43 protein-coding genes and 1 riboswitch are annotated in these 57,671 nt (G+C 68.4%); of the genes, 35 read left to right on the forward strand and 8 right to left on the reverse strand.

Annotation, left to right across the window (positions count from 1 at the left end):
* Nucleotides 1-226: 226 nt before the first annotated feature.
* Together M3U25_RS17230 and M3U25_RS17235 are read right to left on the reverse strand one after the other, a co-directional pair.
* Complete coding sequence (locus M3U25_RS17230; RefSeq protein WP_355502885.1) at nucleotides 227-769, reverse strand: DinB family protein; 543 nt, start codon at nucleotides 767-769, stop codon at nucleotides 227-229.
* 2 nt (nucleotides 770-771) lie between these two features.
* Nucleotides 772-1,308 (reverse strand): GNAT family N-acetyltransferase, encoded by a 537-nt coding sequence (locus M3U25_RS17235; protein ID WP_355502883.1) that lies wholly within the window; start codon nucleotides 1,306-1,308, stop codon nucleotides 772-774.
* 205 nt (nucleotides 1,309-1,513) lie between these two features.
* Here M3U25_RS17235 and M3U25_RS17240 point away from each other — a divergent pair, with 205 nt between their 5' ends.
* From M3U25_RS17240 to M3U25_RS17280, 9 genes are all read left to right on the forward strand, one after another.
* Nucleotides 1,514-3,295, forward strand: coding sequence for an autotransporter assembly complex family protein (locus M3U25_RS17240; protein WP_242157431.1), 1,782 nt, complete (start codon nucleotides 1,514-1,516; stop codon nucleotides 3,293-3,295).
* Nucleotides 3,292-7,131, forward strand: a complete 3,840-nt coding sequence (locus M3U25_RS17245; RefSeq protein ID WP_355502880.1) for a translocation/assembly module TamB domain-containing protein — start codon at nucleotides 3,292-3,294, stop codon at nucleotides 7,129-7,131. Before M3U25_RS17240 ends, M3U25_RS17245 begins: the two co-directional genes overlap by 4 nt.
* Nucleotides 7,132-7,524: 393 nt before the next feature.
* Nucleotides 7,525-11,730 carry an RHS repeat protein gene (locus tag M3U25_RS17250; protein WP_355502878.1) on the forward strand — a complete coding sequence of 1,402 codons (4,206 nt, stop codon included), beginning with the start codon at nucleotides 7,525-7,527 and terminating at the stop codon, nucleotides 11,728-11,730.
* Between the two features lie 108 nt (nucleotides 11,731-11,838).
* Nucleotides 11,839-12,171 carry a hypothetical protein gene (locus M3U25_RS17255; protein WP_355502876.1) on the forward strand — a complete coding sequence of 111 codons (333 nt, stop codon included), beginning with the start codon at nucleotides 11,839-11,841 and terminating at the stop codon, nucleotides 12,169-12,171.
* Nucleotides 12,172-12,265: 94 nt separating this feature from the next.
* Nucleotides 12,266-12,550, forward strand: a complete 285-nt coding sequence (locus tag M3U25_RS17260) for a hypothetical protein (protein WP_355502874.1) — start codon at nucleotides 12,266-12,268, stop codon at nucleotides 12,548-12,550.
* Between the two features lie 145 nt (nucleotides 12,551-12,695).
* Nucleotides 12,696-13,685: an RHS repeat-associated core domain-containing protein gene (locus M3U25_RS17265; protein WP_355502872.1), complete on the forward strand. Its 990-nt coding sequence runs from the start codon at nucleotides 12,696-12,698 to the stop codon at nucleotides 13,683-13,685.
* Between the two features lie 593 nt (nucleotides 13,686-14,278).
* On the forward strand, nucleotides 14,279-16,348 hold the full coding sequence (locus M3U25_RS17270) for a S46 family peptidase (protein ID WP_355502870.1): 2,070 nt from the start codon (nucleotides 14,279-14,281) through the stop codon (nucleotides 16,346-16,348).
* Nucleotides 16,349-16,670: 322 nt separating this feature from the next.
* Nucleotides 16,671-17,282, forward strand: a complete 612-nt coding sequence (locus M3U25_RS17275) for a DNA-3-methyladenine glycosylase (protein ID WP_355502868.1) — start codon at nucleotides 16,671-16,673, stop codon at nucleotides 17,280-17,282.
* Between the two features lie 639 nt (nucleotides 17,283-17,921).
* Nucleotides 17,922-18,155, forward strand: a complete 234-nt coding sequence (locus M3U25_RS17280; RefSeq protein WP_048492074.1) for a DUF378 domain-containing protein — start codon at nucleotides 17,922-17,924, stop codon at nucleotides 18,153-18,155.
* A 154-nt stretch (nucleotides 18,156-18,309) separates the two neighbouring features.
* Here the strand turns inward: M3U25_RS17280 and M3U25_RS17285 are convergent, their stop codons facing one another.
* Entirely contained in the window at nucleotides 18,310-18,804 is a 495-nt protein-coding gene (locus M3U25_RS17285; RefSeq protein ID WP_355502896.1) for a gluconokinase, read from the reverse strand.
* A gap of 281 nt (nucleotides 18,805-19,085) precedes the next feature.
* Nucleotides 19,086-21,512, reverse strand: a complete 2,427-nt coding sequence (locus M3U25_RS17290; protein WP_355502865.1) for an AAA family ATPase — start codon at nucleotides 21,510-21,512, stop codon at nucleotides 19,086-19,088.
* Nucleotides 21,513-22,360: 848 nt separating this feature from the next.
* Here M3U25_RS17290 and M3U25_RS17295 point away from each other — a divergent pair.
* From M3U25_RS17295 to M3U25_RS17310, 4 genes are all read left to right on the forward strand, one after another.
* Entirely contained in the window at nucleotides 22,361-25,792 is a 3,432-nt protein-coding gene (locus tag M3U25_RS17295; protein ID WP_355502863.1) for a PAS domain-containing hybrid sensor histidine kinase/response regulator, read from the forward strand.
* Between the two features lie 146 nt (nucleotides 25,793-25,938).
* Nucleotides 25,939-27,771, forward strand: coding sequence for a sulfotransferase (locus M3U25_RS17300; RefSeq protein ID WP_355502860.1), 1,833 nt, complete (start codon nucleotides 25,939-25,941; stop codon nucleotides 27,769-27,771).
* A gap of 324 nt (nucleotides 27,772-28,095) precedes the next feature.
* Entirely contained in the window at nucleotides 28,096-30,807 is a 2,712-nt protein-coding gene (locus M3U25_RS17305) for a TonB-dependent receptor (RefSeq protein ID WP_355502858.1), read from the forward strand.
* Between the two features lie 98 nt (nucleotides 30,808-30,905).
* On the forward strand, nucleotides 30,906-31,493 hold the full coding sequence (locus M3U25_RS17310) for a 2OG-Fe(II) oxygenase (RefSeq protein ID WP_355502893.1): 588 nt from the start codon (nucleotides 30,906-30,908) through the stop codon (nucleotides 31,491-31,493).
* Between the two features lie 94 nt (nucleotides 31,494-31,587).
* Here the strand turns inward: M3U25_RS17310 and M3U25_RS17315 are convergent, their stop codons facing one another.
* A complete protein-coding gene (locus M3U25_RS17315; protein WP_355502855.1) occupies nucleotides 31,588-32,163 on the reverse strand; it encodes a manganese efflux pump MntP family protein in 576 nt (191 codons plus the stop codon).
* A 470-nt stretch (nucleotides 32,164-32,633) separates the two neighbouring features.
* Nucleotides 32,634-32,834: riboswitch (cobalamin riboswitch) on the forward strand.
* 137 nt (nucleotides 32,835-32,971) lie between these two features.
* Between M3U25_RS17315 and M3U25_RS17320 the strand changes: the two genes are divergently transcribed.
* The 6 genes from M3U25_RS17320 to M3U25_RS17345 are packed head-to-tail and all read left to right on the forward strand — an operon-like array spanning nucleotide 32,972 to nucleotide 39,203.
* Entirely contained in the window at nucleotides 32,972-34,486 is a 1,515-nt protein-coding gene (locus tag M3U25_RS17320; RefSeq protein ID WP_355502891.1) for a CoA-acylating methylmalonate-semialdehyde dehydrogenase, read from the forward strand.
* Nucleotides 34,487-34,497: 11 nt separating this feature from the next.
* Nucleotides 34,498-35,676, forward strand: coding sequence for an acyl-CoA dehydrogenase family protein (locus M3U25_RS17325; protein ID WP_355502889.1), 1,179 nt, complete (start codon nucleotides 34,498-34,500; stop codon nucleotides 35,674-35,676).
* On the forward strand, nucleotides 35,673-36,482 hold the full coding sequence (locus M3U25_RS17330) for an enoyl-CoA hydratase (protein WP_355502853.1): 810 nt from the start codon (nucleotides 35,673-35,675) through the stop codon (nucleotides 36,480-36,482). The genes M3U25_RS17325 and M3U25_RS17330 overlap by 4 nt, the downstream gene beginning before the upstream one ends.
* Nucleotides 36,467-37,654, forward strand: coding sequence for an enoyl-CoA hydratase/isomerase family protein (locus tag M3U25_RS17335; RefSeq protein ID WP_355502851.1), 1,188 nt, complete (start codon nucleotides 36,467-36,469; stop codon nucleotides 37,652-37,654). The genes M3U25_RS17330 and M3U25_RS17335 overlap by 16 nt, the downstream gene beginning before the upstream one ends.
* Complete coding sequence (gene mmsB, locus M3U25_RS17340) at nucleotides 37,651-38,541, forward strand: 3-hydroxyisobutyrate dehydrogenase (RefSeq protein WP_355502849.1); 891 nt, start codon at nucleotides 37,651-37,653, stop codon at nucleotides 38,539-38,541. The genes M3U25_RS17335 and mmsB overlap by 4 nt, the downstream gene beginning before the upstream one ends.
* Nucleotides 38,538-39,203, forward strand: coding sequence for an epoxyqueuosine reductase QueH (locus tag M3U25_RS17345; protein ID WP_355502847.1), 666 nt, complete (start codon nucleotides 38,538-38,540; stop codon nucleotides 39,201-39,203). The genes mmsB and M3U25_RS17345 overlap by 4 nt, the downstream gene beginning before the upstream one ends.
* A gap of 118 nt (nucleotides 39,204-39,321) precedes the next feature.
* Here the strand turns inward: M3U25_RS17345 and M3U25_RS17350 are convergent, their stop codons facing one another.
* Nucleotides 39,322-39,987 (reverse strand): response regulator transcription factor, encoded by a 666-nt coding sequence (locus M3U25_RS17350; RefSeq protein WP_355502845.1) that lies wholly within the window; start codon nucleotides 39,985-39,987, stop codon nucleotides 39,322-39,324.
* Nucleotides 39,988-40,142: 155 nt separating this feature from the next.
* Nucleotides 40,143-42,086 carry an acetate--CoA ligase gene (acs, locus tag M3U25_RS17355; RefSeq protein ID WP_355502843.1) on the reverse strand — a complete coding sequence of 648 codons (1,944 nt, stop codon included), beginning with the start codon at nucleotides 42,084-42,086 and terminating at the stop codon, nucleotides 40,143-40,145.
* Nucleotides 42,087-42,301: 215 nt separating this feature from the next.
* Here acs and M3U25_RS17360 point away from each other — a divergent pair, with 215 nt between their 5' ends.
* The 11 genes from M3U25_RS17360 (at nucleotide 42,302) to M3U25_RS17410 (ending at nucleotide 53,717) form a co-directional block, all read left to right on the forward strand.
* The gene (locus M3U25_RS17360; RefSeq protein ID WP_160946916.1) at nucleotides 42,302-43,714 is read left to right on the forward strand and encodes a DcaP family trimeric outer membrane transporter; all 1,413 of its coding nucleotides are present in this window, start codon (nucleotides 42,302-42,304) and stop codon (nucleotides 43,712-43,714) included.
* 33 nt (nucleotides 43,715-43,747) lie between these two features.
* A complete protein-coding gene (locus M3U25_RS17365) occupies nucleotides 43,748-44,065 on the forward strand; it encodes a DUF485 domain-containing protein (RefSeq protein ID WP_160969548.1) in 318 nt (105 codons plus the stop codon).
* Entirely contained in the window at nucleotides 44,062-45,792 is a 1,731-nt protein-coding gene (locus tag M3U25_RS17370; RefSeq protein ID WP_242157326.1) for a cation acetate symporter, read from the forward strand. The genes M3U25_RS17365 and M3U25_RS17370 overlap by 4 nt, the downstream gene beginning before the upstream one ends.
* Before the next feature lie 182 nt (nucleotides 45,793-45,974).
* The gene (locus M3U25_RS17375; protein WP_355502839.1) at nucleotides 45,975-46,472 is read left to right on the forward strand and encodes a M35 family metallo-endopeptidase; all 498 of its coding nucleotides are present in this window, start codon (nucleotides 45,975-45,977) and stop codon (nucleotides 46,470-46,472) included.
* A 116-nt stretch (nucleotides 46,473-46,588) separates the two neighbouring features.
* The gene (gene yjjG, locus M3U25_RS17380; RefSeq protein WP_355502837.1) at nucleotides 46,589-47,272 is read left to right on the forward strand and encodes a pyrimidine 5'-nucleotidase; all 684 of its coding nucleotides are present in this window, start codon (nucleotides 46,589-46,591) and stop codon (nucleotides 47,270-47,272) included.
* A gap of 306 nt (nucleotides 47,273-47,578) precedes the next feature.
* Nucleotides 47,579-49,015, forward strand: coding sequence for a coniferyl aldehyde dehydrogenase (locus tag M3U25_RS17385; RefSeq protein ID WP_355502835.1), 1,437 nt, complete (start codon nucleotides 47,579-47,581; stop codon nucleotides 49,013-49,015).
* Nucleotides 49,016-49,597: 582 nt separating this feature from the next.
* Entirely contained in the window at nucleotides 49,598-50,611 is a 1,014-nt protein-coding gene (locus tag M3U25_RS17390; RefSeq protein WP_242158335.1) for a glycerophosphodiester phosphodiesterase family protein, read from the forward strand.
* 93 nt (nucleotides 50,612-50,704) lie between these two features.
* The gene (locus M3U25_RS17395; RefSeq protein WP_355502833.1) at nucleotides 50,705-51,589 is read left to right on the forward strand and encodes a peptidylprolyl isomerase; all 885 of its coding nucleotides are present in this window, start codon (nucleotides 50,705-50,707) and stop codon (nucleotides 51,587-51,589) included.
* A 161-nt stretch (nucleotides 51,590-51,750) separates the two neighbouring features.
* Nucleotides 51,751-52,434, forward strand: coding sequence for a hypothetical protein (locus tag M3U25_RS17400; RefSeq protein WP_355502831.1), 684 nt, complete (start codon nucleotides 51,751-51,753; stop codon nucleotides 52,432-52,434).
* 78 nt (nucleotides 52,435-52,512) lie between these two features.
* Nucleotides 52,513-53,289 (forward strand): exodeoxyribonuclease III, encoded by a 777-nt coding sequence (gene xth / locus M3U25_RS17405; RefSeq protein WP_242082812.1) that lies wholly within the window; start codon nucleotides 52,513-52,515, stop codon nucleotides 53,287-53,289.
* The gene (locus M3U25_RS17410) at nucleotides 53,286-53,717 is read left to right on the forward strand and encodes a GFA family protein (protein WP_355502828.1); all 432 of its coding nucleotides are present in this window, start codon (nucleotides 53,286-53,288) and stop codon (nucleotides 53,715-53,717) included. The genes xth and M3U25_RS17410 overlap by 4 nt, the downstream gene beginning before the upstream one ends.
* A gap of 64 nt (nucleotides 53,718-53,781) precedes the next feature.
* Here the strand turns inward: M3U25_RS17410 and M3U25_RS17415 are convergent, their stop codons facing one another.
* Complete coding sequence (locus M3U25_RS17415) at nucleotides 53,782-54,033, reverse strand: GlsB/YeaQ/YmgE family stress response membrane protein (RefSeq protein ID WP_017908994.1); 252 nt, start codon at nucleotides 54,031-54,033, stop codon at nucleotides 53,782-53,784.
* Between the two features lie 141 nt (nucleotides 54,034-54,174).
* Here M3U25_RS17415 and M3U25_RS17420 point away from each other — a divergent pair, with 141 nt between their 5' ends.
* The 5 genes from M3U25_RS17420 to M3U25_RS17440 all read left to right on the forward strand — a co-directional run bounded on the left by M3U25_RS17420 (nucleotide 54,175) and on the right by M3U25_RS17440 (nucleotide 57,630).
* Nucleotides 54,175-54,789 (forward strand): 4'-phosphopantetheinyl transferase superfamily protein, encoded by a 615-nt coding sequence (locus tag M3U25_RS17420; protein ID WP_355502826.1) that lies wholly within the window; start codon nucleotides 54,175-54,177, stop codon nucleotides 54,787-54,789.
* Nucleotides 54,790-54,835: 46 nt separating this feature from the next.
* Complete coding sequence (gene rsmG / locus M3U25_RS17425) at nucleotides 54,836-55,477, forward strand: 16S rRNA (guanine(527)-N(7))-methyltransferase RsmG (protein ID WP_160946926.1); 642 nt, start codon at nucleotides 54,836-54,838, stop codon at nucleotides 55,475-55,477.
* A 90-nt stretch (nucleotides 55,478-55,567) separates the two neighbouring features.
* A complete protein-coding gene (locus M3U25_RS17430) occupies nucleotides 55,568-56,365 on the forward strand; it encodes an AAA family ATPase (protein WP_160969525.1) in 798 nt (265 codons plus the stop codon).
* Nucleotides 56,365-57,285 carry a ParB/RepB/Spo0J family partition protein gene (locus M3U25_RS17435; protein ID WP_160946928.1) on the forward strand — a complete coding sequence of 307 codons (921 nt, stop codon included), beginning with the start codon at nucleotides 56,365-56,367 and terminating at the stop codon, nucleotides 57,283-57,285. Before M3U25_RS17430 ends, M3U25_RS17435 begins: the two co-directional genes overlap by 1 nt.
* A 36-nt stretch (nucleotides 57,286-57,321) precedes the next feature.
* Nucleotides 57,322-57,630 (forward strand): helix-hairpin-helix domain-containing protein, encoded by a 309-nt coding sequence (locus tag M3U25_RS17440; protein ID WP_019798938.1) that lies wholly within the window; start codon nucleotides 57,322-57,324, stop codon nucleotides 57,628-57,630.
* Nucleotides 57,631-57,671: the final 41 nt, after the last annotated feature.

Genomic DNA, 57,671 nt, shown 5'->3' on the forward strand with positions numbered 1-57,671 from the left:
CGGCTAAACGGCCTGCCGCACTCCGCTCTCACCTACAACGATAGACCCTCATAAGACACAAGCGGCTTCAGCCGCGATGCGCTCTACAGGGGATGCCTGTCGCGGCTGAAGCCGCTCGTACAGTTGCGACGACAGATGCCGCTACGCCACGGCAAAGGCGCATTGCTAAAACCACTTGGAAAAACGCCAAGTCGCTCATCGAGCACAGCGGCCCGCGATCGCAGGATCACGCCACCTCTACCTGCGGAATCACCGCCAACATATCAGTCACACCGACATCGGCACCCGCCTGGCTGAGCAGGGTGGTGGCCTGGCCGCGGTGATGCGTCTGGTGGTTGAAGAAGTGCAGCAGCAGGTCGCCGAAGCGACGCACGTGCGATTCGCCGCGGGTATTGCGATAGCGCAGCGCCACATCGAGATCTTCGGGCTGCAGTTCCGTCATCCAGGCGGCGATCGTTGCATCCAGCGCCTCGCGCTGCGTCTGCAGGTCCGCCAGGCAGTCGGCCTGCGGCACGTTCAGGGCGGGCGGGACCGGCTTGGCGGCGATGGCCTGCAGCGCCGGGTGCCGGGCCGGATGCTGGGCGAAGCGCTGTAGCCAGATCGTATCCGCCACCACCAGGTGGTTGAGCGTGCCCAACAGCGATCCGAAGAAGGCGCCGCGCGGCTCGGCGATGGTGGTGTCCGGCAGAGTCGCGGCCGCGGCGTAGAGACGCTGGTTCATCCAGTGGCTGTAGTTGGCGAACAGCCGCAGTGTGTGCAAGGTGTCCATGCTCAGGCGTGCTCCTGGGGGGCGTGCAGTTCGCACAGATGGAGTTCGACCTCGGCCGCCTCCGGGCTCAGTCGCACGCGTCCCTGGGCGATGAAGCCCAGCGCGGCGAGCAGCCGCAGCGAGCGCGCATTGCCTGGGGCCACGATCGCGTAGACCCGCGGCAGCGCCAGCACGCTGCGTGCGTACTCCAGCACGGCGCGCGCCGCCTCGCTGGCATAGCCCTGGCCCGCGTAGGGCTGCAGCAGGACGTAGCCCAGGTCGGGCGCGGGCAGGGTCGGTCGCAGCACCAGCCCGGCCACGCCAATCCAGGCGCCGTCGTCGCGACGCTCCACCGCATACAGGCCGAAGCCGTGCTCGGCGTAGCTGCGCACCGAGCCGTCGGCAAGATAGCGGCTGGCCTGGGCTTCGTCGCGCACGCCGCGGTCGCCGATGTGCGCCAGGAAGCCGGGGTCGTTGAGCAGGGCCAGCATCGGCGTCGCATCGCGCTCGGGGTCCAGCCGGCGCAGCACCAGGCGTGGGGTCTCGATCACGGTGGACATGCGGCGCTCCTGCGGGTCGGGCGGCCAGCGTGGCGCCGCCGCCGTGGCTTGGCAAGCAGTGCGAGCGGCCCGCGTTTCGTGGGGGCATCTGCGTGCCACAGCCCGAAAGACATCCCTGCGCAGTGGCCGCGGCACCCGACATCCGGTCACACATAACAAACGTCTAGTTAACAGCTTCACATGGGGTGCCGGTATTCTGACGCCCATGCGACCCATCCCCCGTCTCGCCACCTTCCTGTCCCTGCTCTCGCTGGCCGGCCTCGCCGAGGCCCGCGGCGTCATCGAGAAAGTACAAATCGAGGGGCTGAACAAGGACGAAGACGAGGCGATGATCGAGAACATCCAGGTCTCGCTGTCGCTGTACGACGCCATCGGCAAGGACCAGGGCGAGTCGCGCCTGGAGTATCTGCTGAGCCAGGCCGAACGGCAGACCCGGCAGGCGCTGGAGCCGTTCGGCTATTTCACTCCCACCATCACTGTCGACGCGCCGCGCCAGGACGACAAGCTGACCGTGGTGGTGCACGTGGACAAGGGCGAGCCGATCCGGGTGCGCAATTTCCATGTAGGCATCACCGGCCCGGCCGAGGACGACCGCTACCTGGGCGAGGACCTGAAGAACTTCCGCCCGCGCCAGGGCGACATCTTCGTCAGTAGCGTCTACGAGACCAGCAAGGTCACCATCACCCGGCGCCTGGCCGAGCGCGGCTACTTCGATGCCGACTTCACCCAGCGCAAGGTCGAGGTGACCCGCGCCGACCACGCCGCCGACATCGACCTGAGCTGGGACAGCGGCCGCCGCTACAACATGGGCCCGATCCGCTTCCACCAGGACTACTTCAACCAGAAGCTGTTCGATCCGCTGGTGTACTGGAAGGAAGGCAGCTACTACCACGAAGGCAAGCTCGACCGTCTGCGCGAGTCGCTGGTCAAGCTCGACTACTTCAGCGTGATCGACATCCAGCCCAAGCCGGAAGAGGCCGACGCCAACGGCGAGGTGCCGGTGGACGTCAACCTCACCCGCGCCAAGCGCAGCATCTACACCGCTGGTCTCAGCTACGGCAGCGAGAGCGGCGCCGGCGTGCGCCTGGGCGTGGACCGCCGCTACGTCAATGCGCGCGGGCACAAGCTCAGCACCCAGCTGGATTACGCGCAGAAGCGCAAGAGCTTCATCACCAGCTACCGGATCCCGGCGTTCCGCTGGCTCGACGGCTGGTACACCACCTCGCTGCGCGTCTACGACGAGCAGACCGACTACATCGACCTGCGCAACGTCAAGCTCACCGGCAGCCGCAGCGGCCAGATCAACGAGCACTGGACCGCCATCGCCTCGATCAACGCGTTGCGCGAGCGCTGGCGCTACGCCACCGACGAGGTGTTCGACGGCGCGCTGTACCAGACCTCGACGCTGTTCTATCCGCAGATCGAAGCCGACTACGTGGGCGTGGACGACAAGGTGTTCCCGCGCAAGGGTTTCAGCGGCAACATCAGCCTGCGCGGCGGCGCCGAGGGCGCGGGTTCGGATGCCAGCTTCGTGCAGGCGAACATGCGGGTGAACTGGTTCCACGGCATCGGCGACAACGACCGCCTGATCCTGCGCGGCGAAGCCGGCAGCACCTGGACCGACGCGCTGGTGGCGATGCCGCCGAGCCTGCGTTTCTTCGCCGGCGGCGACAACAGCATCCGCGGCTATGCGTTCCGCGAGGTCGGCCCGCGGACGCCGCGGCCGGATCGCTTCGCGCTGGGTGCCAAGCACGTGCTCACCGGCAGCGCCGAGTACGAGCATTACTTCAAGGGCGGCCCGTGGGGCGGCGCGGTGTTCGTCGACAGCGGCAGCGCCTTCGACGATACGCCGGATTGGCACACCGGCGTCGGCTTCGGCCTGCGCTGGCGCTCGCCGGTCGGCCCGGTGCGGGTGGACATCGCCCATGGCTTGAACGATCCCGACTCGCAGTTCCAGCTCTACCTCAACATCGGAGCCAACCTGTGAGCGCGCCGATCGAGCCGACGTCGCCCGCCGCGCCGCCGCCGCGGCGCCCGCGTTTCTATCGGCGCAAGCGGTTCTGGTGGGGTTCGGCGCTGACCGTGGCCGGGCTGGTGCTGCTGGCGGTGATCGCGCTGTACTGGCTGCTGCAGACCGTGGCCGGGCGCGACGTGCTGCTGGCGCAGGTGGTGGCGCGGCTGCCGGCCGGCTCCACGCTCACCTGGGAGCGCGCCGAAGGGCCGCTGGCCGGTCCGCTGACCCTGCACAACCTGGACTTCCGCTACAACGAGATCCACTTCACCGCCGAGCGCGCCTACCTCGATCCGGACATCCGCCCGTTGCTCGGGCGCAAGCTGCAACTGGACGCGCTGGAACTGACCAACGCCACGCTCAACCTGGCCAAGAGCGACGAACCGTTCGAACTGCCGCGCTGGCCGCAATCGCTGCCGCAGATCGAAGTGCCGCTGGCGCTGCAGGCCGATCGCATCGCCATCGACGGCCTGCGCATCACCCAGGCGCAGCAGCTGATGATCGACATCCGCACCCTGCGCGGCGGCGTGGAAGTGGCCAACGGCGAGTTCCGCGCCACCCAGGTGGTGGTGAACAGCGACCGCGGCGATTTCCGCGTCAATGGCGATTACCTGCCGGGCCAGGACTACAAGGCCGACCTCACCGCCAGTGCCGTGCTGCCGGCCGCGCGCGGGCGCACCCCGGCGCGCCTGGGCCTGGTCGCGCGCGGCGACCTGGACAAGATGGAAGTGGCCATCGCCGGCAACGCGCCGGCGCCGCTGCGCGCCACCCTGGTGTTCACCGGCCGCACCGATCCGGTGTGGGAATTCGCCGCCAGCAGCAAGGCGCTGGATCCGTCGCTGCTGGTGCCGCCGGCCGACGATGCGCCGGCGCCCGTGCCGCTGGCCTTCGACCTGCGTGCCAAGGGCAAGGGCGGCAACGCCGACCTGCAGGGCGAGCTATCGCGCGACGGGCAAAAGCTCGTGCTCGATCCCTCGCACCTGAGCCTGGACAACCAGGTGCTCACCGTCGCGCCGCTGCAGCTGCGCGCGTTCGACGGGCAATTGCGCCTGCGCGGCACCGCCGATCTGCGCGACCCGAACAATGCGCAGTTGCGCTTTGCGGTCAACGCCAGCGGCATGACCTTCACCACTGCGCCGGATCCGTCCACCCCTGACGCGCCGGCGGTGCCGATCAAGCTGGTCGAGGCCAACCTGGGTGTGGCCGGCACGATGAAACAGTGGGCCACCTACGGCGAAGCCACCGTCGCCCGCGGCAAGGACAGCGCCAATCTGCTGCTGGACGTGCGCGGCGACGATCGCCAGGCGCAGCTGAAGCAGGTGCGCGCGACCATGCCCAGCGGCACCCTCGACCTCGGCGGCACCGTGGCCTGGGTGCCGGAATTGAACTGGGACGTGCAAGGCACGCTGGCCGGGTTCGACCCGGGCTATTTCGCACCCGGCTGGGACGGCAAGCTGTCCGGCGCCTTCGCCTCGCAGGGCAAGCAGTTGCCGGCGCGGCCGGACGGCAGCGCCGCCGGCTACCAGGCCACGCTCGACATCCCGCGCTTGAACGGACGCCTGCGCAGCCGCGCCCTCGACGCCAACGCCAAGCTCGCCCTGCAGGGCAGCCAGGGCGAGGGCAAGCTGCAGCTGAGCCTGGGCGACAGCCGCCTGCAGGCGCAGGGCAAGGTCGGCGACCAGCTCGACATCGATGCGCAACTGCAACCGCTGCAACTGGCCGACCTGCTGCCCGGCGGCGCCGGCAGCCTGCGCGGCAGCGTGCAGGTCAAGGGCCGCCGCGAAGCCCCCGACCTCACCGCCGACCTCACCGGCAACGGACTGAAGTGGGGCAGCTACGGCGCGGACAGCCTCAGCCTGCGCGGGCGCCTGCCCTGGCGCGGCAACGGCGGTGAACTCGCCCTGCGCGGTAGCGCGATCAACGCCGGCGTGCTGCTGCAGACGCTGAGCGTGGAGGCGCGCGGTGCGGTCGAAAACCTGCAGCTGGATGCCAAGACCCAGAACGACATGGGCGCGCTGGCCCTGGCCGGGCAGGTGCGCCGTGACGGCGCGCGGTGGCAGGGTGCCTTGAACACGCTGCGCATCGCCCCGGCCAAGGGCGAGCCGTGGCAACTGCGGCAGGCGGCCAATTTCAGCGTGGCCGGCAATGCCTTCAGCCTGTCCGAGAGCTGCCTGGCGCCGGGCAGCGGCGGTGCGTTGTGCGTGTCCGCCGACTGGCCGAAGCAGGGCCTGACCCTGCGCGGCGATGCCTTGCCGCTGGCCCTGGTGCAGCCATGGCTGCCGCCCAACAGCGGCCGCAAGATGTACCTGCGCGGCGACCTGTCCATCGACGGCAGCTTCAAGCCGGCCGGCAATGCCTGGCAGGGCTCGCTGCGCCTGGCCTCGCGCGAGGGCGGCCTGCGCCTGGGCGACAACGCGCGTGGCGAACTGCTGCGCTACGACCAGTTCAGTTTCGTCACCGATTTCAGCGCGCAGCACATTCATTCCAAGCTCGGCATCGGCTTCCAGGGCGACGGCTTCGTCGACGCCACCGTCGACACCGGCTGGGACGCGTACGCGCCGCTGACCGGCGAGATCTACATGAACATGGCGCGGCTGTACTGGCTGGAGCTGTTCTCGCCCGACCTGGTCCGGCCCAAGGGGCTGGTCGAAGGCCACGTCAGCCTGCGCGGCACCCGCTCGCAGCCGGCAATGGGCGGCGACGCCACGCTGAGCAACTTCACCGGCGAACTGCCGGCGCTGGGCCTGACCCTGAGCGAAGGCAAGGGCCGTTTCGACGCGCAGCCGGACGGCTCGGCGCGCATCGTCGCCTCGGTGAAGTCCGGCGAGGGTACGCTCAATGTCGATGGCGGCCTGTCCTGGTACGGCGACCGCACGCCGTTGCAGTTGAACATCCGCGGCACCAACGTGCTGGTGTCCAACACCGCCGAGTTGCGCGCGGTGGCCAATCCCGACCTGCAGTTCGGCATCGCCAACAACACCATGATGCTGAGCGGCCAGGTCACCGTGCCGTCGGCCGACATCGACCTGGAACGACTGGACCGCGGCACTTCGCTGTCCGAGGACGTGGTGGTGCTGGACCCGGCCGATCCCGAGGCCACGCCGACTTCGCCGCTGGAAATGGACCTGCGCGTGACCCTGGGCGACCAGGTCAAGATGGCCGGCTTCGGCCTCAAGGGCGCCCTGACCGGCGCCATGCAGGTGCGCTCGCGGCCGGGCCGCGAAATGACCGCCACCGGCGGGCTGGACGTCAGCGGCAAGTACAAGGCGTACGGGCAGGACCTGACCATCACCCGCGGCCAGCTCACCTGGAGCAACAACATCGTCTCCGACCCGCGCATCAACATCCGCGCCCAGCGCCAGGTCGCCGACGTCACCGCCGGCATCGACGTCACCGGCCGCGCCACCGCCCCGCATGCGGACGTGTGGTCGGACCCGTCGATGTCGCAATCCGAAGCGATGTCCTACCTGGTACTGGGTCGCAGCCTCAGCAACACCAGCAGCGCCGAAGCCGACCAAGTCACCGCCGCGGCCAGCGCCCTGTCGGCCGGCAGCGGCCTGCTCGCCTCGCAACTCGGCGCCAAGCTCGGCTTCGACGACGCCGGCGTCAGCCAGTCGCGCACGCTCGGCGGCTCGGTGGTCGGCTTCGGCAAGTATCTCTCGCCGAAACTCTACGTCAGCTACGGCGTGTCATTGATCGGCAGTGGTTCGGTGCTGACGCTGAAGTATCTACTCGGACGCGGATTCGATGCCGAAGTGGAATCGAGCACGGTGGAGAACCGTGGGTCGGTGAATTGGCGGAAGGAGAAGTAGTGCGCCGTTTGAGCACGGCGCATGCTGCAACCGCAAATTCTCCTTGACAGCCTCGGGTGCGGTCTATCACAGTTCCGCCGGGGATCCAGTCTGCGGTAGAGGTGCAGCATGTCGGCAGCGCTACGCACCGACATGCCTGCGTGCCGTGATCCCCAGGGCACGATACTGAAACCAGGGGGAAACATGGATTGTCGCGTCGGTACCCGCTTGCCTGTCACACAGCTGCGCAATCCGTCGCGATTGCCGCCCTAGCGGTCTCGTCCCATACCGGCGCCCCGTTTCCGGGCGCGTGCCGTCCGCTCCACATCCAGATTCCGACCGTGTCCCTGTCGCGCACGCCAGATGCGCTGCAGCCTTCGCACCGGTTGCCGACTGCTTTCTTGAGACTTCTCTATGGATAGGTTCCAGACGTTCTTCCGGCTGCGCGCAGGACTGGCGCTGTTGGCCCTCGGATATGCAGCCACCGCCGTTGCGGACGAATTGCGGTACGACCAGAAGTACGTCGAGCGCATCAAGCAATCGCAGGAAATCGGACGCTTGAGCGTCGATTCCTTCGGCGAGCAGGTCAGCCTGAAGAACGGCAGCGTGGTGTTCAACTGGACGGACATCGACATCCCCGGCAACAGCAAGCTGCCGGTCCGTTTGCAGCGCACGCACGTCGTGGAAGACGACGGTGCGGGACGCAGTGGAAAGCTCGACGGCTTTGGCGTCGGCGGTTCGTTCGATGTGCCGTACCTGATGGGTGTGTTCGGCGCGAACGGCTGGCAGGTGTCCGGCAATAGCCCGAACAGCCGCTGCAGTCAGCCCGCAGAACCACCGAGCTACACCATCCCCGCGCGGGACTATTGGTCGGGCAACAATCTGCACATCCCGGGCGCGGGCGATCGCCAGATGCTCCGGGATCCTTCGACGCAGTTGCCGGCGCCGAACAACGGCACCAGCTATCCCTGGATCACCAAGGATTTCTGGCGCTTCTCCTGCCTGGCGAGTACCAAGAACGGCTATCCGGGCGAAGGATTCGTGGCGCTGTCGCCGGAAGGCGACAAGTACTATTTCGACTGGGTGGTCAGCAAGACGCACCCATCCATCTCCAAGCGCATGGGGAACTACTCCGCAAGCGCGTCGATGTCGCGTCTGGCGGTGTTTTTCCTGGCCACACGGGTCGAGGATCGCTTCGGCAATTGGGTCACCTACACCTACAACGGCGATCAGTTGTCGCGCATCGACGCCAGCGATGGCCGCTACATTCGGGTGACCGGAACTTCCGGTGCCAATATCACGTCGGTCGAATCCAGCATCGGCAACTGGACCTATTCGTACGGCGACAAGTCGTTGACGGTGACGCAACCGGATAATGCCCAGTCGCGCTACGTGCAGAGCGGCGACATGATCATTACGCCGACGCCTGCCTTGCCGCTCTATGAAAATCCTCCACGCTGCCCGGCGCCGGAGATGTCGACCGGCAACTTTACCTACGCCGTCACGTTGCCCAGCAATGCCACGGCAACCTATGCGTTTTCGGTGAAGCGGCATTTCCGCCACAACATCCCTAAGCAGTGCAACAGCTTTATGGATGCGGCCGGTCCGAGTACCAGCTATCAGTACCTGACCATCCCCAACTTCTCGGACAACTTCACCCTGGTCAGCAAGTCGATCAGCGGTCCTGGTTTGTCGTCGATGCAGTGGTCGTACACCTACGACATTGGCGCAGGTGCGCTCGCCTTTGCAGAAACGTGCCAGCGACCCAATTTGCCGCCGACCACATGCAGAAAGTCGGTGCAGACCGAGGTTCGAGGCCCTGAAAACGAGTTCAAGCGCTACACCTTCGGTGCCTGGTACAACTTGAACGAAGGGCTGGATCTGGGTGTGGAAGCCGGTTCGTACACCAGCAGTTCGTCCGGGGATACCGTGAATATCCTCAGCGCGAGTGTGAACGACTACGTCACCAGCGATGAGGTCGCCAATCAGCCGTTTCCGAATTTCGTCGGTTCTGGGCATGGATCGAACGAAGACGACGTCTCCATTGCGGGGCTCAGGCCGCTCAAGCGCACCACCATCACCCAGGATGGCGGCACCTTCCAGATGGCGGTGAACAGCTTCGACGTGTTCGCACGCCCCACCAGCGTGACCCGCTCCAGTGCGTTCAATACTCGCACGGAGGCCACCGCGTACTACGACAACCTCAACCTGTGGGTCATCGGTCAGGTCGCGTCCGTGACCAAGACGGCACCCGGCGATTCACAGGAGATGTCCGCCACCACGTACGACACTGCGACCGCGCTGCCGACGCGTTTCTCGCGGTTCGGCAAGACCATCCAGACGGTTGCTTACAATGGCGACGGAACGGTGGCGAAGGTCACCGACGGAAATGGCAATGCCACCAGCCTCAGCGGCTGGAAGCGCGGCATGCCGCAGGGCATCACCTACGCGGACGGTACCAGCGACACGGCCGTCATCGACGACCGCGGCTTGATCAGCTCGGCAACCGATGAAAACGGCTATGCGACCAGCTACGGCTACGATGCCATGGGGCGGCTGACGAACATCGCCTACCCCAGCAGTGACACCGTTGCCTGGGCATCGACCGGCTTGGCCTTCGAGCAGGTGAACGCCACCGAATTCGGTCTGCCTGCAGGGCATTGGCGGCATACGGTGTCAACTGGCAACGCCAGGAAGGTCACCTACCTCGATGGCCTGTGGCGGCCGGTGCTGACCCAGGAGTACGACGCAGCGAACGCGGGCGCCACCCAGCGGTTCAGCCGGTTTAGCTACGACCATCAGGGGCACACCTTATTCGCCTCCTACCCGGGCACGTCCGATCAACTGTCGACCGGCACGTGGACGCAGTACGACGCGCTCGGCCGGACCACGTCGGTGTCCCAGGACTCCGAACAGGGCCTGCTGACGACGAAGACGGAGTACCTGACTGGTAACCAGATGCGCGTGACCAATCCGCGGGGCAACCAGACCCTGTCCGGCTATCAGGTCTTCGACCGCCCAGGCTACGACGCGCCGGTCTGGATACAGCACCCGGAAGGCGCCACCACCGACATCAACCGCGACATCTTCGGCAAGCCGCTGTCCATCCGCCGCCATGACGCCAACGGCACCGTGTCGGTGACCCGCAGCTACGTCTACGACACCTATCAGCAGCTGTGCAAGACGGTGGAACCGGAGACTGGGGCTACCGCCAACGGCTACGACGCCGCCGGTAACCTGGTGTGGAGCGCGGCCGGCCTGTCGCTGTCCAGCACCACGTCGTGCGATGCGGATTCGGCCTTCGCTTCCGGCCGCCGGGTCGATCGCAGCTATGACGTACGCAATCGGATCAAGGCGCTGAGTTTCCCGGACGGCAACGGCAACCAGTCCTGGAGCTACTGGCCGGATGGGGCGGTCAAGCAGATCACCACCACCAACAACGGCGTCGCCACCTACAACAGCTATGCCTACAACAAGCGCCGCCTGTTGATTGCCGAGAGCCAGGGCCAGGCCGATGGCGAGACCTGGGCATTGGGCTACGCCTACGATGCCAATGGCAACCTCGCCGCGCACCGCTATCCATCCGGACAGACTGTGGATTACGCGCCCAATGCCCTGGGCCAATCGACCCAGGCGGGCAGCTACGCCACCGGCGTGAGCTACTACCCGAACGGCGCGATCAAGCAGTTCACCTACGGCAACGGCATCGTCCACACGCTGACGCAAAACAAGCGCCAGTTGCCGGACACCAGCCAGGATGCTTACGGTGGCACGGCGTTCCTCAGCGATGGGTATGACTACGATGCCAATGGCAACGTGGCGGCCATCAGCGACGGCGCCACCGGGCGCGGTGGTCGTGGCGACCGAACCATGACCTATGACGGCCTGGACCGCTTGATCAGGGCCGAGTCACCCATGTTCAGCGTCGCGACCTATAGCTACGACGTCCTCGACAACCTGACCCATGTCGTCGCGCCGGGCCGCGACCATTACTACTGCTACGACGCCAACTGGCAGCTCACCAACGTCAAGACCGGCAGTTGCGGCGGCAGCACGGTGATCGGTATGAGCTACGACCCGCAGGGTAACCTCAGCAACAAGAATGGCCAGGCCTTCGTGTTCGATTACGGCAACCGCCTGCGCCAGGCGACCGGCAAGGAGACCTACCGCTACGACGGCAATGGCCGCCGCACATTGGCGCTGCAGAGCGCCGGCAACATCGGCTCGCTGTACGACCAGTCCGGGGCATTGCGGTTCCAGAAGAACCAGCGCCAGTCCAAGTCCACCGACTACATCCTGCTGGGCGGCAGCCTGGTTGCCGAAGCCGACTGGCCGTTGGGACAGGCGCTCTCGGTCAAGGACTACGTCAACTGGAACCCGGTCTCCGGCGCAACCCGCTACGTGGTGGAAGAGAGCGTGGATGGCGTCACCTGGACCGCTGTGTACGACGGCAGCCAGGGCAACTGGACCTCACTGGCCAGGCCGGCAGGCACCTACTCGTATCGCGTGACTGCATGCACGGCGGACGGTAACTGCACCACGGCTTCGAACGTGACGCATGACCAGCGGCCTGCAGTGGACATCGTGCCGTTGCTGTATCAGCTGCTGTTGAACGGCTAAGCCCAGCCGGATGACGGTTGAGCTCTTTGCTGTCGCGGCCAGAAAAGCTGTAGGCATTAAAAAAACGACGAACAATGGATTAAAAAAGGGGACGAAATGAGCTTGAAGATGACAGGGCTGCTGTTGGCAACCGCAGCATCATGCTTTTCTTACGAGGCGCACGCTGCCATGCAAGTGGTCTGGACGGGGAAAATTACTTACGTCGAGAATGGTTGGGATGGCGAAGGGATGGCGATCCACACCTCAGTCGATGGCCCATCTGGATGTTCGGCTCCCTTGAATGATTTCGCGATCGACAAGAATCATCTGGCCTACAAAGAGCTGACGGCGTTGGCGCTGGCCGCTTACACCAGCAATACGGACGTCGAACTTTTGGTCGACTCGGGTGTCTGCCTTTTCGGTAATCGCACCAAAGTCATTTCAATACGGCTGAAGAAATAAGAGATTACGATGAGGTCACGCTCATTTACATGGCGAACATCGATCCGATTTCAGGAAGAGAAGCAATATGAAATGTGAAAGAGGCTTGCTGTTGATGCTCGCTTTGCTGAGTTGGCACGCATCGGCAAACGAATCGATGCAGAACCTCGACGTCGTGAAGTTGGGCACGTACCAAGCCCATACCAACCATTTTGTCTGGCTGTCGGAAACTCCAGAGGAATGCAAGGCAGCCGTACCCGGAAACGCTGTCTCGCATTTTCAAGACGATCAACCGGGTGGCAAGGCACTGCTGGCCGTCTTGGTGGCGGCATTGGTGGACAAGCGCAAGATCGATGTGCAGACCAATGGCTGCGACATCGTCGAGATCTACTTGAAGTAAGCCTGCTCTGGCGGGGCCTGCATCGCAGATATCGTTGGGTACGTTGCACCGTAATGTTGCTAGGGGAAGCGTTGTCGATCCGCCTTCCATGAGGAAAGTCGACTCTACATCGCGTATCTATGGTTCCAACTCGCAAGGACGAGTGATGTCAAACTTCCAGGGGATTCGTGCGGTGCTGCGCCTGATGGCTGCTACCGTTCTTTCATTGCTCGTTGCTTTCGCCGCTTCCGCGCAGACGGTCCGTTATGTTCACACTGATGCTTTAGGATCGGTGGTGCTTGTGACGGATAGGGATCGCAACGTCGTAGAGCGTGGCGAATACGAGCCTTATGGGAGCCTGGTGAATCGTCAGATAGCGGATGGGCCAGGATATACTGGCCATGTTATGGACGCTGCGACGGGATTAACTTATATGCAGCAACGGTATTATGATCAGGCGATAGGTGTATTTCTTAGCGTCGACCCTGTTGCCGCGAGCTTTTCGCCTAGCGTAAGTTTTAATAGATATAGATATGGAAATAGCAACCCATATAAATTTACTGATCCTGATGGGCGGGATTCTATTATGGTTGGATACGGAGAAATAAGGCGATACATAGACGGTTCGTGTGATGGAGATGTTGTCCGGTGTATGGGGCTTTCTGCTGGCGGTGACGGACAGGCTGGAAATAAAAGCTCAGTGACTACCATGCCTACAATGGAAGTCACCGCAAGGAAGCCGAAGCCCGATCCTTACAAAGTGATGGCTGCTGGCATTCGGGCAATCAATTCTGGGAGACTTGCCGCAGAAGGTCTAATGAAACTCGGTTTAGCTGGGCCCTCTTCGGTTACGGGAGTTGGGACTGTTCCCGGGGTTATCGGCGCCGCCAGCGGATCGTGGAACTTATATTCATCTTTCACTAATTATAAAAATGCTAGGCAGCTTCTCAATGAAAGCTATACTACAGATTCAACGAATTACACTTGGCGTCAAAAGCTAACAACAGTCGTGGTGGGTGGTGCTTATCCCTTTGGTACACTTTCTGATGATCCTGGTGAGCCTATGTATAAGGACGCTGTAGTGCAGCATTTTAAATCGATGCTTGAGAAAGATCCCGCAGCAGCGATTGGAGAAGTTGGGACCATTTCTCCATGAAGTACTCACGCGTCATAAGATATGTGATAGCAATAGCTTCTCTCATGGTTTTCATACTTTGGATGAGTTTGTTTTTTCCTCCAAGGTACCTGGCTATCATTGCAATCGTTTTCTTTATTTTTGCAATAATATATACCTTTTATTCTCTAATTTCCAAAAAGAAACTAAACGTTGTGAGGATATGGAAAGAGTTTTTGGATTTTCTTTACGGTTTATAGTATGTAGATTAATTTATTTTGTTTTCATTTAATATTGGGATTTCAATGGGTGCAACGCTAAAAATTTGTATATTAGGAGTGTTTAATGTAAAATTTAACGGCTCTTTCTAAGGGTAAAAGCAACTTCAGTGCTTTGGATGGATAACAAATTTAATAGTGGCATCAAATTCGATACTTCTGATTCGATAGTCTGCGCTGTTCGTATTTTGAAGGTGCACGGATCTGCAAGGAAGACACAGGTTGTTCATCCGCCACACTCAAGCTAAGGTCGGTGCCTTTCTCCCCCTAGCTCGTCGCATGCCCCTGGCCAACCATCTCGCTGCAGCACTCGCCCTAAGCCTCGCCCTCACCGCCACCGCCCATGCCGACGAAGGCATGTGGATCCCATCGCAGATGCCGGAGTTAGCCAAGCCCTTGCGTGAGGCGGGATTCCAGGGCGATCCAAGCAAGCTCGCGGAAGTGGTCCAGCCACCGTTGAGCGCAGTGGTGAAGATTGGGGGCGGAACCGGGGCGTTCGTGTCTGGGGACGGGTTGCTGTTGACCAATCACCACGTCGCCTACGGGGTGATCCAGTACAACACCTCGGCGAAGGAAAACCTGATCGAGAACGGGTTCATCGCGCGGGATCGTGGCGACGAGCGCGCGGCCAATCCGGATTTCAGGGTGCTGGTGACGGTGGGCTTCGACAAGGTCACCGATCAGGTGCTGGGGCCGGCCAAGGGCAAGACCGGGCGCGCTTACTACGATGCGGTGGATGCGGCGAGCAAGCGCATTGTCGCTGATTGCGAGCGCGAGGGCGGGGTGCGCTGCAGCGTGGCCAACATGTATTACGGCACGGACTTCTATCGGATCCGCCAGCTGGAACTGCGTGACGTGCGCCTGGTGTATGCGCCGCCGCGGGCGATCGGCAACTACGGCGACGAGATCGACAACTTCATGTGGCCGCGGCACAGCGGCGATTTCACTTTGCTGCGCGCCTACGTGGGCAAGGACGGCAAGCCTGCGGACTACAGCGCCGCCAACGTGCCGTACCAGCCGCCGGCGCATCTGCAGATCGCCACTGATGGGCCGAAGGCAGGCGATTTCGCCATGCTGGCTGGCTACCCTGGCATTACTTATCGACACCGCACGGCGGCCGAGTTCGCCGAGCAGGTGGAGGCGACGCTGCCGCAGCGTGTGGCGGTGCTGGACCAGTTGATCGATGTGATCGAGGCGTCGGGCAAGGCCGATGCGGAGGCGCGCACGCGCTACGCGTCGCAGCTGCAGTCGTTGAAGAACAACCGCAAGCGGGCCGCCGGCGAACTGGAAGGGCTGCAGCGCAGTGATGCGGTGCGGCTACGCGCCGAGGACGAGCGCGGCATGCTCGCGGCCACGCACGGCAGCGACGCGCGCGATATCGCGGCGCTGCAGAAGGTGCTCGGCCAGGCTTCGGCATTGCGCGAGCGCGATCTGCTGCTGGGGTTGATCGCCACGCAGACCCAGGCGCTGCGTTCGGCGCTGACGCTGGAGCGGCTGCGGCTGGAAGCGGGAAAGCCGGACGATCAACGCGAGAGCGGCTATCAGCAGCGCGACCTGGCGCTGATCGAGGGCATGCTCAAGCAGGTGCAGCGGCGTTATTCGCCGACCGTGGAGAAGGCGCTGCTGACGACGCTGTTGACCCGCTACCAGCAACTTCCGGATGCGCAACGCGTGTCGGAGTTCGATGCGGCGTTCGGGCGAACCCCGGCGCAATTGCAGGTGGCGCTGGACAAGGCCTATGCCGGCACGGCGCTGGGCACCGAGGCCGAGCGCCTGTCGCGCTTCGCCGCTGCGCGCGAAGGTACGGCGCCTGCGGCCGATCCGTTGCTGACGCTGGCCGCCGCGCTGGTGCCGGCGCAGCTGCGGCTGGACGACGCGCGCAAGGCGCGCGAGGGCGAGCAGTTGCGGCTCCGCCCGGCCTACATGCGTGCGCTGTTCGCCTGGCGCAAGCAACAGGGTCGTGCGGTGTATCCGGACGCCAACAGCACGCTGCGGATCAGCTATGGCCGTGTGGAGCCGCTGGCGCCGCGCGATGCGGTCAGCTTCGCGCCGCTGACCACGGTGGCCGGCATCGTCGAGAAGAACACCGGCAAGGAACCGTTCGATGTGCCCAAGCCGCTGCTGGCGGCGATCGCCAAGGGCGATTTCGGCAGCACGGTCGATCCGCAGTCGAAGACGCAGCCGGTGAACTTCCTGACCAATCTGGACACCACGGGCGGCAACTCCGGCTCGCCGGTGCTCAATGCGCGCGGTGAGCTGATCGGGCTGAACTTCGACAGCAACTGGGAAGCGGTCAGTGCCAGTTGGTGGTATGACCCGCGCTACAAGCGCGCGATCCATGTGGACATGCGCTACCTGCGCTGGTTGATGGCCAAGGTGTATCCGGCGCCGCAATTGCTGAAGGAGTTGAACGTTCCACAGGAGTGAGTGGGGCGGGTTGGGACGCATGTCGCTTGGCATTGCCTCTAGCGAAATAGGGCACGCCCTGTGCCCTGGTGCGGCGGCGGCATCGTCCGCCGTTGCTTCGGAAGCGTGAGCCCTTGGCGCTCGCCTCGATGCATTGTGCCGTTGGAGATCAGAAAGACGGTCCCGATACCGGACACCGTCATGCGTCGGGACTGAAGTCCCTCCCACAATGAGTATCATGCGCTGTGGTCGGGAGACCGAAGTAATGGGTGTGGGCTGTTGCTCTCGAATGCACCGGCCGCGGCGCACTCCGCCACTGCGATGCAGCGCTTAGACTGATCCGATGGAACCTCTAGCTGCTACGCCACTGCCACGCGCGTTCTACGCCCGCGATGCGCGCGAGGTCGCGCCGGAGTTGTTGAACACCTTGCTCGTCACCGCCGATGGCCGTTGCGGGCGCATCGTCGAGGTGGAGGCCTACTGCGGTGCGGAGGATCCGGCGGCGCATTCGTTCCGGGGCATGACCCCGCGCACGCGGGTGATGTTCGGCCCGCCCGGGCATCTGTATGTGTACTTCATCTACGGCATGCATTGGGCGCTCAATGCGGTGTGCGGCGGTGCGCCGGGGCATGCGGTGCTGATCCGCGCCCTGGCACCGGTGGCCGGGGTCGAGGCGATGCAGCTGGCACGCGGTGCGGTGCGCACGGCCGATCTCACCCGTGGGCCGGGGCGGCTGGCCAAGGCGCTGGGCGTGTCGGGCGCGGACAACGGGCTGGACCTGACCACGCGGCAGTCGCGCCTCTGGCTGGGTCAGGACGGGACGCCGCCGCCTGCCGCGCCGGTCGTCACCACGCGGATCGGCATCAGCAAGGCGATGGAGGCGCCGTGGCGCTGGCATGTGCCCGACGAGCCGAACGTGTCGCGCTTCCTGGCGGGGCGGGTGAGGCAGCGCTAGTAGTGCGGCGCGTGTGGGCATCGTCGCTCTGCAAGTTGCACGAAATCAGCGCCTTGCCGGTCGCCGTAAGCTGATCGCATTGCATGCCCTCGTGATGGAAGACGCTTCGGCTCGAATGCGGGAGTGGCTGAGGCATCTTCTTCTTCTCGTTCGTCGCGGCTGAAGCCGCTCCTACGAAAAGCGGTTGATGCTCGTGTGGTGCTACCCGCGACACTCAAAAAAACGAGCCAGGTTCCGCGCCGCGTCACTGTGCTGGGAACCGTCGCAAGACGCATCCTGTGAGGAGGCGCTGGGATAGCGAAGTGGCTTCCGACACGCAGCGTCACGGCCAGCTGGCATGCCATTGTGGGAGGGACTTCAGTCCCGACGCGCGGTCTCATTGGTGCGAAGACGATTACGTCCCAGCCAGGATTATTCCCGGATTGGGAAAGAGCAGTGCCCACAGCAGCACGCACCATCCCTACTCACTCAAATTGGAAAGAGCCCACGCGGTCACCGCCACAGCACAGTGCATGCGGCATTCGCCGACCACGCACAAGCAGCGCATTGCACGCATTCATGCCGCACACACACCGCACTCGCATCACGGGAATGCAGCGCGACCCAGGCTGCAGGTTCTCCCTACGTCGAGATGCCGCCATGAAAGTGCTCAACATCGTCACCCTGGTTCTGTTGATTGTTGGCGGGCTCAACTGGGGGTTGGTCGGCCTGTTCCAGTTCGACCTGGTCGCGGCGCTGTTCGGTGGCCAGGACGCGCCGCTGTCGCGCGTGGTCTATGCGCTGGTCGGTCTCTCGGCGCTGTGGCAACTGGTCCCGTTGTTCACCAATCGCCATGAGCCGGTGCGGCATGCCGAGCATGCGCCGCATCGCTGAGTTGCAAGCGGCCGGTGCGCGCGATCCCGATGTCGTGGTGTCGGGATCGTCGTGGCTGGGCGTGGTCATGTGGTGGCGTTGTTTGGTGCGTCCGATCCTGCGGCACCACCGCGCCAGGCACCGCCTCTCCTGCTGAGGCGGCGCCGGCACCAACCTAGGCGATCGTCACGGTGGCATCCAACTGCGCGATGGCATCGGTCACGACCTTGTCGAACGGCGCGTCCACGTCCACCGAGATCACGTCGGGCTCGTCCAGTGGTAGTTCCAGCGTGTCGAGCTGGCTTTGCAGCAGCGTCGGCGGCATGAAGTGGCCATGCCGCGCAGCCAGGCGTTGGGCGATCACATGCGCCGCCGCATGCAGGAACACGAAACGCATCGGCACCGCAGTGTCCCGTAGCTGTTGCCGATGTGCCTTGCGCAGCCCGGAAAAGGCCAACACGACGCTCTGCCCGGCATCGACCGATGCGCGCAGGCGCTGTGCCAGGGCCGCGACCCAGGGCGCGCGCTGTGCATCGCTGAGCGGGATGCCGTGCGCCATCTGTGCCTTGGCGGCGGTGCTGTGGAAATCGTCCGCGTCCAGGAAGGTCAGCCGGTAGTGCGCCGCCAGGGCCTGGGCGACACTGGTCTTGCCGCTGCCGGAGACGCCCATCACGACGATGGCTTCGGCGCGCGGCGAAAGGGACGAGGCGGGTTCGGTCACGTGGTGCGGTCCTGTGGGGTCTGGCGCATGATGCCAGCGTGGGCGTTGTGTGGACGTGCAGTGCAGCTGTAACCGGGTCGTGCACCAGTCCTGGCATCTTGCGGTTGGTGGGCGCGCCGGGGGAACCGGGTTCTGCCTGGGCCATGGCGTCGGGCTGAAGCCCCTCCCACAGGGACGCCAGCCTGCACTCCTGGTTCCGCACCCCGCGCTTGCATCTTCCCGCGAGGTGTCTACGTCGTCGCGTTCGCCGTCTCGACCAGGTCGTCCCACTGCAGCCGCGTGCCGGAGGCGTCGTCGCTCTCCTGCAAAGCACGGCGGACGGCGCGGCGCATGGCCCGGCTGATCCAGGTCTGCAGGTCGCGACCGGACTGGCCTTCGCTGCGATCGGCAACCCAGGCCGCCGCGGCGTCGGCGTCGAGATCCAGCGGTTTGCCGCGCAGCAGGCGCGCGACGATGGCGACACGCGCATCGCGGTCGGGCAGAGCGATGACGATCTGCCGGTCCAGCCGCGACAGCAGCGCCGGGTCGATCGCGGCGGCATGGTTGCTGGCGGCCAGCAGGAACACCTGGCCCGCGTGGCTGGCGACGCCGTCCAGTTCCTGCAGCAGCTGGCCGACGATCTCGCGGGTGTAGGCGTCGTCGCCGTCGGCACCGCGCGCCGGCGCGACGATGTCGAGTTCGTCGACGAACACGATGCACGGCGCTTGCGCCCGCGCGCGCTCGAATGCGGCCTGCACGCGCTGGCCGGACTGGCCGAGATAGCCGGCCTTGAGGTCGGCGCTGCTCAGGGCGATGAAGGCCAGTCCCGACTGGCTGGCCAGGATCCGCGCGACCTGGGTCTTGCCGGTGCCCGGCGGGCCGACCATCAGGATGCCGCGTGGCACCGGCACGCCCAGCGTGGCCAGGGTCTCGGCATTGCGCAGTTCCTTGCCCAGGCCGACGAACTCCTCGACCGTGGCCGCCGGCAGCACGATGTCGTCCCAGCCGAGCGTGGCGACGGCGGTGGAGCCTTTGCCGCGCAGCGCGCGCAGTTGGGTCAGCAAGGTGGCGTTGTCCAGTGTGCCGTCCACGCACTCGGCGGCCACCCGCGCGACCAGCGTGTGCAGGTCGCGGCCCGAGAGGCCGCTGCTGTCGGCGATCACCTGCGTGTCCGGCTCCAGCGCGAAACCGGCACGTCGCAGTTCGGCGCCGAGGATGCGGGCGCGCGCCGCGGCGTCGGGCAGGCCGATGGCAATGCTGGCGGTGAAGCGCGACAGGATCGCGTCGTCCAGCAGCGCCGGGCGGTTGGTCGCGCCGATCACCAGCACCTGCCCGTGCGCGGCATGGAAGCCGTCCCATTCGGCGAGAAAGGTCTGCACCAGTTCGGCGCTGAAGCTGTCGCTGTCGGCGCTGCCGCGGCGTGCGAACACGCTTTCGCATTCGTCGATGAACAGAATCGCCGGTGCGTGCTTGCGGCAGCGCTGCCAGATCGCCTGCACCTTGGGGCCGGTATGGCCGACATGCGCGGCCTTCAGGTCGGCCACGCCCAGCGCCTCGACGTGGCAGCCGGCATGGCGTGCCAGCTTGCGCGCGATCAGGGTCTTGCCGGTGCCCGGCGGCCCGTGCAGGAGCATGCCTTTCGGCGCCGGTTGGCGTCCGGACACGAACAGGTCCATCAGTTTCAGGATCTGATCGAGCGTGGTGTCGGGCAGGGCGATGTCGGCCCAATGCCGCTGCACCGCGTCCAGGCTCTGCAGCCGCTGCTGCAGCGCGCGTTGCTGGCCGTGCGCGGCATCCCAGGCCTGCACATGCTCGTGCAGCGGGGCGATCGGGGCCGCGTCCTCCATCGCGTCCTGCGCGAGCGCCAGCGCCACCGCGTGCAGCGCCTGCGGCGCGGCCTCGGTCACGGTGGGGTCGAGGACGATGCAGGCCGCCGCATGGTCGCCGCCGGGCAGCACGATCAGGGCGAGCAGGCGTGGTTCCGCGGCGCCGTCGTGCAAGGCGAGCAGGCGTGCACCGGACAGAGCGCCGTGCGTGGCCGGCACCGTCCAACGGCCGTGCAGGGCGCGCTGCGGCCATGGCGCGCGGGTCACCGCATACGTCGGCCCCGCATCGCGCTGCCCGGCGTCGGCCACCTGCGCCAGCGCCAGCGGCGTGCGTGCGAACGCCTGCAGCGCGCGCCGCTCGGCATGGCTATGGTGCCAGGCCAGCAACTGCGCGCCGGCAGCGGCCAGCAGGCCGTACGCCAACAGCGAGGGCAGCAGGCTCTGCAGCAGCAGGCCACCATCGCCGTGCAGGCCGACCTGCCGCCACCAGTCCAGGAAGCCGCGCGTCTCGCCCAGCCAGTGTGCGCTCGTCCACGGCAGGACCAACACCAGCATGCCGATCAAGGCCGCACGCCAGCGCCAGTCCGGCAGCAATGGCCGCAGCAGCAGCGCCGGCCCCCAGGCGCGGCGGCGTTCGCGCCGCACCGCCGCCCGCGCCGCGGTCCTGGCGTGCGCCATGAAGCGGCGCCGTATCGCGGCCACCGCCTGCTCCACCGCCGGCAGATGCCGCTCCACCTCCGCCTCGGCCTGCGCCTGGCGCGTCTGCGCCTGCTGCAATTGCGTGTGCAGGCGCTGCGTCTGCTGCTGCAGCGACGGCGGGGGCGTCGGCACGGCGGCCGGGATGCCGGACATCAGCGGGGGCGGGCGCAGGTGGTCACCGCGCGCATCTTAGCCCGAGCGCCGGTGGGGCGGCGGTGGCTGGCTGCAGGTTGGATGTTGCCCGCGCTGGACACGGCAGGCAGGCGCGTGAAGCGGTTGCTGCCGTGGGAGTAGGCATCTTGGAGAAAGCTAGGGCGCGAGGCGCAGGGCGGGTCTTTAGACCATCGCGGCTTCGTTGGTCGCGGCTGAAGCCGCTCCTACGCATGGATTGCAGCTCCATGATGGCTGTTGCTGTTGCTTCGGTTGTTGCCTTTGCATTATCGGGCTCCCTTCCGAAGCGGCGGCCAGCGCGGGGAAAAACCCGAAGGGCGGCGCACATGGACGTGCGCCGTCCGCGGCAGGGGCAGGATGCCCCTTCCGCGGATCCCCGGGCTGGACGCGGACCCGGAGCGCGCAGCGCGGAGGACGCGTAGGCAGGGCGCGCTTTCTTTTGGTTACTTTTCTTTGCGCGAGCAAAGAAAAGTAACTCGCCGCAAGGCGAAAGCTTTGCCTTTGCCCTGGCTTTTGCCCGGGCTGTGGTGGTTGCAACGACTTTCGCCTGAGGGCTAGTTACTTTGATCAGCCTTCGGCTGCTGAGAAGCACTTCTTTAGCTTGTGCAAAGAAAAGTAACTAAAAGAAGCACTCCACCACAGCCGCAGGCTGGTCAAGCACACATCGCCGTGGCTGCCGCGCCCGGAGATCCATAAAGCAACAGCAACAGCATCGCGGCAACCAGCCTGGTGCACGCGCAGCCCGGGCGAGACGCAGCGAGCCGAACGCCCGACTACGCCGAAACGCATCCCACCCTCTAGACTGCACGCATCGTCGGGGGGACTCGCCTTTGGTTTCCAGTTGGATCCTGCTGCTGGTATCGGTCGGCTATGCGGCGCTGCTGTTCGCGGTGGCGTGGTGGGGCGATCGCCGTCCGCTGTACCCGGAGCGGCCGTGGCTGCGGCCGGCGGTGTACAGTCTGGCGCTGGCCGTGTACTGCTCATCGTGGACCTTTTACGGCGCGGTCGGCAGCGCGGTGCGCAACGGCGCCGGCTATCTGCCGATCTACCTGGGCCCGTTGCTGATGCTGCTGTTCGGCTGGCGCATCGTCGAGCGCCTGGCGCTGATCGCGCGCAGCGAGAACACCGTGTCCATCGCCGACTTCATCTCCTCGCGCTACGGCCGCTCGCGGCGCCTGGCCGCATTGGTGGCGGTGATCGCCCTGATCGGCGTGGTGCCGTACCTGGCGCTGCAGTACAAGGCGGTGGCGATGAGCCTGCAGGTGCTCAGCGGCCAGTCCAGCGCCGGCGCGCCGTTCTACGCCGATCCGGCGCTGTACGTGGCCTTGGGCATGGCGTTGTTCGCCACGCTGTTCGGCACCCGCCAGGTCGATGCCACCGAGCACCACCACGGCATGATGCTGGCGATCGCGCTGGAGTCGGTGGTCAAGCTGCTGGCGATGGTGGCGGTGGGCGTGTTCGCCTATGTCTGGCTGTCCGCGCGCGACGGCGGCCAGGTGCTGGCGTCGACGCGCACGCTGTTCCAGAACACCCCGCCGGTAGGCTTCATCTCGCAGACCCTGCTCAGCTTCCTGGCGCTGGTGTGCCTGCCGCGGCAGTTCCACGTGGCGGTGGTGGAGTGCAGCGACATTGGCGACATCCGCAAGGCGCGCTGGCTGTTCGGCCTGTACCTGGTGCTGATCTCGGCGATGGTGGTGCCGATCGCCGCGGCCGGCATCGCGCTGTTCGGTGGCGGCGACGTGGCCGACGACAGCATCGTGCTGGCGCTGCCGCTGGCCGAAAGCCGCACCGCGCTGGCGCTGGTCGCCTACGTCGGCGGCTTCTCCGCGGCCACCGGCATGGTCATCGTCTCCAGCATCGCGCTGGCGACGATGATCAGCAACGACCTGGTGATGCCGGTGCTGCTGCGCCGCCGCGGGCACCAGGCCGCCGGCGCCGACGTGGCCTCGAAGGTGCTGTGGATCCGCCGCCTGGCGATCCTGCTGCTGGCGCTGATCGCCTATGGCTACTACCGCAGCAGCAGCAACGACACCACGCTGGCCTCGTACGGGCTGATGGCCTTCGCCGCGGTGGCGCAGTTCGCGCCGGGGGTGATCGGCGGGCTGTATTGGCGCGGCGCCAGCCGCAAGGGCGTGGAGACCGGCATGGTGCTGGGCTTCGCCACCTGGATCTACACGCTGCTGCTGCCGGCGCTGACCCAGGCCGGCTGGCTGGCGCCGGCCTGGCTGCTGGACGGGCCGTTCGGCATTTCCTGGCTGCGCCCGCAGCAGCTGTTCGGGATGAGCGGCTGGGATCCGCTGGCGCACGGCACGTTCTGGTCGCTGCTGGTCAATGTCGGCACGATGATGCTGGTGTCGGCGCGCTGGCGCCCGGGCCTGGACGAGCGCCTGCGTGCGGCACCGTTTCTGGAGCCGTATTCGCAGCGCCCGGCGGTGGCCGGCGACTGGCTCGGGCAGGTGCGCGTGGTCGACCTGCAGGCGCTGGCCGAACGCATGGTCGGCGAGCGCCACGCCCGCCGCGCCTTCGCCGAACAGGCGCAACTGCTCGGCCGCGAGCCGCAGCCCACCGCCGTGGCCGACCGCGTCTGGGTGCAGTTCACCGAGCGCCTGCTCGCCGCCTCGATCGGCGCGGCCTCCGCGCGCCTGGTGCTGACCAGCCTGCTGCGCGGCTCGGGCATGGACCTGGGCGAGGTGGTGGCGGTGCTCGACGAGGCCGGGCAGGAGCTGCGCTTCAACCGCGAGATCCTGTCCACCACGCTGGAGAACATCAGCGCCGGGGTCAGCGTGGTCGATCCGGCGATGCGCCTGACCGCGTGGAACCGCCGCTACCAGCAGATGTTCGGCTATCCCGACGGCATGCTCTACGTCGGCCGCCCGGTCGCCGACCTGATCCGCTACAACGCCGAGCGCGGCGAACTGGGCGGCGGCCAGGTGGAGGACCAGATCGCCCGCCGCATCGCGCACATGCGCGCCGGCACCCCGCACGTGTTCGAACGCACCCGCAGCGACGGCAAGGTGATCGAGATGCGCGGCCAGCCGCTGCCCGGCGGCGGCTACGTCACCAGCTACAACGACATCACCGACTACAAGCGCGCCGAGCAGGCGCTGCTTGAGGCCAACGAGACCCTGGAACAGCGCGTGGCCGAGCGCTCGCGCGAGGCCGAACTGGCGCAGCAATCCAAGACCCGCTTCCTGGCCGCGATCAGTCACGACGTGCTGCAGCCGCTCAACGCCGCGCGGCTGTTCGCCTCCGCCTTGCGCGATGCGCACCAGAACGAGGAGCAGCGGCATCTGGCCGAGCGCGTGGACGCGTCGCTGCGTGCGGCCGAGGAGCTGCTCGACGGCCTGCTCGACGTGTCGCGGCTGGATGCCGGCGGCCTGCGCCCGACCATCGAGGACGTCGATGCCGGCCTGCTGCTGCGCGAACTGGCCGCGCAGTACAGCCCGATCGCCGCCGGCCGCGGCCTGCGCCTGCACGTGTACGCGCGGCCGCTGTGGGTGCGCAGTGACCGCCGGCTGCTGCGGCGGGTGCTGCAGAACTTCCTCGCCAACGCGCTGCGCTACACCCGCCAGGGCCGCATCGTGCTGGGCATGCGCCGCCGCGGCGCGGCGCTGGAACTGCAGGTCTGGGATACCGGCCCGGGCATCCCGCCACACCACATGCAGCAGATCTTCGACGAATTCCAGCGCTACCAGCAGCCGTTCGACTGGGGCGAGCAGGGGCTGGGCCTGGGCCTGTCGATCTGCCAGCGCATCTCGCGCCTGCTCGGCCACGACCTGGATGCGCGCAGCCGCGTCGGCCACGGCAGCATGTTCTCCATCACCGTGCCGCGGGCGGCACCGCCGCCGCAGGCGCAGCAACGCCCGGCGCGCGCGGCGTCCGCGGCCGATTCGCTGGCCGGGCTGCGCGTGCTGTGCGTGGACAACGACCAGGAAATCCTCGACGGCATGCGCGCGCTGCTCGGCCGCTGGCAGGTGGAGGTGATCTGTGCCAGCACCGTGGACGAGGCGCTGGCGCAGGCCGCGCGCGCGCCGCACGTGATGCTGGTCGATTACCACCTGCACGACCGGCTGGACGGCCTGGAGACCCTGGATGCGCTGCGCGAGGCGATGCCCGGGCCGGTGGCCGGCGCGTTGCTCACCGCCGACGGCCGCGACGAACTGAAGCTGCAGGCGCGCGAGCGCGGCTACCGGCTGCTGACCAAACCGGTCAAGCCGGCCTCGCTGCGCGCCTTCCTCACCGCCTACCACGATCCGATCTAGGAGCCGTCGCGCGCTTTTGTAACGGCAATGTATGCGCTGTGTGGCGGCCGCCGGCGCGGCCGGCGTGGCGCACGGCGCGGGCGGGCGGCTAAGGTGGTGGATCACTCACGACCCGCCCGCGCATGACCTCCCCGGACACCTCCACGATGCCGTCGCTCCCGGACCTGCTGGCGTCGCTGGAGGCCGGCCAGGCGCAGACGCTCGAACACGGTGCCCGCGCCTATCTGCGGCAGCACCCGGACGATGTGCTGGCCAGCAGCCTGCTGGCGATGAGCCTGCAGATGCAGGGCCAGCCGGCGCCGGCCGCCGCCGTGTACCGCGGGCTGGCCGAGCGCGAACCGCACGAGGTCGCGCACTGGAACAACCTCGGCACGGCGTTGCGCGAAGCCGGCGAACCCGGCCCGGCAGGCGAGGCCTATCTGCGCGCCCGCGCGCTGGCGCCGGACGATCCGTTGCCGCACCACAACCTGGGCCTGCTGGCGATGGACGCCGGCGACTACGCCGCGGCACGCGAACACCTGCTCGATGCGCATGCGCTGGCGCCGCAGGCGCCGCCGCTGTGCGTGCACGCGGCCATGGCCTGCCACGAATGCGGCGATTTCCAGCGCGTGCAGGCGCTCATCGCCGACTGGCGGCAGTGGCCGCCGCTGGACCCGGACACCACCGTGGAACTGGCCTGGCTGTTGTCGCAGGGCGGCGAGACCGACGCGGCCTGCGCGCTATTGCGCGCCTGCGCCGAGGGGCCGATGGCGCAGCCGGCCCGGGCCTGGTCGCGGTTGGTGCTGGTGCTCGAACGCGCAAACCGCTTGCCGCAGGCGCGTGAGGCCGCCGCGCAGCTGCCGCCGCCGGAGCGGATCGACGACCCCGACGTGCGTCAGGACGCCAGCAATGCGCTGGCGGTGCTGGCCATGCGCGATGGCCACTGGCCGCAGGCGCATGCGCTGCTGCGCGGGCTGCTGGCCACCGGCAGCGCGGTGGACCGGCGCAAGCAGAGCAACCTGTTCTTCGCCTTGGCGCGGGTCTGCGATCGCCTGGGCCTGTATGACCAAGCGCTGGACGCCTGCGCGCAGGGCCATGCCGGCCAAGTCGAGGGCCTGGCCGCACTGGTGCCGGAACTGGCGGCGGCGGATGCGCCGCCCTTGCCGGTCGCACGGCATCGCTGGGATCCGGCGCGCCATGCCGCGGCGCGGCCGGTGACGGCGCCGGCCATGCTGGATTCGCCGATCTTCGTGGTCGGCTTCCCGCGCTCGGGCACCACCTTGCTGGAGCAGATGCTCGACGCCCACCCGCAACTGGTGGCGATGGACGAACGGCCGTTCCTGCAGGGGCTGGCCGATCGCCTGGAGGCGCGCGGCGTGGCCTGGCCGGATGGCCTGGGCGAGCTCGACGATGCCGCCTGCGACGCGCTGCGCGCCGAGTATTGGCAGGCGGTGCGCGGGGTGGTGCAACTGCAGCCGGGCCAGCGCCTGGTCGACAAGAACCCGCTGAACCTGCTGCGTCTGCCGCTGATCCGGCGCCTGTTCCCGGAGGCGCCGGTGATCCTGGCGCTGCGCCATCCCTGCGACGTGTTGCTGAGCTGCTACATGCAGGCGTTCCGCTCGCCGGCCTTCGCCCTGCTGTGCGCCAGCCTGCCACGGCTGGCCCGCGGCTATGCCGACGCGATGGAGTTCTGGCTGTATCACGCCGCCCTGCTGCAGCCGCGCACGCTGGAGTTGCGCTACGAGGATCTGGTCGCCGACCCGCAGGCGCAGGTGACGCGCCTGGGGCAGTTCCTGCAACTGCCGCAACCGGAGCAACTGCTGGAGTTCCAGCGGCATGCGCAAGGCAAGGGCTTCATCAGCACGCCCAGCTATGCGCAGGTGGTGGAAGGCATCAACCGCAAGGCCCTGGACCGCTGGCATGCCTACCGGGACACCTTCGCGCCGGTGCTGCCGGTGCTGCAACCGTTCCTGGATCGCTGGGACTACGCCGGCAGTTGAGTCCCGTGCGCTTGTCTGAACCGTTCCCGTCTGCCGGTTGAACGGCAAAAACGCAGGGCGCGTTGCACCCGGTTGTAGCGGCGTTTTTGTCAGCCGCTGGCGCACGCCGGCACACCGAAACAACACCCTTCTTATAAAAAACTAACAAGTGCCTGACGGTCCCGTAATGGACCGCTGGCCCGAGGCATCCATTTCACCCGCGCGCCTTCGGTGCGTTCGGGACGTTCGCGCGCGGCGCACAGTGCCGGCGCTTGTCGCACATCACACGAGGTCTTCCCGATGTCCGTAGCAAAGAACAGACTCGCTCACGCCGTTTGCCTGGCCATGGCGACGCTTCCCGCCACGCTCTACGCGCAGAGCGCTGCACCGGCGGCGTCCGCGTCCGGCGATGCGCCGGTGACCCTGGACAAGCTGACCGTCACCGGTTCGCTGGTGCGCCGCGTGGATGTGGAGACCGCCAGCCCGGTCGCCGTGGTCGATCGCCAGCAGATCCAGCAGAGCGGCAAGCAGACCCTGGGCGACCTGCTGCAGGCGCTGCCCGGCATCGCCGGCGCCGCGACCAACCCGCAGGTCAACAACGGCGGCGGCGACGGCGCCTCGACCATCTCCCTGCGCGGCCTCGGCGACCAGCGCACGCTGATCCTGATCGACGGCCACCGCATCCAGAACAACGACGTCAACTCGATCCCGGCCAACATGATCGACCATGTCGAAGTGCTGAAGGTCGGCGCCTCGGCGATGTACGGCTCCGACGCCATCGGCGGCGTGGTCAACTTCATCCTGCGCAAGAACTTCGAAGGCGGCGAAGTCTCGGCCAACTACGGCCAGACCAGCCGCGGCGACGGCGCGCGCCAGGGCGGCAGCTTCACCTTCGGCAAGACCTGGGACCGCGGCAACGTCGTGGTCGGCCTGGACTACAACAAGCAGAAGGACGTCTCCAGCGCCAACCGCGCGTTCTCCAAGTACGCGATGTACCTGTCCAGCGGCAGCGTCTACAAGGGCGGTTCCAGCCGCACGCCCAGCGGCTACTACAAGCTGCCGGCGGCGACCCTGGCGGCCAACGGCTGCAGCGCCAACGGCGCGCTGACCAGCAACGGCAGCGGCGGCTACAAGTGCTACAGCGCCTCGGCCGACGCCTACAACTACCAGGCGGAGAACCTGCTGCTGACCCCGCAGCAGCGCGTCGGCGGCTTCGTGCTCGGCAGCTTCAACATCACCGACTCGATGCAGGCGTACGTCAACGCCTACCACAACCACACCATGTCGAACTTCGCGATCGCGCCGCTGCCGTTCGACGCGCAGAACGACGGCATCACCATCGCCGCCAACAACCCGTACAACCCGTTCGGCGTGGAGTTCGGCCCCAACGGCTACGAGTTCCGTTCGCGCTTCACCACCCTGGGCCAGCGCGAAGGCTTCTACGACACCGCCACCGACCAGGACGTGATCGGCCTGAAGGGCGGCATCGGCGACAGCAGCTGGGTGTGGGATGCCAACTTCAACTACGGCCACTACCGCCAGCGCAACTGGAGCCACGGCTACGTCGACTACGCCGCGCTGCAGAGCGCGATCGACAGCGGGCAGGTCAACATCTTCGACCAGAACAACGCCAACACCATCGCCTGGCTGAAGAGCAACGAATCGATTCCGCGCCAGGAAACCACCACCATCATGCGCCAGTGGGAAGCCAGCGCCAACGGCAGCCTGTGGGAGATGCCGGCTGGCGCCGCGCAGCTGGCGGTGGGAGCGCTGTACCGCAAGGAGAGCCTGAACTCCACGGTGTCGGCCAATGCGCTGATCAACAGCGACAACACCTGCGCGGTCTCCTCCGAAGCGTGCTCCTCGCCGCTGAGCGGCAGCTTCAACGTCAAGGAGGCGTACGCCCAGCTGTTCGTGCCGGTGCTGGAGCAGTCCTCCCCGGTCGGCGCGCTCAACCTGACCCTGAGCGACCGCTACTCCGACTACAGCAGCGTGCGCTCGGGCAACAACAGCGCCTCGTTCCAGGTGGAATGGCGGCCGATCCACGACCTGATGGTGCGCGGCACCGCGGCGCAGGTGTTCCGTGCGCCCACGATCAGCGACATCTACCAGGGCCCGACCGCCGACTCGCCGAACTTCGTCGACCCGTGCATCGGCTACAGCGGCAGCGGCCACGCCACTGCCTGCGCCGGCGTGCCGGCCGGCTGGACCGGCTCGGGCCTGTCGCAGACCAACGGCATCGTGTCCGGGTCCAGCTATGTCGGTTATCAGCTCAAGCCGGAGAAGGGCACCTCCTTCGACTACGGCCTGGTCTACAGCCCCGAGTACGTGCCGGGCCTGTCGGTCAACCTCGACTGGTGGAAGGTCAAGCTCAACGACCTGATCCAGTCGATCTCCGCGCAGACCGTGGCCGACCTCTGCTACAACGACGACAACAGCCCGTACTGCAGCTACATCCACCGCTACGGCGCGGGTACCGTCAGCGCCGGCAACATCAACTACATCCAGACGCCGGTCGTGAACATCGGCAAGCTCAACACCCAGGGCATCGACCTCGGCGCCAACTACGTGCTGCCGGAGACCGCGTTCGGAAAGTTCACCGTGGCCGTGGACAGCACCTACCTGCACCGCTACGACATCGACACCGGGGACACGGTGGTGCACATGGCCGGTCGCTACAACTCGTCCTACGGCAACTACACGCACTGGCGCGCGCACGCCCAGGTCGGCTGGAAGCTGGGCAACTGGGATGCGAGCTGGACCACGCGCTGGATCGGCAAGGTGCAGGTCGGCAGTGGCGACCTGAGCCAGAACATGTCCGCCGATGCGTCGTTCAAGGGCGTGGTGCTGGACTACGGCAGCTACATGTACCACAACCTGCAGGTGGGCTATGACATGGCCGGGGCCAACCTGCGGCTGGACCTGGGCGTGGACAATCTGACCAACAAGCAGCCGCCGGTCATGTACCAGAACAACGTGTTGAATGCGAACACCGACGTGAGCACCTACGACACGCTCGGCCGCTACTACTGGATGCGGGCCACCTACCGCTTCTGAGTGGAGCCGGCGCCGCCCGCCTGTGTGGGCGGCGCCGGAGCGTGCGACACGGCGCGTCCATCCGGGCGCGCCGTTCTGCTGCGGGGGGCAGCATGCCGATGCGCCTGAACCACACCGACCTGCGTCACTACGTCCGCGTCTACGACGGGGCACTGGAGCCGGGCTTCTGCGCGCAACTGATCGCGCAATTCGAACACAGCGCCGCCCAGCACAGCCGCAATGGCGCCGGCCAGCGCGCCGGGCTGGACGACAGCGCCTGGACCGAACTCAACGTCACCCGTCTGGCCGATCCCGCGTTTCAGGGCTTCTTCATCGAGCAGGTGCGCGCGACGCTGGCCCGCTACAACGCCGAGCTCGGGCTGACCGCCGCGGTGCCGTGGCGTCCGCGCCTGGCCGACCTGCGGATCAAGCGCTACCGCGCCGACGCCGGCGAGCGCTTCCAGCCGCACTTCGACGCCTGCGACGCCGAGACCGGCCGCTACCTGGTGTTCCTGTGGTATCTCAACGACGTGGCCGAGGGCGGGCAGACCCGCTTCCTCGACCTGGACCTGGACATCGCGCCGCGTGCCGGGCGCCTGCTGGTGTTCCCGCCGTACTGGATGTTCCTGCACGCCGGCCTGCCGCCGCGCAACGGCGACAAGTACATCCTGTCCACCTACCTGGAATTCACCGCCAAGCCGGCCTGACCCAAGGCGCCGTCACGGCATGATCGGCACGCACCGTCGCCGCACATCCCCAATCCCGAATCCCCAATCCCGGTCGAAGCGCGCGCCACGACGATCAACCTGCACCATGCAGATGCTCGAACAGGATGGTGCTGCCGATCGCGATCAGCAGCGCGCCGCCGACGATCTCGGCGCGCTTGCCGGCGAGCGTGCCGAGCGCGCGGCCGAGCATGATGCCCAGGGTGACCATGGTCAGCGTGCACAGGCCGATGATCGCCGCGACCTCGACGATGTTCACGTCGAGGAAGGCCAGGCCGACGCCGACCGCCATCGCGTCGATGCTGGTGGCAAAGCCGGTGGCGGCCAGGTTCCAGAAGCCGTGGCGCTTGGGCGCGGCGTCCTCGGGCCCGTCGGTCTCCGGCTTGAGGCCGGCGACGATCATGTGCACGCCCAGCGCGCCGAGCAGGCCGAAGGCGATCCAGTGGTCGAAGGCGACCACGTACTTGGCCGCGGCCTGGCCCAGCGCCCAGCCCAGCGCCGGGGTCAGCGCCTCGATGCAGCCGAAGATCAGGCCGGCGCGCAGCGCATCGGCCCAGCGCGGCCGCTGCATCGCCGCGCCCTTGCCGACCGCCGCGGCGAAGGCGTCGGTCGACATGGCGATGCCGAGCAGCAGAATCGAAAGAAACGACATGGGGAACCGTACCGGGACAGGCGACAACGACGAGCGCGCGCGCCCGGCCATCGCCTTGCGCACTCGCCGCTGGTCTCGCCAACCGAACTGGCTGCCCGTACCACGGCGCATCGGCCGAGTCTGTTGATACGGGCGCCGTCCGCACCGGGCGGACAGCAGGCTACTCCCCAAGGGGACGCGCAGTCTAACAGTGGCCAACTGCAGCGAACATCCCTGGAACGCACGCGAACCTGCAGCTTCTCTTCTTAGCATCGGCTATAGCGGCACGTGCTGGCGGGCATCCGTGCGGGAAGCTGCGGCGGCGATCGTGCGGCGGCGATCGATGTTGTCGCTGCGGTCCTGTGCACGCTTGTCGTGCACGTCCGTCGCTGTGGCGAACGTCGCTTCTGCGCTGTCGGCATTCGCGCGCTGCGTGCCGGCGCCCACACCGCGCGCTGCGCTGCAGCGTGTTGCTGTTGCCGCGGCGCGACTACACTGGTCACGCTTCAGGTGCCTGGTCGTCGCAAGATGCGCCGGGTGAAACGGGAAGCCGGTCCGATGCCGGCGCTGCCCCCGCAACGGTAGGCGAGAACACCCGACAACAGACCACTGCGCAAGCGGGAAGGTGTCGGGGTAATGCGATCGCGCATTGCTCGCAAGCCCGGAGACCGGCCTGGCGCGGACGTCCTGCGACGTTCTTTCTCGGGTGTTGCGGTGGGCAACCTGGCGAGCCGAACGACGTCGGGGCCCTGCGCCGCGCGTTCGCTTGTCCTGTCCATCGCCGCCCGCCCGGTGGTGATGCGATGAGGAGACAGGACCCGTGAACCAGATGACCCGGACCCACGCCGAGGTGGCGACCGTCAAGCTCTTGATCGACGGCGCGTTCGTCGAATCCAGCAGCAGCCAATGGCGCGAGGTGGTCGATCCGGCGACCCAGGACGTGCTCGCACGCGTGCCCTTTGCCACCGCCGCGGAAGTCGACGCCGCCGTGGCCGCCGCGCAACGCGCGTTCGCCAGCTGGCGCAAGACGCCGATCGGCGTCCGCGCGCGGATCTTCCTCACCTACCAGCAGCTGATCCGGGCGCACATGGGCGAGCTGGCGGCGATCCTCACCCGCGAGCAGGGCAAGACCCTGGCCGACGCGGAAGGCGATGTCTTCCGCGGCCTGGAAGTGGTGGAACAGGCCGCGGCGATCGGCAACCTCCAACTGGGCGAACTGGCCAACAACGTCGCCAACGGCGTGGATACCTACACGCTGCTGCAGCCGCTGGGCGTGTGCGCCGGCATAACCCCGTTCAACTTCCCGGCGATGATTCCGCTGTGGATGTTCCCGATGGCCATCGCCACCGGCAACACCTTCGTGCTCAAGCCGTCCGAGCAGGATCCGCTGGTGACCATGCGGCTGGTCGAACTGGCCTTGCAGGCGGGCGTGCCCAAGGGCGTGCTGAACGTCGTCCATGGCGGCGCCGAGGTGGTCGATGCACTGTGCGACCACGCCGACATCAAGGCGCTGTCGTTCGTCGGCTCCACCAAGGTCGGCACCCACGTGTACCAGCGCGCGGCGCTGGCCGGCAAACGCGTGCAATGCATGATGGGCGCCAAGAACCACGCGGTGGTGTTGCCGGATGCGCCGCGCGCGCAGACCCTCGACGCGCTGGTGGGCGCGGCCTTCGGCGCCGCCGGGCAACGCTGCATGGCCGCCTCGACGGTGGTGCTGGTTGGCGAGGCGCAGCAGTGGATTCCCGACCTGGTGGCCAGGGCGCAGACGCTGAAGGTCAACGCCGGCAGCGAACCCGGCACCGACCTGGGACCGGTGATCTCGCGCAGCGCGCGCGAGCGCATCGAAGCGTTGATCGCCGCCGGCATCGCCGAGGGCGCGACGCTGGAACTGGACGGGCGCAACCCGACGGTGCCCGGTTTCGCGCACGGCAACTTCGTCGGCCCGACGATCTTCTCCGGGGTCGCGCCGGGCATGCGCATCTACGACGAAGAGATCTTCGGCCCGGTGCTGGTGATCCTGGATGCGGCCACGCTGGAGGACGCGATCGCCCTGGTCAACGCCAATCCGAACGGCAACGGCACGGCGCTGTTCACCCAATCCGGCGCCGCCGCGCGCAGGTTCCAGGAGGAGATCGACGTCGGCCAGGTCGGCATCAACGTGCCGATCCCGGTGCCGGTGCCGCTGTTCTCCTTCACCGGGTCGCGCGCCTCCAAGCTCGGCGACCTCGGCCCCTACGGCAAGCAGGCGGTGCAGTTCTACACGCAGACCAAGACCGTCACCGCGCGCTGGTTCGACGACGCCGGCGCCGGCCAGGGCGTCAACACCACGATCCGCCTGTCGTGATGGCCACGGCGATGCAGTGGCCGCTGGAGCAGCCGGCCGATGCCGGCCTGGACGAGGCGCAGCGCGCCTATCGCGAGGCCGCGCGCGGCTTCGCCCAGGCCGAACTGGCGCCGCATGCGGCGCGCTGGGATGCGGACGGGATCTTCCCGCGCGAGGCGATCGGCCGGGCCGGCGAACTCGGTTTCTGCGGCCTGTACGTGGACGAGGACGCCGGCGGCAGCGGACTGTCGCGCCTGGATGCGGCGATCGTGTTCGAGGAGCTGGCCGCGGTCGATCCGTCCACCGCCGCCTTCATCAGCATCCACAACATGGCCACCTGGATGCTGACCCGTTTCGCCACGCCGGCGGTGCGCAAGGACTGGGGCGCGGCGCTGGCCAGCGGCCGCAAGCTGGCCTCGTACTGCCTGACCGAACCCGGCGCGGGGTCCGACGCGGCCGCGCTGAAGACCCGCGCGGTGCGCGATGGCGACGGCTACCGCATCGACGGCAGCAAGGCCTTCATTTCCGGCGCCGGCGCGACCGACCTGCTGGTGGTGATGGCGCGCACCGGCGAGGACGGCGCGCGCGGCATCAGCGCCTTCGCGGTGCCGGCCGATGCGGCGGGGATCGGCTACGGGCGCAACGAGGACAAGCTGGGCTGGCACAGCCAGCCGACCCGCGCGGTGAGCTTCGACGGCGTGCGCGTGCCGCTGGCGCATCGCCTGGGCGAGGAGGGCGAGGGCTTCCGCATCGCGATGCGCGGCCTCGACGGCGGCCGCCTCAACATCGCCGCGTGCTCGCTGGGCGCGGGGCAGGGCGCGCTGGACGCGGCGCGGCGCTATCTGGGCCAGCGGCGCCAGTTCGGCAAGAAGCTCGCCGAGTTCCAGGCGCTGCAGTTCACCCTGGCCGACATGGCCACGCAACTGGTCGCCGCGCGGCAGATGGTGCACACCGCTGCGCGCAAGCTCGATGCCGGCGCCCGCGATGCGACGGTGTGGTGCGCGATGGCCAAGCGCTTCGCCACCGATGCGGGCTTTTCGATCTGCAACGACGCGCTGCAGCTGCACGGCGGCTACGGCTACATCCGCGAGTATCCGGTCGAACGCCTGCTGCGCGACAGCCGCGTGCACCAGATCCTGGAGGGCACCAACGAAATCATGCGCGTGATCGTCGCGCGCCACCTGCTGAACACCGAAGAGGAATTGCGATGAGCGTTGCCGACACCTCCTACCGCAACCGGGACTGGACCGGGCTGGGCCTGCAGATCGACGGCCATACCGCCGTGGTCACCCTGTCCAATCCGCCGGCCAACACCTGGACTGTGCACAGCCTGCGCGCGCTAGGCGAGCTGGTCGGCGCGCTGGACGCGGATCGCGAGATCTATGCCCTGGTACTGGTCGGTGCCGGCGAGAAGTTCTTCAGCGCCGGTGCCGACCTCAACCAGTTCGCCGACGGCGACAAGGCGCTGGCGCGCGAGGCGGCGCGGCGCTTCGGCGAGGCCTTCGAGGCGCTGAGCGGATTCCGCGGCGTCAGCATCGCCGCGATCAACGGCTATGCGATGGGCGGCGGGCTCGAAGCGGCCTTGGCCTGCGACCTGCGCATCGCCGAGGCGCAGGCGCAGATGGCCCTGCCCGAAGCGACGGTGGGCCTGCTGCCCTGCGCCGGGGGCACGCAGAACCTGCCGCGGCTGGTCGGCGAAGGCTGGGCCAAGCGCATGATCCTGCTCGGCGAACGCGTCGATGCCGAGACCGCGCTGCGGATCGGCCTGGTCGAAGAGGTGGTGCCGACCGGGCAGGCGCTGGCGCGCGCGCTGGAGTGGGCGGCCAAGGCGGCGCGGCAGAGTCCGATCAGCGTGGCCGCGGCCAAGCGCCTGGTGCAGGCGACCCGCACGCAGTCGCATGCGAGCGCATTGGTCAGCGAACGCGAGGCGTTCGTGGACCTGTTCGACAGCGCCGACCAGGCCGAGGGCGTCAATGCCTTCCTCGGCAAGCGCGCCCCTGTATGGAGCAACGCGTGAGCGCCTCCGCTGCCGACGATGCCGCGGTGCTGTTCGAGATGCGGGCCGCGGGCGATGGCCGTCGCATCGGGATCGCCACGCTCAATGCGCCGCGCACCCTCAACGGGCTGTCGCTGGAGATGGCGCGCCTGCTGGATGCGCAACTGACGCAATGGGCGCAGGACCCGACGCTGGCGCTGGTGGTGCTGCAGGGCGCGGGCGAGAAGGCGTTCTGCGCCGGCGGCGACCTCCATGGCCTGTATCGCGGGATGCGTGAGCGTGTCGCGCACGGCACTACCACGCCGGCGGACCCGCGCGGCGATGCGCACGCCGAGGCCTTCTTCGAAACCGAGTACCGCCTCGACTACCGCATCCACACCTTCCCCAAGCCGGTGCTGTGCTGGGGCCACGGCATCGTGATGGGCGGCGGGATCGGGCTGATGGCGGGCGCCAGCCACCGCGTGGTCGGCGAACGGTCCCGGCTCGCCTTCCCCGAGATCAGCATCGGCCTGTTCCCCGACGTCGGCGGCAGCTGGCTGCTGTCGCGGGTGCCGGCGCAGGCGGGCCTGTTCCTGGCGCTGACCGGCGCGCCGCTCGGTGCCGGCGATGCGATCTACGCCGGCATGGCCGATGTGCACGTGCCGGAGGCCGCGCGCGCGGCGGTGCTGGCCGCCCTGCAGGCGACGCCTTGGCCGGCCGCTGCGCAGGACACGGCGCGCGCGCTGGACGCGCTGCTGGCCCGCTTCGCCACGCCGGCGCCGGCCGGTCCGTTGCAGCGGCACGCCGCGGCGATCGCCGATGCCTGCGCGCATCCCACGCTGGACGCGGTGGTGGCGGCGATCGCCGGCCTCGATGCCGCCGACCCATGGATCGCGACGGCACAGGCCACGCTGGCTGCCGGCGCGCCGGGCTCGGCACGGCTGGCCTTCGAACTGCAGCGGCGCGCCGCATCGCTGTCCTTGGCCGAGGTGTTCCGCCAGGAGTACACCGTGGCCCTGCATTGCGCCGCGCATGGCGACTTCGCCGAAGGCATTCGCGCGTTGCTGATCGACAAGGACCGCGCCCCGCGTTGGCAGCCGGCCACCCTCGACGCCGCGTCCGCGGCGTGGGCGCGCGACTTCTTCCATGCGCCCTGGCCGGCGCAGGCCCACCCCCTGGCCGATCTCGGCCGTCACACGGAGACCCGCGCATGAGCCGGATCGCCTTCATCGGCCTGGGCAACATGGGCGGCCCGATGGCCGTCAACCTGGTCAGGGCCGGGCACGTGGTGCGCGTGTTCGACCTCAACCCCGCCGCCCTCGCGGCCGCCGCCGCCGCCGGCGCGCACGCCGCCGACAGCGCAGTGGCCGCGGTCGCCGAGGCCGAGGTGGTGATCTCGATGCTGCCGGCCAGCCGCCACGTCGAAGCCCTGTTCCTCGGTACGGAGGGACTGCTCGCGCACATTCCCGCGGGCGCCCTGCTCATCGACAGCAGCACGATTGCGCCCGCCTCGGCGCGCACGCTGGCCGCCGCGGCAGTGGCGCGTGGCCTGCAGCCGCTGGATGCGCCGGTGTCCGGCGGTACCGCCGGCGCCGCCGCGGGCACCTTGACCTTCATCGTCGGCGGCGCGGCCGCCACCCTGGAGCGCGCGCGCCCAGTGCTGGAGGCGATGGGCCGCAACATCTTCCACATGGGCGAGGCCGGTGCCGGGCAGGTCGCCAAGCTCTGCAACAACATGGCGCTGGGGGTGATCATGGCCGCGACCGCCGAAGCGCTGGCGCTGGGCGCGGCGCATGGCCTGGATCCGGCGGCGCTGTCGCGGATGATGGCGGTCAGCACCGGCCGCAGCTGGGCCACCGAGGTCTGCAACCCATGGCCGGGCGTGCTGGACCAGGCGCCGGCCTCGCGCGGCTACCGCGGCGGCTTCGGCAGCGACCTGATGCTCAAGGACCTGGGCCTGGCGGCGGAAGCGGCGATGGCCACCGGCGCGGCGATCCCGCTCGGCGAACTGGCGCGCAACCTGTACGCGCTGAACCGCCGCCAGGGCCGCGGCGGCCTGGATTTCTCCAGCGTCGTCCAGCTGCTCGCGGAGGCGCCATGAGCACTGTCCGCGAGCGCCTGACCCTGCCCGGCGGCAGTGGACGCCTGCTGCTGCACTCGTGCTGCGCGCCGTGCTCGGGCGAGCTGATGGAATCGTTCGTGGAGTCCGGCATCGACTACACGGTGTTCTTCTACAACCCCAACATCCACCCGGCCAAAGAGTACGAACTGCGCAAGCAGGAGAACATCCGCTTCGCCGAGCAGCATGGCGTGCCCTTCGTCGATGCCGACTACGACACCGACAACTGGTTCGCGCGTGCCCGGGGCATGGAGAACGCCCCCGAGCGCGGCATCCGCTGCACCATGTGCTTCGACATGCGCTTCGAGCGCACTGCGCTGTATGCGCACGAGCACGGCTATGCGGTGATGACCAGTTCGTTGGGCATTTCGCGCTGGAAGGACATGCGCCAGATCACCGACAGCGGCATCCGCGCGGCCGCACCGTACCCGGACCTGACCTACTGGGACTACAACTGGCGCAAGCACGGCGGCGCCGCGCGCATGGTCGAGATCAGCAAGCGCGAGCGCTTCTACCAGCAGGAGTACTGCGGTTGCGTGTATTCGCTGCGCGATACCAATCGCCATCGCCGCGCGCAGGGCCGCGAGCGGATCAAGCTCGGCGTGCTGTTCTATGGCGACGACGAGGGCAAGCCGTCGGACTGAGCCTCGCCTGCAGGCCGGACGCCGGCGCGGGACCGCGATGCGGCGCGCCACGCGCACCTTGGCGCGCGGGAGGGCGGAGCGGTAGACGCGGACTGGGGCCGCGGCGACCACTGCCGGCTCAGTCCTCTTCCGGCGGCAGCACGATGGCGTCGCTGTCGATGGCCAGCTTGCCGGCCAGCAGCACCGCCTGGGTGCGGTTGGTGACGCCGAGCTTGCGCAGGATCGCGGTGACGTGCGCCTTGATCGTGGCCTCGGACACGCCCAGGTCGTAGGCGATCTGCTTGTTGAGGCTGCCGGCGCCGAGCATCTGCAGCACCCGGAACTGCTGCGGGGTCAGTTCGCGCAGGCGCTGGCCGACCTCGCGCTCGGCGCGGTCGGTGGGCGGCACGTTGTGCGCTTCCGGCGGCGCCCAGTGTTCGCCGTCCAGCACCGTGCCCAGGGCCAGGCCGATGGTGTCCGAATCGGCCGACTTGGGAATGAAGCCGAACGCGCCGTGGTCCAGCGCGCGCCGCATCACCGTCGGCTCCTCGCGCGCGGACACCACCACCACCGGCAACTGCGGATGCAGCGCGCGCATGTGCACCAGCGCGCTGAAGCCCTGCGCGCCGGGCATGTTGAGATCCATCAGCAGCAGATCGGCATCGGCATGGCGCTCGGCCAGCGCGTACAGCGCCTCGACACTGTCGGCCTCGTACAACTCCACCCCGGGCATCACCCGCTGCACCGCCCCGCGCAGCGCCTCGCGAAACAGGGGATGGTCGTCGGCGATCAGCAGGGTGGGCATTTGGAAGGCCGGGAGTGGGGAACCGGGAATGGGGAATGGCAACGGCAAAAGCAACGGCAAAAGCAACGCGTCGGGCGCCTGCGTGAATGAAGCGACGGGGAATGGCTTTTCCCATTCCCCATTCTCGATTCCCCATTCCCGGCGCGCGTAGCGCGCTAGCGCGCGAGCCGTTCGTTCACCAACGAATCCACCACCGACGGATCGGCCAGGGTCGAGGTGTCGCCGAGTTGGTCGGGGGCGTTCTCGGCGATCTTGCGCAGGATGCGGCGCATGATCTTGCCCGAGCGGGTCTTGGGCAGGCCGGGCGCCCACTGCAGGTGGTCGGGGGCGGCGATCGGACCGATCTCCTTGCGCACCCAGGCCACCAGTTCCTTGTGCAGGGCCTCGCTCGGCTGCTCTTCGGCGACCAGGGTCACGTAGGCGTAGATGCCCTGGCCCTTGATGTCGTGCGGGAAGCCGACCACCGCCGCCTCGGCGACCTTGGGGTGGGCCACCAGCGCGCTCTCCACCTCGGCGGTGCCGATGCGGTGGCCGGAGACGTTGATGACGTCGTCGACGCGGCCGGTGATCCAGTAGTAGCCGTCGGCGTCGCGGCGGCAGCCGTCGCCGGTGAAGTAGCTGCCCGGGTAGGTGCGGAAGTAGGTGTCGATGAAGCGCTGGTGGTCGCCGTAGACGGTGCGCATCTGCCCCGGCCAGGAATCGCGCAGCACCAGATTGCCCTCGGTGGCGCCGTCCAGGATCTCGCCGTCGGCGCTGACCAGCGCCGGCTGCACGCCGAAGAACGGCAGCGTGGCCGAGCCGGGCTTGAGGTCGATGGCGCCGGCCAGCGGGGTGATCAGGATGCCGCCGGTCTCGGTCTGCCACCAGGTGTCCACGATCGGGCAGCGGCCATCGCCGACCACGTCGTAGTACCAGCGCCAGGCTTCGGGATTGATCGGCTCGCCGACGCTGCCGAGCAGGCGCAGACTCGTGCGCGCGGTCTTCTTCACCGGCGCCTCGCCCTCGCGCATCAGCGCGCGGATCGCGGTCGGGGCGGTGTAGAAGATCGTCACCTGGTGCTTGTCGATGACCTCCCAGAAGCGCGACACGCTCGGGTAGTTGGGCACGCCCTCGAACATCAGCGCGGTGGCGCCGTTGGCCAGCGGCCCGTAGACGATGTAGCTGTGGCCGGTGACCCAGCCGACGTCGGCGGTGCACCAGTAGATGTCGTCCTCGCGCAGGTCGAACACGGTCTCGTGGGTGTAGGCCGCGTACAGCAGGTAGCCGGCGGTGGTGTGCAGCACGCCCTTGGGCTTGCCGGTGGAACCGGAGGTGTAGAGGATGAACAGCGGATCCTCGGCGTTCATGCGCTCGGGTGCGCATTCGGCCGGCTGGCTGTCGACCACGTCGTGGAACCAGCGGTCGCGCGGGGCCTGCATGTCCACCGCGCCGCCGGTGTGGCGCACCACCAGCACGGTTTCCACGCTGGTGGTGCCGGGCAGCTTCAGCGCCGCGTCCACGTTGGCCTTGAGCGGGATCTTCTTGCCCCCGCGCAGGCCTTCGTCGGCGGTGATGATCAGCTTGCTGCCGCAGTCGATCACCCGGTCGGCGATCGAGTTGGGCGCAAAGCCGCCGAACACCACCGAGTGGATCGCGCCGATGCGCGCGCAGGCCAGCATCGCCACTGCCGCGTCGGGGATCATCGGCAGGTAGATGGTGACGCGGTCGCCCTTCTGCACGCCCAGTGCGCGCAGCGCGTTGCCGAGCCGGCACACGCGCTCGTACAGCTCGCGATAGGTGACGCGGTAGGACGGCGCGTCCGGGCTGTCCGGCTCGAACAGCAGCGCGGTCTTGTCGCCGCGGGTGGCCAGTTGCCGGTCCAGGCAGTTGACGCTGGCGTTGAGTTCGCCGTCGTCGAACCAGCGGATGTGGAAGTCGTCCAGGGCGAAGCTGACGTCCTTGATGCGGGTCGGCTTCTTGAACCAGTCCAGGCGCTCGGCCACCTTGCCCCAGAACGCCTCCGGCTGTTCCACCGATGCCTTGTACTGGGTCTGGTACTGGGTCTTGTCGACCCGCGCACGGGCGGCGAACTGCGGATCGACGGGATAGAGATCGGCCATGGTTCCCTCTGCAATGAACGGGGCGCCGCATGCGGCGGCGCGTCAACGCGCAGTGTGCCGCATCCGGCGTCAGGCGCACACGCGTCGGGCCTTAGACGATGGTCGTAACTCAGCCGACGTTCGACTAATGGCCAATAGGCGCGGCTGGCGCGCTCGCGCACGCTGGGCTACGGCCGTGCGCATGCGTGCGGCCATCCATTATTCGGGAGGGAGTAATGAGCAACCGCATCGCATCCTTGGCGCGCCGCCCGTTGGCGGCCGCGCTCTTGGTGGCCCTGGTCGCGCCTGGCGCGGCCTTCGCCCAAGGCAAACCCTCGGCGCGCGAACAGGCGCTGGAGACCCGCGTGGCCGAGCTGGAGCGGCAGGTGCAGCAACTGCTGTCCGCGCAGCAACAGCAGCAGGGGCAGATCACGCAGACCCAGACCGAGGTCGCCGCGGTCCGCTCCAGCCAGGCCGCGCCGCCGCCGGCACCCCCGGCGCCGCCGGCCGGCAAGGCGCCGATCCAGGTCACCACCATCACCCCGGGCGCGGCGCCCGGCACCACCTTCAAGGTCGGCGGCTTCATCAAGGCCGACTTCCTGGCCACCCGCACCGGCGACGGCCAACTCGCCGACGATGCCACCGGCCGCGCGCTGTACCTGCCCGGGCAGACCCCGGTGGGCGGCGCCAAGTCCGGCACCGACTACAACGCCCACGCCAAGTTCTCGCGGATCAACTTCGGCGTGGACAGCGTCACCGAGGGCGGCAACAAGGCCGGCGCGCTGGTGGAACTGGATTTCTTCGGCAATTCATTGGGTACCCAGACCGCCACCAACACCTACGGCGCCACCCTGCGCCACGCCTACATGTACTGGAACCACTGGCTGGCCGGCCAGACCTGGTCCAATTTCATGGACCCGGCGGCGCTGCCGGAAGCGGCCGATTTCATCGGCCCCACCGACGGCGTGGTGTTCGTGCGCCAGGCGCAGCTGCGCTATACCAACGGTGGCTTCAGCATCGCCCTGGAGAACCCGGAAACCACCCTGTACACGCGCAGCGCGGCCGGCGTGGTCAGTACCGCCAGCTCCGACCGTGGCGCGCTGCCGGACCTGACCGTGCGCTACGGCTGGAAGGGCGACTGGGGCAGCTTCGGCGTCGCCGGCGTGGTCGGCCAGCAGAAGGTCGACAACCGCGCCACCGGCGCCGACGCCAGCAAGGCCTCCGGCGGCCTGACCCTGGGCGGCAAGTGGGTGGCCAGCGACAGCGACAGCCTGTTCTACCAGCTCACCGGCGGCGAAGGCATCGGCCGCTACATCGGCCTGGGCATCGCCCAGAACGCGGTGTACGACGCGGCCGATCGCGACCTGGACACGGTCGGGGTGGTCGCCGGCTACGTCGGCTGGCGCCATGCGTTCTCGCCCAAGCTGCGCACCAACCTGATCTACGCGCGCAGCGACTACGACAACGACACCGCGCGCACCGGCCTGGGCGTGACCAAAAGCGTGCAGAGCATCCGCGGCAACGTCTTCTACTCGCCGTTGCCCAAGGTCGATATCGGCGCCGAGCTGATGTATGGCAAGCGCGAGATCGAAAGCGGCGCCAAGGGCGACATCACCCGCCTTCAGTTCACCACCAAGTACAGCTTCTGATCCGCGCTGCGGTCACTACCCCGGAGGCACCACATGACCCTCTCCAACGACGCGCTGATCGCCAAGATCGACGCCAATCCGAAGTACCACGCGCTCAAGCGCCAGCGCAACGCGCTGGGCTGGACGCTGACCATCCTGATGCTGCTGGCCTACTTCGGCTTCATCGGCCTGATCGCCTTCGACAAGGCGTTCCTGGCCCAGCCGATGGGCAGCGGCGTCACCACCATCGGCATTCCGATCGCGATCGGGGTGATGGTCTTCACCATCGCCATCACCGCCATCTACGTGCGTCGCGCCAACACCGTGTACGACCAGCTGACCGCCGACATCCTCGAGGACGCCCGCCAATGAGCAAGCACCTGCGCTTCCTTCTGCTGCTGCTGGCCGCGCTGCTGCCGGCCGGTGCGGCCCTGGCCGCCGGCGGCGATGTCGGCCAGACCGACAAGCAGCCGACCAACTGGGTGGCGATCGGGATGTTCGCCTTCTTCGTCGCCGGCACCCTGTGGATCACCAAGTGGGCGGCGAAGAAGACCCGCTCGGCGTCCGATTTCTACACCGCCGGCGGCGGCATCACCGGCTTCCAGAACGGCCTGGCGATCGCCGGCGACTACATGTCGGCGGCCTCGTTCCTGGGCATCACCGCGGCGGTGATGACCAATGGCTACGACGGCCTGATCTACGCGATCGGCTTCCTGGTCGGCTGGCCGATCCTGACCTTCCTGATGGCCGAGCGCCTGCGCAACCTCGGCAAGTACACCTTCGCCGACGTGGCCGGCTACCGCTTCGCGCCGACCGCGATCCGCACCTTCGCCGCCTCCGGCACGCTGGTGGTGGTGCTGTTCTACCTGATCGCGCAGATGGTCGGCGCCGGCGCGCTGATCAAGCTGCTGTTCGGCCTGGACTACTGGGTGGCGGTGAGCCTGGTCGGCGTGCTGATGATGGTCTACGTGCTGTTCGGCGGCATGACCGCCACCACCTGGGTGCAGATCATCAAGGCGGTGCTGCTGCTGACCGGCGTGACCTTCATGGCGGTGGCGATCATGTGGCACTTCAACTTCAGCTTCGAGGCGCTGTTCGCCGAGGGCGTGCGGGTGAAGACCGCGGTGGCGGCCAACGGCGGCGCCTCGCCGGAAGAGGCGGCCAGCGCCGGCCTGTCGATCATGGGCCCGGGCGGCTTCGTCAAGGATCCGATCTCGGCGATCTCCTTCGGCATGGCGCTGATGTTCGGCACCGCCGGCCTGCCGCACATCCTGATGCGCTTCTTCACCGTCCCCGACGCCAAGCAGGCGCGCAAGTCGGTGCTGTGGGCCACCACCTGGATCGGCTACTTCTACATCCTGATCTTCATCATCGGCTTCGGCGCCATCGCCCTGGTGCTGACCAACCCGCAGTTCGCCGACGTCGCCACCGGCACCATCCACGGCGGCAAGGGCGCGGCCAACATGGCGGCGGTGCTGGTCGGCAATGCGGTGGGCGGCAACGTGTTCATGGGCTTCATCTCCGCGGTGGCCTTCGCCACCATCCTGGCGGTGGTCGCCGGCCTGACCCTGTCCGGCGCCTCGGCGGTGTCCCACGACCTGTACGCCACGGTGATCAAGAAGGGCAATCCGGCCCCCGGCTCGGAACTGAAGGTGTCGCGCGTCACCACCATCGCCCTGGGCGTGATCGCGGTGCTGCTGGGCATCGTGTTCGAGAAGCAGAACGTGGCCTTCATGGTGTCGCTGGCCTTCGCCATCGCCGCATCGGCCAACTTCCCGGTGCTGATCCTGTCCTTGCTGTGGAAGAACTGCACCACCCGCGGCGCGGTGATCGGCGGCTTCCTGGGCCTGATCTCCTCGCTGGTGCTGACCGTGCTGTCGCCGTCGGTGTGGGTGGACACCCTGGGCAACCCGACCGGCTCGGCGCCGTTCCCGTACACCTCGCCGGCGCTGTTCTCGGTGACCATCGGCTTCGTCGGCATCTGGCTGTTCTCGGTGCTGGACCGCAGCGCGCAGGCGGGCAAGGAACGTGCCGCGTTCAAGGCGCAGCAGATCCGCGCCGAGACCGGGCTGGGCGCCTCGCGCGGGTCGGGGCACTGAGCATCGACACGGCTGTCATCGACAGGACGCCGGCCTCGTGCCGGCGTCCTGCGTTGGAGCGATCGCGACGTTGTCGGCATCAGCATCTGCGCCTGCCGATCTGAGGCGCTGACCGAGTGCCGGCGCGCGCTGGTCGCCGCACGCTGGCGTCACGGCCATGTGGCCGATGACGAGGCAAGACGATGACACGCCCATTGAATCCGCAGGAATTCCAGGTCGCCGACAAAGCGCTGGCAAACGCCGTGGCCCTCTGCAACCACGTCCTCGGGCTGTCCGATCAGGCGCTCGCCGGCCTGGTCGGCAAGCATTTCGACAGCCGCGGCACCCCCGCGCATCTGGACGGCTACCGTCGGGACTACCGACAGATCGTCGAGGCCCTGCAGCGGCTGGACCGCAAGACCGCGTTCGAGTTCGACGAGCACGAGGCCGAGGACATGATCGCGTACGTGTGGCCGAACAATCCGCAGCGCATCTACCTGTGCGCGGCATACTTCACCCTGGATGCGGTGGAGCAGGCGGGGACCCTGGTTCACGAGGCGTCGCACTGGGCGGTGGTGCGGGGCACCGACGACCATGCTTATGGCGAGCGGCAGGTCCGTGCGCTGTCCTATACGCTCAAGCGCAACACCGCCGATGCCTACGAGTTGCTGGTCGAGGACCTGGCACGGACGGGCGGATGACGGCGGCAGCGCAGTGCTGAGTTGCCGCAGGCGACGCCGGCCCAAGGGCCGGCGGCGTCGTCTGTGCGGCGAGGCGGCGTTACCATGACCGCCCGCTGCCTTCGTCGTGCCACCGCATGCGCTACCGCTGGATCCTGTTCGACGCCGACGACACCCTGTTCCACTTCGACGCCTTCGCCGGCCTGCAGCGCATGTTCGCCGGCTACGGCGTGCAGTTCGGCGAAGCCGAGTACGCCGCCTACACCGCCTGCAACCGGCCGCTGTGGGTGCAGTACCAGAACGGTGCGATCACGGCGCTGCAATTGCAGCAGCGCCGGTTCGCCGACTGGGCGCAGCGCCTGCAGACCGCGCCGGAGACCTTGAACGCGGCGTTCCTGGCGGCGATGGCCGAACTGTGTGCGCCGCTGGATGGGGCGGTGGACTTGCTCGACGCCCTGCGTGGACACGCCCGCCTGGGCCTGGTCACCAACGGCTTCGGCGCGCTGCAGACCGCCCGCCTGCAGCGCACCGGCCTGCACGATCGCTTCGAGGTGATCGCGATTTCCGAGGTGGTGGGCGTGGCCAAGCCGCACCCGGCGATCTTCGCGCACGCGCTGGCGCAGCTGGGCGATCCGCCGCCGGCGCAGGTGCTGATGGTCGGCGACAACCCGCAGGCGGACATCGCCGGCGGCCTGGCCGCGGGCCTGCACACCTGCTGGTTCAATGCGCATGGCGCCGCCGCGCCGGAGGGCATCGTGCCGCACCACGAAGTCGCCTCGCTGGCGCAGCTGCAGGCGTGGTTGCTGGAAGAACCCGCATAGCCGGGTGGATGCGCGGCAGCGCCTGAGGTCATCGGGTCGGGACTGAAGTCCCTCCTACAAGGGGCGCGTCAGCATCGCCGCGAACTGAAGGTTCCACCTGTTGAAGGAGCTGCAGTCCCGACCCGGAAGGGAGGGGTTGTCGGTCCCGAGACGGGATGCCGCAGCATCTCACCCGGTCGCTCCTGCGCCCTTGTGGGAGGGACTTCAGTCCCGACGCGAGCCACCGTCAGACCCGGGGTCTCGGTCGCGCCACGACCTCACTACGGGCACGCACGACAGCCGCAACCGCCATCGTATAGTGCGCCCATGCCGACCTCCGTTGCCGACGCCGCTTCCGCCGACACGCCGCTTGCGGCCTTGCCCGTCACCTTGCAGCGCCTGCGCGCGGCCTGGCAATCGGCCAAGCCGGAGCGCACGCAACGCCGCGAGGACCTGCTGCGGTTGCGCGCGGCGCTGAAGCGGCGGCTGCCGGAGATGGCCGATGCCATCGCCGCCGATTTCGGCCACCGTTCGCGCCACGAATCGCTGCTGGCCGATGGCATGACCGTGCTCGGCGAGATCGATCATCTGTTGCGCCACCTCACGCGCTGGATGCGCCCGCAGCGGGTCGGCGCCGGCTGGCGGCTGTGGCCGGCGCGGGCGGAAGTGCGGCCGGTGCCGGTCGGCGTGGTCGGGGTGATCGCGCCCTGGAACTACCCGGTCAACCTGGCGCTGATCCCGTTGGCCACCGCCATCGCCGCCGGCAACCACGTCTATCTCAAACCCTCCGAGCACACCCCGCGCAGCGCGCAGTTCCTGCAGTCGCTGCTGGCCGAGGTGTTCCCGCCGCAGCGGGTGGCGGTGGCGCTGGGCGGGGCCGAGGTGGCGTCGGCGTTCGCCGCGCTGCCGCTGGACCACCTGGTGTTCACCGGGTCCACCGCGGTCGGGCGCAAGGTGATGGCCGCCGCCGCGCCCAACCTGACCCCGCTGACCCTGGAGCTGGGCGGCAAGTCGCCGGCCATCGTCTGCGCCGACTACCCGCTGGAACAGGCCGCCGCGCGCCTGGCCACCGGCAAGTGGTTCAACGCCGGGCAGACCTGCATCGCCCCGGACTACGTGCTGGTCGACGCCGGCCGCGAGGCGGCGCTGGTGCAGGCGCTGCGTGCGCAGGTGCTGGCGCGCTACGGCGATTTCGCCAGTGCCGAGGACTACACCCGCATCGTCAACGACGGCCAGTACCGGCGCCTGCGCAGCTACCTGGACGATGCCCGTGCGCGCGGCCTGGAGGTCATCGAACTGGCCACGGTGGAGCGCGAACGCGCCGAGCGCGAGCGGCTGATCGTGCCGACCGTGGTGTTGCAGCCGGGCGACGACGCAGTGCTGATGCAGGAGGAGATCTTCGGCCCGATCCTGCCGGTGCGCAGCTACCGCTCGCTGGATGCGGCCATCGCCGAGATCAACAGCCGCGACCGGCCGCTGGCGCTGTATCCCTTCAGCCACGACCGCGCGCGCATCGAGAGCATCCTGCATGCCACCGTCGCCGGCGGCGTCACCGTCAACGACAGCCTGCTGCACTTCGCCGCCAACGCGCTGCCGTTCGGCGGCATCGGCCCCAGCGGCATGGGCGCCTACCACGGCCGCGCCGGCTTCGACGCCTTCAGCAAGGCCTTGCCGATCCTGTGGCAGGCGCGCCGCGCCGGCAGCGACCTGCTGAAGCCGCCGTACGCGCGGATCGCGCGCATGCTTTCGTTCCTGGTGCGGTGAGCGGGGCGTCGCGGGGGACCAAGTGCAGGTGCATGGCGTCGCGATAGGGCACCTGCGTGTAGGAGCGGCTTCAGCCGCGACGAGGCGTTACCGGTAGAGCGTCGCGGCTGAAGCCGCTCCTACAAGAAAATGTGTGCACTAAAAGCCTGCTTCAGCCGCGACCGGCGAAGCCCAGGCCCGATCCCGCGGGTGCACGCGTCGGTCGGCGCTCACGGATGTGGTCCGACCGACCCGTCACCGGGACGCACCGCAAACCCAGACGGCACCAAAGCGCGGCGCAGTCCACAGTCCAATACCGGGTCGCGCCCCGGAAATAAATAATTCACAGTAAGTTATTAGGTTCTCGCCCGACGCCGCCGCCGATCACGGTGGCTCAGGCTCCTGCGCGAGACGTCCGTGCGGAGCGCACCACACGAGCTGCCGCCATGCGTCGACCTGACCGGCGCTCGTCCCCCATGTCTTCCCCTTTCCTTCAGAACCGGACGCAGCCCAATGAAGATCGCATTGTTTCCCTCGCCCCTGGCACGCGCCTGCCGCGCGCTCGCCGCCCTGGCGGTGCTGGCCGTCGTGCCGCAGCTGGCCATGGCCAACTGCAACGACACCGTCGGCACCAAGATGAGCAACATCCTCTTCGCCGACAGCAGCGGCGACACCATGGTGCTGGCCCACCGCGGCCTGTGGGGCAAGTACGGCAACTTCCCCGACATGCCGGAAAACTCGCGTGGCGCGCTGCAGCTGGCCAACGACCAGTGCATGGACGGCGTGGAACTGGACATCAAGATGACCAGCGATGGCGTGCCGGTGGTGCTCCACGACTGGAACCTGGGCCGCACCACCAACGTCTGGACCAGCCGTGCCGGCGAGACCAAGTACGACCCGATGACCAACCAGGGTTACAACCCGTCGATCACCGTGACGCCGTGGTCGGTGGTGAGCGGCCTGTTCCTGCTGACCCCGGACCGCCGCACCACCACCGGCTATCACGTGCCGCGCGTGGACGAGCTGTTCTCCTACTTCAAGGCGCACGGGTTGAAGACCCCGATCGTGTTCGACATCAAGACCGCCGACGCAGTCCGTGCGGTGTCGCGTGCGGCCGACGCGGCGTTCTCGGCGGCCTCGCCCAGCTTCGTCGCGGCCAAGGTCAACGCCACCCTGTACCCGAGCCGCTCGGCGTTCCGTGCCGATGGCAGCAGCATGGTCGGCATCCCGGTGTTCACCACCAACATGCTGACCAAGATCAACGTCAACAATGCCGTCTCGGCCTGGCTGGACACCAAGCAGGCGATGGAGATCAACGTCAAGCAGGTCGGCGGCCTGTTGCAGGACGAGGCCGACCGCGTGCGCGAGCGCGGCGTACGCGTGGGCGTGTTCCAGGCGATTCCGGACAGCCCGCGCGCCGGGGAGTTCTACCAGAACAGCGGCGCCTGCTGCTATCGGCTGTCGGACCTGTACTTCTCCTATTCCGGCGGCCGCGACACCGCCGACAACCGTGGCGATCTCAACTTCATCGTCAACCAGGAGGCGTTCAGCCTGATCACCACCGACGATCCGAAGGCGGCGATCGCCTACCTCAAGGCGCGCGACAAGCACGACTGAGTCCTGGTACGTCTGGCGGCCGGCCTCGCGGTCGGCCGCCGTTTGCGGCCGCGGCGCTCCGCCGCTGCGTGCTGCCCCTTCCCGGAGAAGCGCATGTCCCTTTTTTTCGCCAAGTCCGCCTTCGCCAAGTCCGCCGCGCTGGCCGCCTGCGCGCTGAGCGCCGTCGCCGCGCTGGCCGCGCCCGTCGCCGAACGCGGTGCCACCGATCCGGTGGTCCTGCGCGTGGGCGCACAGCAGTTCACCGCCAGCGAGTACCGCGCGCTGGTCGGCAATGACGTCCGCAGCCTCGCCAAGATCGACGACCCGTCCATCGTGCGCCGTTTCGCCGATCGCGCCATCCTGCTGGAGCAGGCCAGGCAGCAACATCTGCAGGACGATCCTGTGGTGGCCGCGCGCCTGCGCCAGGCCGCCGACGCGATCCTGGCCGACGCCGCGAAGGCACGGCTCGGGACCGATGTGCAGATCGACGAGGCGAGGCTGCGCCAGCAGTTCGCCGCGCACCCGGACGACTACACCGAATACCATCTGCGGCATCTGTTCGTTGCGCTGCGCCCGCAGGGCGGACCGCGTGCCGGGCAAACGCTGAGCGAGGCGCAGGCACTGCAGCGCGCCGAGGCGCTCAAGCGTCAGCTCGACGGCGGCGCCGACTTCGCCACGTTGGCGAAGCGCGAATCCGACGACGCCGCCAGCGCCGGCGAGGGCGGGCAGCTGTCGCCGACCTTCGGCCGCTACCTGGCCGATGCCTTCGTCGCGCCGATCCGCCAGCTTGCGGTAGATCACGTGTCTGCGCCGGTACGCGGCCCCGATGGCTATCACCTGATCCGCCTGGATGCGAAGACCGATGCGACGTTCGAGACGGCGCGCGGGCAGATCGCCCTGCAGTTGCGCGAGCAGGCCGCCGACGACGCCATGCAGCGGCTGCGCGCGGTGCAGCCGATCGCCTTCGACCGCGCGGCCTACGCGGCCGCGGCGCAGTGAGCATGGCGGGGTCGCGGCGCCGCCTGCTCTGGCTCGGCGGCGCGGCCGTGGCGGCGGTGGCGCTCGCGGCCATGCGAACGCCATCGGCGGCAGTGCCCGCCGCGCCCGCGCGCGCGGCGGCGCTGGCGCCCTCGCCACGACCGCCAGCGTTGAGCACGCCGATGCCCATGGCGTCCGCCGGCACCGCGCCCGACGCGACACCCGCGCCCGCGACCAGCGAGGCGCAACGCCTGTACGCCACCGCGATGCTGGCGCTGGATTGCCGGCAACGCGCGCAGGCGCCGCCCAGTCCGGTCGTGCTGCCGGGCGCGGACAAGGACGACCCTGCGACCGCTGCGGCGCGCCGCGTCGCCGAACAGCGCCGGCGCGCGGCCTGCCGCGACGTCGCCCAACTCGATGCGGCACAGATCGAGGCGATGCTGCACAGCGCGGCCGCACGCGGCGATGCGGATGCGCAGCGCTACCTCCTGACCCGGCGCGTGGCGCAGGTGGTGGCACGGGCTGGCGCCACCGACGCGGACGGGCAACGCACGCCACTGTCGGCCGCCGACGAGCGCGACGCCGAGGACGTGGTGACGCAACTGGAAGACCGCGCGCTGCATGGTGACCGCGGGTCCATCGACGCGTTGGCGCAACTGCTGCGCGCGCCCTGGCTGGCGGTGGCCGACCCGCCGTATGCCGCGGCCTGGCAACTGGCCGCGCGGCAGACGCCGGAGCGGCCGTTCCCGCCGCCGGAACAGGCGCTCGGCGCCGAGGAACTGCTCGACGGCTTGAACGAGGCGCAGCGCCAGCAGGCGCTGAGCCTGGCGCCGGCGCTGTTCGCACAGTGCTGCGCGCGGCGCTGAATGGCCCGGTGCCCCGGGGTTTGGCCGCTGCGGCGGCTGCAGTCAGAATAGCGGCCGGCTCCCCGTACCGGATTTCCCTTGAAGATCGCCAGCTGGAACGTCAACTCGCTCAACGTGCGCCTGCCGCACCTGCAACAGTGGCTGGCCGCGTTCGCGCCGGACGTGGTCGGGATCCAGGAGACCAAGCTGGAGGACCACAAGTTTCCCGACACGGCGCTGGCCGAGGCCGGCTACCGCAGCGTGTTCGCCGGGCAGAAGACCTACAACGGCGTGGCGATCCTGTCGCGCGCGCCGATCGGCGACGTGCAGATCGGCGTGCCGGGCCTGGAGGACGAACAGAAGCGCGCCATCGCCGCCACCGTCGGCGACCTGCGCATCGTCAATCTGTACGTGGTCAACGGCCAGGACGTGGGCACCGACAAGTACGCCTACAAGCTGCGCTGGCTGGAGGCGGTGCACGCCTGGCTGGCCGACGAGCTGCAGCGGCATCCGCGGCTGGTGGTGCTGGGCGACTTCAACATCGCCCCGGACGCGCGCGACGTGCACGATCCGCTGGTGTGGAGCGACAACCACATCCTCACCTCCACCGCCGAGCGCGGCGCCCTGCACAAGCTGCTCGCCCTCGGTCTGCACGACGGTTTCCGCCTGCACCATGCCGATGGCGGCATCTTCAGCTGGTGGGATTACCGCCAGGCCGGCTTCCGCCGCGACCTGGGCCTGCGCATCGACCTGACCCTGGTGTCCGAGGCGCTGAAGACGCGCACCCGCGGGGCCGGCATCGATCGCGAGCCACGGACCTGGGACCGCCCCAGCGACCATGCGCCGGCCTGGGTCGAACTGGAGCCGGCAGCATGAGCGAGCGCCACCTGCGCCGCTGCATCGACAAGGTCGGCGATACCGCGATCGCGCCGCTGCACCGGCTGAGCTGCCACTGCGGTGCGGTGCAGATCGACCTCGAGCTGCCGCACGGCATCGTCGACCCGCGCCGCTGCAACTGCTCGCTGTGCCGGCGCCGCGGCGCCATCGTCGCCTCGGTGCCGCTGGCCGCCCTGCACGTCCGCCAGGGCGAGCAGGCGCTGCGCCTGTACCAGTTCCATACCCACACCGCACAGCACTACTTCTGCGGTACCTGCGGCATCTACACGCATCATCGGCGCCGCTCCGATCCCAGCCTGTACGGCTATAACGTCGGCTGCCTGGAAGGCGTGGACCCGTATGCGCTGGCCATCGCGGTACCGGTCGAGGATGGTGTGCGGCACCCGGCCGATCGCGCTGCGCCGTGAGCCGGGCCACAAACGCAAAACGCCCGGCGAACCGGGCGTTTGCGCAAGCGGCGGGGGCGACGCGTCAGCGCGCGCGGCCGCGCGTGAACAGGTTGACGATCGCCAGCAGGATGATCGCGCCGATCAGCGAATACAGGAACGTCCACAGGGTGATCGCCTGGTTGATGCCGCCGCCGAACAGCCAGCCGGCGATCAGCGCGCCGACGATGCCGACCACGATGTTCAGGATGATGCCCTGCTGTGCGTCACGGCGCATGATGATGCTGGCCAGCCAGCCCACGATGCCGCCGACGATCAACCAGATGATGATGCCCATGCGTCAGACTCCTCGGTTCGGCCCACACCCGGAGCGGTGGGGTGGGCGCCATTTAAGGAGCGCCGCCGTGAAGCGACCGTATAGCGCCGGCCGCGCCGCGCAGCCGCCATTGCGCTTTGTGGGCGCGGCGTGAGCGTACCGGTGCCGCCCAGTCCCGCCGCGACCGCGGAGTCGCCGGAGTGGCGCTTCGGTCCGGTGGCGGTGTGGCTGCGCCCGCATCCGCCGCGCACCTCCGGCGAGGCGCAGGCGCGACGCCTGCTGGCCGGCGAACTGGCGATGCCGGCGGCGCAGTTGCCGTTGCGCCGCGACGCCCGCGGCCGGCCCGGGCTGCACGCGCCGCTGGCGCACGTGGACACCGGCTGGAGCCACAGCGGCGACTACCTGCTGGTGGCGGTCGCCGCGCATGCGCGGCTGGGCGTGGACATCGAGCGCCAGCGGCCGCGGCCGCGCCTGCTGGAACTGGCGCAGCGCTTCTTCCACCCCGACGAGGTCGCGCTGCTGGCCGCGCTGGCGGCGCCGGCCCGCGAGGCACTGTTCTTCCGCCTGTGGTGCGCCAAGGAGGCGCTGCTCAAGGCGCATGGCCACGGCATCGCCTTCGGTCTGCACCGGCTACGCTTCGCCGAGGACGCCGGCGGCGCGCTGCGCCTGGTCTGGTGCGACCCGGGGCTGGGCCCGGCCGCGGCCTGGCACCTGCACGAATGGGAGGCCGCGCCCGGCTACCGCGCCGCCCTGGCCTGGTGCGCGGCGTCGGCCTAGCGCGGCGCGCGCTTCGGGCAGCGGCGGCACCTGCGATAATCCGCCGATGACCGATGCCTCCCTTCCCGATTCCGTCCGCGCCGCGCTCGAGCAGGGCCTGCACGCGCAAGGCCTGGACGCCGCCGCACTGGCGCCGCCGCTGCTGGCCTACCTGGCGCTGCTGACGCGCTGGAACCGCACCTACAACCTGACCGCGATCCGCGACCCGCACGAGATGGTGACCCGCCACCTGCTGGATTCGCTGGCGATGCAGCCGTTCGCCAGCGAGGGCGCACTGGCCGACCTGGGCACCGGCCCGGGGCTGCCCGGCATTCCCCTGGCGATCGCGCGGCCGCAGCTGCGGGTGACCCTGGTCGAGAGCAACGGCAAGAAGGCGCGGTTCCTGCGCGAGGCGGTGCGCCAGCTGCGCCTGGACAACGCGCGGGTGGCCGAATCGCGCGCCGAGGCGCTGGACGAGGCCGGCGCCTACGATCTGCTGACCGCGCGCGCGCTGGATACCCTGGCCGGCATCGTCGCCGTCGGCGGCCACCTGCTGCGCCCCGGCGGGCGCCTGCTGGCCATGAAGGGCGTGCGCCCGGACGAGGAGATCGCCGCGCTGCCGCCGGGCTGGGTGGCGCCGACGGTGCACCCGCTGCAGGTCCCCGGCCTGGGCGCCGACCGCCACCTGGTGGTGGTCGAGCGCGGTTGAGCGGCGGCCGCGGCCGGTCCCCGATTTCCGCCAGGGGGGGCTGTGACCGCATAATGCCCGGTCCCACCCCATCGCCGACGAGGCTCCCGCATGGCCCGCATCATCGCCATCGCCAACCAGAAGGGCGGCGTCGGCAAGACCACCACGGCGGTCAACCTGGCCGCGTCGCTGGCGCGGCAGTCGCAGCGCGTGCTGCTGGTGGACCTGGACTCGCAGGGCAATGCGACCATGGGCAGCGGCATCGACAAGCGCGAGCTGGCCGCCTCCACCTGCGACGTGCTGCTCGGCGAGAGCAGCGCCGAACAGATCCGGGTGACCGCGCCGGAGGGCTTCGATCTGCTGCCGGGCAACATCGATCTCACCGCCGCCGAGATCCAGCTGATGGACCAGCCGGCGCGCGAGCAGCGGCTGAAGACCGCCCTGGCGCCGCTGCGCGAAGCCTACGACTTCATCCTGATCGATTGCCCGCCGGCGTTGTCGCTGCTGACCCTGAACGCGCTGACCGCCGCCGATTCGGTGATCGTGCCGATGCAGTGCGAGTACTACGCGCTGGAAGGGCTGACCGCGCTGCTGGAGACCATCGAGGCGCTGCGCGCCGAACTGAACCCGGCGCTGGAGATCGAAGGCGTGCTGCGCACCATGTTCGACGTGCGCAACAACCTGGCCAACGCGGTGTCGGCGGAGCTGACCAACCACTTCGGCGACAAGGTGTTCCGCACCATCGTGCCGCGCAACGTGCGCCTGGCCGAGGCGCCCAGCCATGGCCAGAGCATCGTCGGCTACGACCGCACCTCGCGCGGCGGCGTCGCCTACCTGGGACTGGCCGGCGAGATCGTGCGCCGCCGCAACGAACGCAATCGGCCGGTGCCGGCCATGGAGACGTACTGATGAGTGCCAAGCCCCCCGCCCTCGGAGCGAAGAAGCGCGGCCTCGGCCGTGGCCTGGAAGCGCTGCTGGGGCCGAAGGGCGCGGCGGCGCCGGTGCCTACCGCCGAGCTGCAGCCGGGCGAGAGCCTGCGCCGCCTGCCGGTCGGCCAGCTGCAGCCGGGCAAGTACCAGCCGCGCCAGGAGATGGACGAGGCCAAGCTGCAGGAGCTGGCCGAGTCGATCAAGGCGCAGGGCGTGATCCAGCCGATCGTCGCCCGCGAACTGGCCCCGGGCAGTTTCGAGATCGTCGCCGGCGAACGCCGCTGGCGCGCCTCGCAGCTGGCCGGCCTCAGCGAGGTGCCGGTGGTGGTGCGCGAGTTGGACGACCGCACCGTCATCGCCATGGCGCTGATCGAGAACATCCAGCGCGAGGACCTCAATCCGCTGGAAGAGGCGCAGGCGCTGCAGCGGCTGATCGACGAATTCTCGCTGACCCACGCCGAGGCCGCCGAAGCGGTGGGCCGCTCGCGCGCCTCGGTGTCCAACCTGCTGCGCCTGCTGGAACTGCCGCCGGCGATCCGCGCGCTGCTGGAAGCGCGGCGCCTGGAAATGGGCCACGCGCGCGCGCTGCTGACGCTGTCGCCGGAACTGGCCAGCCGCCTGGCCTCCGACGCCGCCGACCAGGGCTGGTCGGTGCGCGAGGTCGAGCACCGCGCGCAGCAGTTCGCCGCCGGCAAGGTGCCGAGCAACCGCAAGGCCAAGCCGGCGCGCACCGCGCCGCAGGCCGACATCGCCTCGCTGGAGACCGAGCTGTCCGAGTCGTTGGGGACCAAGGTGTCCATCGCCCACGGCCGCGGCGGCAAGGGCAAGCTGGTGATCCACTACACCGACCTGGACACGCTGGACGGTGTGCTCGAGAAACTGCGCCCGCGGCAGGCCTGAGCGCCGCCGCCCGCGTCCGCCAGGACCGCTTCCGCCATGCATCCCAGCAAGGTCGACCGCCACCATCTGCTGCGCCTGACCGACCTGCCCAACGTCGGGCCGGCCTGCGAGAAGGATCTGCGTCTGATCGGCATCCGCGTGCCCGCGCACCTGCACGGCCGCGATCCCTACGACATGTACGCGCAGCTGTGCCTTCGCACCGGGGTGGTGCACGACCACTGCGTGATCGACGTGTTCCTGTCCATCGTGCGTTTCATGCAGGGCGAGACGCCGCGTCCGTGGTGGGAGTTCAGCAAGGAGCGCAAGGCGGCGCTGGCCAAGGACGCGCCGCTGACCCTGCGCTGAGGCCGCGCGCCGCGGCGCGCACCAGCAACCGGAGCATTGCA

Origin of the sequence: Xanthomonas sp. PPL134 (genome assembly GCF_040595915.1) — a bacterium.
GTDB classification, from domain to species: Bacteria; Pseudomonadota; Gammaproteobacteria; order Xanthomonadales; family Xanthomonadaceae; genus Xanthomonas_A; species Xanthomonas_A indica.

Coding starts and splice junctions, on each gene's coding strand:
- M3U25_RS17315 (WP_355502855.1), bottom strand. CDS start 32,163: ATGTCGTTTCTTTCGATTCTGCTGCTCGGCATCGCCATGTCGACCGAC.
- M3U25_RS17285 (WP_355502896.1), bottom strand. CDS start 18,804: ATGGGCGTCTCCGGCAGCGGCAAGACCAGTGTCGCCCAGGCCCTGGCG.
- M3U25_RS17275 (WP_355502868.1), top strand. CDS start 16,671: ATGGAACCTCTAGCTGCTACGCCACTGCCACGCGCGTTCTACGCCCGC.
- M3U25_RS17415 (WP_017908994.1), bottom strand. CDS start 54,033: ATGGGCATCATCATCTGGTTGATCGTCGGCGGCATCGTGGGCTGGCTG.
- M3U25_RS17320 (WP_355502891.1), top strand. CDS start 32,972: ATGACCCGGACCCACGCCGAGGTGGCGACCGTCAAGCTCTTGATCGAC.
- M3U25_RS17250 (WP_355502878.1), top strand. CDS start 7,525: ATGGATAGGTTCCAGACGTTCTTCCGGCTGCGCGCAGGACTGGCGCTG.
- M3U25_RS17300 (WP_355502860.1), top strand. CDS start 25,939: ATGCCGTCGCTCCCGGACCTGCTGGCGTCGCTGGAGGCCGGCCAGGCG.
- M3U25_RS17410 (WP_355502828.1), top strand. CDS start 53,286: ATGAGCGAGCGCCACCTGCGCCGCTGCATCGACAAGGTCGGCGATACC.
- M3U25_RS17305 (WP_355502858.1), top strand. CDS start 28,096: ATGGCGACGCTTCCCGCCACGCTCTACGCGCAGAGCGCTGCACCGGCG.
- M3U25_RS17360 (WP_160946916.1), top strand. CDS start 42,302: ATGAGCAACCGCATCGCATCCTTGGCGCGCCGCCCGTTGGCGGCCGCG.
- mmsB (WP_355502849.1), top strand. CDS start 37,651: ATGAGCCGGATCGCCTTCATCGGCCTGGGCAACATGGGCGGCCCGATG.
- M3U25_RS17395 (WP_355502833.1), top strand. CDS start 50,705: ATGTCCCTTTTTTTCGCCAAGTCCGCCTTCGCCAAGTCCGCCGCGCTG.
- M3U25_RS17330 (WP_355502853.1), top strand. CDS start 35,673: ATGAGCGTTGCCGACACCTCCTACCGCAACCGGGACTGGACCGGGCTG.
- M3U25_RS17260 (WP_355502874.1), top strand. CDS start 12,266: ATGCTCGCTTTGCTGAGTTGGCACGCATCGGCAAACGAATCGATGCAG.
- M3U25_RS17375 (WP_355502839.1), top strand. CDS start 45,975: ATGACACGCCCATTGAATCCGCAGGAATTCCAGGTCGCCGACAAAGCG.
- M3U25_RS17365 (WP_160969548.1), top strand. CDS start 43,748: ATGACCCTCTCCAACGACGCGCTGATCGCCAAGATCGACGCCAATCCG.
- M3U25_RS17430 (WP_160969525.1), top strand. CDS start 55,568: ATGGCCCGCATCATCGCCATCGCCAACCAGAAGGGCGGCGTCGGCAAG.
- M3U25_RS17290 (WP_355502865.1), bottom strand. CDS start 21,512: ATGTCCGGCATCCCGGCCGCCGTGCCGACGCCCCCGCCGTCGCTGCAG.
- M3U25_RS17310 (WP_355502893.1), top strand. CDS start 30,906: ATGCGCCTGAACCACACCGACCTGCGTCACTACGTCCGCGTCTACGAC.
- M3U25_RS17230 (WP_355502885.1), bottom strand. CDS start 769: ATGGACACCTTGCACACACTGCGGCTGTTCGCCAACTACAGCCACTGG.
- M3U25_RS17335 (WP_355502851.1), top strand. CDS start 36,467: ATGGAGCAACGCGTGAGCGCCTCCGCTGCCGACGATGCCGCGGTGCTG.
- M3U25_RS17390 (WP_242158335.1), top strand. CDS start 49,598: ATGGCCAACTGCAACGACACCGTCGGCACCAAGATGAGCAACATCCTC.
- M3U25_RS17325 (WP_355502889.1), top strand. CDS start 34,498: ATGCAGTGGCCGCTGGAGCAGCCGGCCGATGCCGGCCTGGACGAGGCG.
- rsmG (WP_160946926.1), top strand. CDS start 54,836: ATGACCGATGCCTCCCTTCCCGATTCCGTCCGCGCCGCGCTCGAGCAG.
- M3U25_RS17350 (WP_355502845.1), bottom strand. CDS start 39,987: ATGCCCACCCTGCTGATCGCCGACGACCATCCCCTGTTTCGCGAGGCG.
- acs (WP_355502843.1), bottom strand. CDS start 42,086: ATGGCCGATCTCTATCCCGTCGATCCGCAGTTCGCCGCCCGTGCGCGG.
- M3U25_RS17400 (WP_355502831.1), top strand. CDS start 51,751: ATGCCCATGGCGTCCGCCGGCACCGCGCCCGACGCGACACCCGCGCCC.
- M3U25_RS17255 (WP_355502876.1), top strand. CDS start 11,839: ATGACAGGGCTGCTGTTGGCAACCGCAGCATCATGCTTTTCTTACGAG.
- M3U25_RS17240 (WP_242157431.1), top strand. CDS start 1,514: ATGCGACCCATCCCCCGTCTCGCCACCTTCCTGTCCCTGCTCTCGCTG.
- M3U25_RS17265 (WP_355502872.1), top strand. CDS start 12,696: ATGTCAAACTTCCAGGGGATTCGTGCGGTGCTGCGCCTGATGGCTGCT.
- M3U25_RS17435 (WP_160946928.1), top strand. CDS start 56,365: ATGAGTGCCAAGCCCCCCGCCCTCGGAGCGAAGAAGCGCGGCCTCGGC.
- M3U25_RS17270 (WP_355502870.1), top strand. CDS start 14,279: ATGTGGATCCCATCGCAGATGCCGGAGTTAGCCAAGCCCTTGCGTGAG.
- M3U25_RS17280 (WP_048492074.1), top strand. CDS start 17,922: ATGAAAGTGCTCAACATCGTCACCCTGGTTCTGTTGATTGTTGGCGGG.
- M3U25_RS17345 (WP_355502847.1), top strand. CDS start 38,538: ATGAGCACTGTCCGCGAGCGCCTGACCCTGCCCGGCGGCAGTGGACGC.
- M3U25_RS17440 (WP_019798938.1), top strand. CDS start 57,322: ATGCATCCCAGCAAGGTCGACCGCCACCATCTGCTGCGCCTGACCGAC.
- M3U25_RS17370 (WP_242157326.1), top strand. CDS start 44,062: ATGAGCAAGCACCTGCGCTTCCTTCTGCTGCTGCTGGCCGCGCTGCTG.
- yjjG (WP_355502837.1), top strand. CDS start 46,589: ATGCGCTACCGCTGGATCCTGTTCGACGCCGACGACACCCTGTTCCAC.
- M3U25_RS17385 (WP_355502835.1), top strand. CDS start 47,579: ATGCCGACCTCCGTTGCCGACGCCGCTTCCGCCGACACGCCGCTTGCG.
- M3U25_RS17235 (WP_355502883.1), bottom strand. CDS start 1,308: ATGTCCACCGTGATCGAGACCCCACGCCTGGTGCTGCGCCGGCTGGAC.